Origin of the sequence: Chelativorans sp. (assembly GCF_031180965.1) — a bacterium.
GTDB lineage: Bacteria > Pseudomonadota > Alphaproteobacteria > Rhizobiales > Rhizobiaceae > Chelativorans.
In genome coordinates this window covers 1-55,147 of sequence record NZ_JAPSLH010000017.1, presented here as the reverse complement: position 1 = coordinate 55,147, position 55,147 = coordinate 1, and the positions used below count along the sequence as shown (strand labels likewise).

Annotated in this window: 55 protein-coding genes, 1 tRNA gene and 1 riboswitch; of the genes, 32 read left to right on the top strand and 24 right to left on the bottom strand. The window is 64.6% G+C overall.

All coding sequences use genetic code 11. The features are described from left to right. Window positions 1-143: 143 nt before the first annotated feature. On the top strand, window positions 144-1,061 hold the full coding sequence (locus tag RIN79_RS13885) for a DMT family transporter (protein WP_309085264.1): 918 nt from the start codon (window positions 144-146) through the stop codon (window positions 1,059-1,061). Window positions 1,062-1,412: 351 nt separating this feature from the next. Here RIN79_RS13885 and metF read toward each other — a convergent pair whose 3' ends face one another. From metF to RIN79_RS13870, 3 genes are all read right to left on the bottom strand, one after another. Then, window positions 1,413-2,333: a methylenetetrahydrofolate reductase [NAD(P)H] gene (gene metF, locus RIN79_RS13880; RefSeq protein WP_309085263.1), complete on the bottom strand. Its 921-nt coding sequence runs from the start codon at window positions 2,331-2,333 to the stop codon at window positions 1,413-1,415. Further along, the gene (locus RIN79_RS13875; RefSeq protein ID WP_309085262.1) at window positions 2,333-3,346 is read right to left on the bottom strand and encodes a metalloregulator ArsR/SmtB family transcription factor; all 1,014 of its coding nucleotides are present in this window, start codon (window positions 3,344-3,346) and stop codon (window positions 2,333-2,335) included. Before RIN79_RS13875 ends, metF begins: the two co-directional genes overlap by 1 nt. A 109-nt stretch (window positions 3,347-3,455) precedes the next feature. Beyond that, window positions 3,456-3,833, bottom strand: a complete 378-nt coding sequence (locus tag RIN79_RS13870) for a VOC family protein (protein WP_309085297.1) — start codon at window positions 3,831-3,833, stop codon at window positions 3,456-3,458. Window positions 3,834-4,435: 602 nt separating this feature from the next. On the opposite strand from RIN79_RS13870, the gene RIN79_RS13865 reads away from it, so the two are divergent. Beyond that, window positions 4,436-5,281: an AraC family transcriptional regulator gene (locus tag RIN79_RS13865; RefSeq protein ID WP_309085261.1), complete on the top strand. Its 846-nt coding sequence runs from the start codon at window positions 4,436-4,438 to the stop codon at window positions 5,279-5,281. A gap of 71 nt (window positions 5,282-5,352) precedes the next feature. Further along, window positions 5,353-5,667, top strand: coding sequence for a DUF2293 domain-containing protein (locus RIN79_RS13860; RefSeq protein WP_309085260.1), 315 nt, complete (start codon window positions 5,353-5,355; stop codon window positions 5,665-5,667). Between the two features lies 1 nt (window position 5,668). Here the strand turns inward: RIN79_RS13860 and RIN79_RS13855 are convergent, their stop codons facing one another. The 5 genes from RIN79_RS13855 to ettA form a co-directional block, all read right to left on the bottom strand. Then, entirely contained in the window at window positions 5,669-6,280 is a 612-nt protein-coding gene (locus tag RIN79_RS13855) for an MOSC domain-containing protein (RefSeq protein ID WP_309085259.1), read from the bottom strand. Window positions 6,281-6,287: 7 nt separating this feature from the next. Continuing rightward, the gene (locus RIN79_RS13850; protein ID WP_309085258.1) at window positions 6,288-7,472 is read right to left on the bottom strand and encodes a beta-ketoacyl-ACP synthase III; all 1,185 of its coding nucleotides are present in this window, start codon (window positions 7,470-7,472) and stop codon (window positions 6,288-6,290) included. 100 nt (window positions 7,473-7,572) lie between these two features. Further along, window positions 7,573-7,983, bottom strand: a complete 411-nt coding sequence (locus RIN79_RS13845) for a response regulator (protein WP_309085257.1) — start codon at window positions 7,981-7,983, stop codon at window positions 7,573-7,575. An 11-nt stretch (window positions 7,984-7,994) separates the two neighbouring features. Continuing rightward, complete coding sequence (locus RIN79_RS13840; protein ID WP_309085256.1) at window positions 7,995-9,440, bottom strand: PAS domain-containing protein; 1,446 nt, start codon at window positions 9,438-9,440, stop codon at window positions 7,995-7,997. 78 nt (window positions 9,441-9,518) lie between these two features. Further along, window positions 9,519-11,168 (bottom strand): energy-dependent translational throttle protein EttA, encoded by a 1,650-nt coding sequence (ettA, locus tag RIN79_RS13835; protein ID WP_309085255.1) that lies wholly within the window; start codon window positions 11,166-11,168, stop codon window positions 9,519-9,521. Between the two features lie 102 nt (window positions 11,169-11,270). Between ettA and RIN79_RS13830 the strand changes: the two genes are divergently transcribed. From RIN79_RS13830 to RIN79_RS13810, 5 genes are all read left to right on the top strand, one after another. Beyond that, entirely contained in the window at window positions 11,271-12,203 is a 933-nt protein-coding gene (locus RIN79_RS13830) for an alpha/beta hydrolase (protein WP_309085254.1), read from the top strand. An 82-nt stretch (window positions 12,204-12,285) separates the two neighbouring features. Further along, on the top strand, window positions 12,286-13,458 hold the full coding sequence (locus RIN79_RS13825; RefSeq protein WP_309085253.1) for a CaiB/BaiF CoA-transferase family protein: 1,173 nt from the start codon (window positions 12,286-12,288) through the stop codon (window positions 13,456-13,458). Then, the gene (locus RIN79_RS13820; protein WP_309085252.1) at window positions 13,455-15,104 is read left to right on the top strand and encodes a thiamine pyrophosphate-binding protein; all 1,650 of its coding nucleotides are present in this window, start codon (window positions 13,455-13,457) and stop codon (window positions 15,102-15,104) included. The genes RIN79_RS13825 and RIN79_RS13820 overlap by 4 nt, the downstream gene beginning before the upstream one ends. Before the next feature lie 48 nt (window positions 15,105-15,152). Next, window positions 15,153-15,683, top strand: a complete 531-nt coding sequence (locus RIN79_RS13815) for a putative glycolipid-binding domain-containing protein (RefSeq protein WP_309085251.1) — start codon at window positions 15,153-15,155, stop codon at window positions 15,681-15,683. 119 nt (window positions 15,684-15,802) lie between these two features. Next, on the top strand, window positions 15,803-16,630 hold the full coding sequence (locus RIN79_RS13810; RefSeq protein ID WP_309085250.1) for a methyltransferase domain-containing protein: 828 nt from the start codon (window positions 15,803-15,805) through the stop codon (window positions 16,628-16,630). A 69-nt stretch (window positions 16,631-16,699) separates the two neighbouring features. Here the strand turns inward: RIN79_RS13810 and RIN79_RS13805 are convergent, their stop codons facing one another. Next, window positions 16,700-16,861 (bottom strand): hypothetical protein, encoded by a 162-nt coding sequence (locus tag RIN79_RS13805; protein ID WP_309085249.1) that lies wholly within the window; start codon window positions 16,859-16,861, stop codon window positions 16,700-16,702. 113 nt (window positions 16,862-16,974) lie between these two features. Here RIN79_RS13805 and RIN79_RS13800 point away from each other — a divergent pair, with 113 nt between their 5' ends. Next, window positions 16,975-17,310 (top strand): hypothetical protein, encoded by a 336-nt coding sequence (locus RIN79_RS13800; protein ID WP_309085248.1) that lies wholly within the window; start codon window positions 16,975-16,977, stop codon window positions 17,308-17,310. Window positions 17,311-17,335: 25 nt separating this feature from the next. Here RIN79_RS13800 and RIN79_RS13795 read toward each other — a convergent pair whose 3' ends face one another. Then, window positions 17,336-17,950 carry a TetR family transcriptional regulator C-terminal domain-containing protein gene (locus tag RIN79_RS13795; RefSeq protein ID WP_309085247.1) on the bottom strand — a complete coding sequence of 205 codons (615 nt, stop codon included), beginning with the start codon at window positions 17,948-17,950 and terminating at the stop codon, window positions 17,336-17,338. Window positions 17,951-18,166: 216 nt separating this feature from the next. Here RIN79_RS13795 and RIN79_RS13790 point away from each other — a divergent pair, with 216 nt between their 5' ends. The 5 genes from RIN79_RS13790 to hydA are packed head-to-tail and all read left to right on the top strand — an operon-like array spanning window position 18,167 to window position 22,881. Continuing rightward, on the top strand, window positions 18,167-19,495 hold the full coding sequence (locus RIN79_RS13790) for an aspartate aminotransferase family protein (RefSeq protein ID WP_309085246.1): 1,329 nt from the start codon (window positions 18,167-18,169) through the stop codon (window positions 19,493-19,495). A 60-nt stretch (window positions 19,496-19,555) separates the two neighbouring features. Further along, window positions 19,556-20,806 (top strand): Zn-dependent hydrolase, encoded by a 1,251-nt coding sequence (locus RIN79_RS13785; RefSeq protein ID WP_309085245.1) that lies wholly within the window; start codon window positions 19,556-19,558, stop codon window positions 20,804-20,806. A 51-nt stretch (window positions 20,807-20,857) separates the two neighbouring features. Continuing rightward, the gene (locus tag RIN79_RS13780) at window positions 20,858-21,079 is read left to right on the top strand and encodes an antitoxin MazE-like protein (protein WP_309085244.1); all 222 of its coding nucleotides are present in this window, start codon (window positions 20,858-20,860) and stop codon (window positions 21,077-21,079) included. After that, window positions 21,076-21,408, top strand: a complete 333-nt coding sequence (locus RIN79_RS13775) for a type II toxin-antitoxin system PemK/MazF family toxin (protein WP_309085243.1) — start codon at window positions 21,076-21,078, stop codon at window positions 21,406-21,408. Before RIN79_RS13780 ends, RIN79_RS13775 begins: the two co-directional genes overlap by 4 nt. A gap of 21 nt (window positions 21,409-21,429) precedes the next feature. Next, window positions 21,430-22,881 (top strand): dihydropyrimidinase, encoded by a 1,452-nt coding sequence (gene hydA / locus RIN79_RS13770; RefSeq protein WP_309085242.1) that lies wholly within the window; start codon window positions 21,430-21,432, stop codon window positions 22,879-22,881. A 54-nt stretch (window positions 22,882-22,935) separates the two neighbouring features. On the opposite strand, the gene RIN79_RS13765 is transcribed toward hydA, so the two are convergent. After that, complete coding sequence (locus RIN79_RS13765; protein WP_309085241.1) at window positions 22,936-23,343, bottom strand: cupin domain-containing protein; 408 nt, start codon at window positions 23,341-23,343, stop codon at window positions 22,936-22,938. Window positions 23,344-23,451: 108 nt separating this feature from the next. On the opposite strand from RIN79_RS13765, the gene RIN79_RS13760 reads away from it, so the two are divergent. The 4 genes from RIN79_RS13760 to RIN79_RS13745 all read left to right on the top strand — a co-directional run bounded on the left by RIN79_RS13760 (window position 23,452) and on the right by RIN79_RS13745 (window position 27,091). Beyond that, window positions 23,452-24,240, top strand: coding sequence for an ABC transporter ATP-binding protein (locus tag RIN79_RS13760; RefSeq protein WP_309085240.1), 789 nt, complete (start codon window positions 23,452-23,454; stop codon window positions 24,238-24,240). Window positions 24,241-24,357: 117 nt separating this feature from the next. Beyond that, complete coding sequence (locus RIN79_RS13755) at window positions 24,358-25,209, top strand: ABC transporter permease (RefSeq protein ID WP_309085296.1); 852 nt, start codon at window positions 24,358-24,360, stop codon at window positions 25,207-25,209. After that, a complete protein-coding gene (locus tag RIN79_RS13750; RefSeq protein WP_309085239.1) occupies window positions 25,206-26,066 on the top strand; it encodes an ABC transporter permease in 861 nt (286 codons plus the stop codon). Before RIN79_RS13755 ends, RIN79_RS13750 begins: the two co-directional genes overlap by 4 nt. A gap of 44 nt (window positions 26,067-26,110) precedes the next feature. Beyond that, window positions 26,111-27,091 (top strand): ABC transporter substrate-binding protein, encoded by a 981-nt coding sequence (locus tag RIN79_RS13745; RefSeq protein ID WP_309085238.1) that lies wholly within the window; start codon window positions 26,111-26,113, stop codon window positions 27,089-27,091. Between the two features lie 48 nt (window positions 27,092-27,139). Here RIN79_RS13745 and RIN79_RS13740 read toward each other — a convergent pair whose 3' ends face one another. Next, complete coding sequence (locus tag RIN79_RS13740; RefSeq protein ID WP_309085237.1) at window positions 27,140-28,033, bottom strand: helix-turn-helix domain-containing protein; 894 nt, start codon at window positions 28,031-28,033, stop codon at window positions 27,140-27,142. Window positions 28,034-28,197: 164 nt separating this feature from the next. Here RIN79_RS13740 and pcaC point away from each other — a divergent pair, with 164 nt between their 5' ends. Genes pcaC through RIN79_RS13720 form a run of 4 tightly spaced genes read left to right on the top strand, consistent with a single transcriptional unit; the run spans window position 28,198 to window position 31,021 of the window. Further along, window positions 28,198-28,596, top strand: a complete 399-nt coding sequence (gene pcaC, locus RIN79_RS13735) for a 4-carboxymuconolactone decarboxylase (protein WP_309085236.1) — start codon at window positions 28,198-28,200, stop codon at window positions 28,594-28,596. Then, window positions 28,593-29,333, top strand: a complete 741-nt coding sequence (pcaH, locus tag RIN79_RS13730) for a protocatechuate 3,4-dioxygenase subunit beta (RefSeq protein WP_309085235.1) — start codon at window positions 28,593-28,595, stop codon at window positions 29,331-29,333. The genes pcaC and pcaH overlap by 4 nt, the downstream gene beginning before the upstream one ends. Then, complete coding sequence (pcaG, locus tag RIN79_RS13725; protein WP_309085234.1) at window positions 29,333-29,950, top strand: protocatechuate 3,4-dioxygenase subunit alpha; 618 nt, start codon at window positions 29,333-29,335, stop codon at window positions 29,948-29,950. Before pcaH ends, pcaG begins: the two co-directional genes overlap by 1 nt. Window positions 29,951-29,956: 6 nt before the next feature. After that, the gene (locus RIN79_RS13720; RefSeq protein WP_309085233.1) at window positions 29,957-31,021 is read left to right on the top strand and encodes a 3-carboxy-cis,cis-muconate cycloisomerase; all 1,065 of its coding nucleotides are present in this window, start codon (window positions 29,957-29,959) and stop codon (window positions 31,019-31,021) included. A gap of 83 nt (window positions 31,022-31,104) precedes the next feature. Here the strand turns inward: RIN79_RS13720 and RIN79_RS13715 are convergent, their stop codons facing one another. The 4 genes from RIN79_RS13715 to RIN79_RS13700 all read right to left on the bottom strand — a co-directional run bounded on the left by RIN79_RS13715 (window position 31,105) and on the right by RIN79_RS13700 (window position 33,109). Further along, complete coding sequence (locus tag RIN79_RS13715) at window positions 31,105-31,476, bottom strand: DoxX family protein (protein ID WP_309085232.1); 372 nt, start codon at window positions 31,474-31,476, stop codon at window positions 31,105-31,107. Window positions 31,477-31,571: 95 nt separating this feature from the next. After that, complete coding sequence (locus RIN79_RS13710; protein WP_309085231.1) at window positions 31,572-32,042, bottom strand: carboxymuconolactone decarboxylase family protein; 471 nt, start codon at window positions 32,040-32,042, stop codon at window positions 31,572-31,574. A gap of 12 nt (window positions 32,043-32,054) precedes the next feature. Further along, the gene (locus RIN79_RS13705; RefSeq protein ID WP_309085230.1) at window positions 32,055-32,576 is read right to left on the bottom strand and encodes an Rrf2 family transcriptional regulator; all 522 of its coding nucleotides are present in this window, start codon (window positions 32,574-32,576) and stop codon (window positions 32,055-32,057) included. A 98-nt stretch (window positions 32,577-32,674) separates the two neighbouring features. Continuing rightward, window positions 32,675-33,109 (bottom strand): MarR family transcriptional regulator, encoded by a 435-nt coding sequence (locus RIN79_RS13700; protein ID WP_309085229.1) that lies wholly within the window; start codon window positions 33,107-33,109, stop codon window positions 32,675-32,677. 111 nt (window positions 33,110-33,220) lie between these two features. Here RIN79_RS13700 and RIN79_RS13695 point away from each other — a divergent pair, with 111 nt between their 5' ends. Then, window positions 33,221-33,889, top strand: a complete 669-nt coding sequence (locus RIN79_RS13695) for a glutathione S-transferase family protein (protein ID WP_309085228.1) — start codon at window positions 33,221-33,223, stop codon at window positions 33,887-33,889. A 66-nt stretch (window positions 33,890-33,955) separates the two neighbouring features. On the opposite strand, the gene preA is transcribed toward RIN79_RS13695, so the two are convergent. The 6 genes from preA to RIN79_RS13665 form a co-directional block, all read right to left on the bottom strand. Continuing rightward, complete coding sequence (preA, locus tag RIN79_RS13690; RefSeq protein ID WP_309085227.1) at window positions 33,956-35,266, bottom strand: NAD-dependent dihydropyrimidine dehydrogenase subunit PreA; 1,311 nt, start codon at window positions 35,264-35,266, stop codon at window positions 33,956-33,958. Further along, on the bottom strand, window positions 35,259-36,629 hold the full coding sequence (locus RIN79_RS13685; RefSeq protein WP_309085226.1) for an NAD(P)-dependent oxidoreductase: 1,371 nt from the start codon (window positions 36,627-36,629) through the stop codon (window positions 35,259-35,261). Before RIN79_RS13685 ends, preA begins: the two co-directional genes overlap by 8 nt. 119 nt (window positions 36,630-36,748) lie before the next feature. Then, a complete protein-coding gene (locus RIN79_RS13680; RefSeq protein ID WP_309085225.1) occupies window positions 36,749-38,848 on the bottom strand; it encodes an ABC transporter ATP-binding protein in 2,100 nt (699 codons plus the stop codon). Window positions 38,849-38,852: 4 nt separating this feature from the next. Further along, window positions 38,853-40,010 carry an ABC transporter permease gene (locus RIN79_RS13675; RefSeq protein ID WP_309085224.1) on the bottom strand — a complete coding sequence of 386 codons (1,158 nt, stop codon included), beginning with the start codon at window positions 40,008-40,010 and terminating at the stop codon, window positions 38,853-38,855. Window positions 40,011-40,021: 11 nt separating this feature from the next. Then, window positions 40,022-41,059 carry an ABC transporter permease gene (locus RIN79_RS13670; protein WP_309085223.1) on the bottom strand — a complete coding sequence of 346 codons (1,038 nt, stop codon included), beginning with the start codon at window positions 41,057-41,059 and terminating at the stop codon, window positions 40,022-40,024. An 81-nt stretch (window positions 41,060-41,140) separates the two neighbouring features. After that, entirely contained in the window at window positions 41,141-42,793 is a 1,653-nt protein-coding gene (locus RIN79_RS13665) for an ABC transporter substrate-binding protein (protein WP_309085222.1), read from the bottom strand. Window positions 42,794-43,067: 274 nt separating this feature from the next. Next, window positions 43,068-43,269, top strand: a riboswitch (cobalamin riboswitch). Between the two features lie 119 nt (window positions 43,270-43,388). On the opposite strand from RIN79_RS13665, the gene RIN79_RS13660 reads away from it, so the two are divergent. The 5 genes from RIN79_RS13660 (at window position 43,389) to RIN79_RS13640 (ending at window position 49,306) form a co-directional block, all read left to right on the top strand. Beyond that, entirely contained in the window at window positions 43,389-45,302 is a 1,914-nt protein-coding gene (locus RIN79_RS13660; protein WP_309085221.1) for a TonB-dependent receptor domain-containing protein, read from the top strand. A 185-nt stretch (window positions 45,303-45,487) separates the two neighbouring features. Further along, window positions 45,488-46,255 carry an ABC transporter substrate-binding protein gene (locus tag RIN79_RS13655; RefSeq protein ID WP_309085220.1) on the top strand — a complete coding sequence of 256 codons (768 nt, stop codon included), beginning with the start codon at window positions 45,488-45,490 and terminating at the stop codon, window positions 46,253-46,255. Further along, window positions 46,252-47,241 (top strand): iron ABC transporter permease, encoded by a 990-nt coding sequence (locus RIN79_RS13650; RefSeq protein ID WP_309085219.1) that lies wholly within the window; start codon window positions 46,252-46,254, stop codon window positions 47,239-47,241. Before RIN79_RS13655 ends, RIN79_RS13650 begins: the two co-directional genes overlap by 4 nt. Beyond that, window positions 47,241-48,020, top strand: coding sequence for an ABC transporter ATP-binding protein (locus RIN79_RS13645; protein WP_309085218.1), 780 nt, complete (start codon window positions 47,241-47,243; stop codon window positions 48,018-48,020). The genes RIN79_RS13650 and RIN79_RS13645 overlap by 1 nt, the downstream gene beginning before the upstream one ends. Then, a complete protein-coding gene (locus RIN79_RS13640) occupies window positions 48,017-49,306 on the top strand; it encodes a TonB family protein (RefSeq protein ID WP_309085217.1) in 1,290 nt (429 codons plus the stop codon). Before RIN79_RS13645 ends, RIN79_RS13640 begins: the two co-directional genes overlap by 4 nt. 702 nt (window positions 49,307-50,008) lie before the next feature. Here RIN79_RS13640 and RIN79_RS13635 read toward each other — a convergent pair. Continuing rightward, on the bottom strand, window positions 50,009-52,114 hold the full coding sequence (locus tag RIN79_RS13635; protein WP_309085216.1) for an OmpA family protein: 2,106 nt from the start codon (window positions 52,112-52,114) through the stop codon (window positions 50,009-50,011). Window positions 52,115-52,245: 131 nt separating this feature from the next. Here RIN79_RS13635 and RIN79_RS13630 point away from each other — a divergent pair, with 131 nt between their 5' ends. The 3 genes from RIN79_RS13630 (at window position 52,246) to RIN79_RS13620 (ending at window position 53,571) form a co-directional block, all read left to right on the top strand. Continuing rightward, on the top strand, window positions 52,246-52,689 hold the full coding sequence (locus RIN79_RS13630; protein WP_309085215.1) for a YcgN family cysteine cluster protein: 444 nt from the start codon (window positions 52,246-52,248) through the stop codon (window positions 52,687-52,689). Next, a complete protein-coding gene (locus tag RIN79_RS13625; RefSeq protein WP_309085214.1) occupies window positions 52,686-53,102 on the top strand; it encodes a nuclear transport factor 2 family protein in 417 nt (138 codons plus the stop codon). Before RIN79_RS13630 ends, RIN79_RS13625 begins: the two co-directional genes overlap by 4 nt. Window positions 53,103-53,217: 115 nt before the next feature. Beyond that, window positions 53,218-53,571 (top strand): hypothetical protein, encoded by a 354-nt coding sequence (locus tag RIN79_RS13620; protein ID WP_309085213.1) that lies wholly within the window; start codon window positions 53,218-53,220, stop codon window positions 53,569-53,571. A 71-nt stretch (window positions 53,572-53,642) separates the two neighbouring features. Here RIN79_RS13620 and RIN79_RS13615 read toward each other — a convergent pair whose 3' ends face one another. After that, on the bottom strand, window positions 53,643-54,368 hold the full coding sequence (locus RIN79_RS13615; protein ID WP_309085212.1) for an SIMPL domain-containing protein: 726 nt from the start codon (window positions 54,366-54,368) through the stop codon (window positions 53,643-53,645). 111 nt (window positions 54,369-54,479) lie between these two features. Between RIN79_RS13615 and RIN79_RS13610 the strand changes: the two genes are divergently transcribed. After that, a tRNA-Ile gene (locus RIN79_RS13610) sits at window positions 54,480-54,555 on the top strand. Window positions 54,556-55,147 lie beyond the last annotated feature (592 nt).

The window sequence follows — 55,147 nt, the reverse complement described above, 5'->3', positions numbered from 1 at the left end:
AAACTAGTTCGCGGCGGATGCAAAGGGAACCGCCGCCAGCATCTTTCCGCGCCGTGGTGGTGCAAGTCTTGCGCGAGGAGCGGAAATCGGGTGGCCCGCGGCGCGCCGGATGCTATGGCAAGGCTCTTTTTCTGGAGGCCCTCATGGCTGTCGGCACGGAAATGGCCCCGGCAAGGCAGATCTCGCTCAAGGACTGGACGCTGCTCATCCTGCTCGGCGCGATCTGGGGCGGCTCCTTCTTCTTTGTCAGCATCGCCGTTGCCGAGATCCCGCCGCTCAACCTGGTGATGTTCCGCGTTGCCATTGCCGCCGCCATACTGCAGATCTGGCTGGGCATCCGCGGTCCGAGCTTCCGCCTCGCTTTTCCCATGGCCGGCAGCTTCTTCGCGCTCGCTTTCCTCAACAACATCATTCCGTTCTCGCTGATGTTCCTCGGCCAGACGGAGATCGGCGCGGGGCTCGCTTCCGTCCTCAACGCGACCACCCCCTTCTGGACCGCCATTCTGGCCAACATGTTCACGGCCGACGAAAAGCTCTCCTTGCCGAAGCTCTGCGGCATCCTCTTCGGCATCGCCGGGACGGCCGTGATGATCGGGCCCGGACTCATGACAGGCCTCGGCGGGCCGATATGGGCAAAGCTAGCCTTGGTGGGAACAGCTCTCTCCTATGCCTTCGCCTTCATCTATGCGCGCCGGTTCAGGCATATTCCGCCGCCCGTGATCGCCACGGGGCAGCTTACCGCCTCGACGGTCGTCATGGTGCCCGCAATCCTCCTGCTGCACGGTCCGGAGGGCCTTTTCGCCGCGAGCGCCCATGTCTGGGCTGCGGTGGTGGCGCTGGCGGTGCTTGCCACCTCCTTCGCCTATATCATCTATTTCCGGCTGATCGCCTCGGCCGGCGCCACCAATGCTTCGCTTGTGACGCTGATCGTGCCCGTCAGCGCCATCCTGCTCGGCACGCTTTTCCTTGGCGAACGGCTGGAGAGCTTCGAAATCGCGGGAATGGTTCTTATCGGTCTGGGGCTGGTCACCATCGACGGCCGGCTTCTTCGCCGGCAGTGAGGGCACCCTTCCCGGCGTAAACATTTTGTGAAGGACTGGCATTTTGCTCAGCAAAAGCAAGGCTGAGCGCTATCCTATTAGAATACCATTCTACGACTCTGCTGCATTGCAGCACACAAACCTCTTGGCAACGGTTTGTTAATACCTAGAATCCGAGGTCCCAGTCAGCAGAGGAGGCTTCGCTTATGGGACTGACTAGGCCACTCAACGCGCTCGTCATCTGTGCGGCTTTCGTATTCGTTGGCGCGCTCATCATGGGGGTCCTGCCGTAAGCAGGTTGAGCCGAAAAGACCGAAGCTGAAGAACAGCAAGGCCGGGTGAAAACCCGGCCTTTTTTGCGCCTGCTCTCCGTCAAGCAGCCACCGGTGCGGAGGCCGCCCTTTCCGCTTCGGGGCGAATGCCGATCATGTGGCAGATGGCGAAGGCCAGTTCCGCCCGGTTCATCGTGTAGAAATGGAAGTCGCAAACGCCGCGCTCTATGAGGTCGAGAACCTGCTCTGCTGCCACAGCGGCGGCGACGAGCTGGTGCGTGGCGGGATCCCGCTCAAGTCCGGCGAAGCGCTCTGCCATCCACGCCGGCACATGCGAACCGCAGCGGCCGGCAAAGCGGACCATCTGGGGAAAATTGTGGACCGGCAGGATGCCGGGCACGATCGGCACGTAAATGCCGGAGCGCCGGACGCGCTCGACGTAGCGTTCGAAAGCGTCGTTGTCGAAGAAGAATTGGGTGATCGCGCGCGTGGCGCCATTGTCCACCTTGCGCTTCAGCATCTCGATATCGGTGGCAAAATCCGGGCTTTCCGGATGCTTCTCCGGGTAGGCGGAAACGGAGATGTCGAAACTGCCGTGCCGGGCGAGCGCGCGCACAAGCTCGGCCCCGTTCGTGTAGCCTCGGGGATGCGGCCGGTAGGCAGCTCCAACGCCCTCGGTCGGATCGCCGCGCAGGGCGATGAAGCGCCTGATGCCCATGGCTGCGAAATCGGCGATGACACTGTCCACCGCATCCCGGTCGGCATCGACGCAGGTAAGATGCGCGGCCGGGTCGAGCGCCGTTTCCTGCAGGATGCGCCGGAGCGTCCGCGCGGTCGGCTCGCGCGTGGAACCACCCGCGCCATAGGTGACGGATACGAAGGAGGGCCGCAGCGGCGCCAGCCGCTCGACCGTTTCCCAGAGCTTGTGCGCCATGTCCTCCGTCTTGGGCGGAAAGAATTCGAAGGAGACGCGGATCCTGGCGCCTGTTTCAGGCCGCCGTGCAAGCTGGAAAGGCGACATCAGGCAATCTCCCTGTCGGCGGAAACCTCGTGCGAAGCGATGGCCTGACGCCGGTCGCGCGCCATCCAGAGCTTCACCGTCAGCCCCTCGGCCTCGTTGCCGCGCGGCGCGAAGCTGCGCGTTTCGGCCAGGTCGAGCTCGGCCTCGCCAAGCCATTCCGCGATCTGCCTGTCGGCAAAGCCGAGACGCAGATGCGCATGCTCCTCGCGCAGGAATTCATGGCCATGCGGCGCAAAATCGACGATGATCAGCCGCCCGCCCGGGCGCAGGAGCCGCGCTGCCTCCCGCACCGCGCCCGCCGGGTCCTCAAGATAGTGCAGCACCTGGTGGATGGTGACGAGGTCGAAGGCATCGCGCTCCACGGGCGGCGCATAGATGTCGCCGAGGCGCACCTGCGCGTTCGTCACGCCCGCCCGCTCCAGATTGGCCCGGGCGACCGCCAGCATCTCGCGCGAAAGATCGACGCCGACCCCGCGCCGGTAGAGCGGCGAGAACAGTTCGAGCAGCCGTCCTGTGCCAGTGCCGAGATCGACCATGGACTGGAACGTCTTCTCGCCCACCAGCGCCTTGAGGCCGGCTTCCACCGCGGCGTCGGAGACGTGGAGCGAGCGGATATGGTCCCAGCTTGCCGCATTCTTGCGGAAATACTCGGCCGCCCTCTCCTGCCGCCGCCGCTTGATGGCGTCAAGCCGTTCCAGATCGCGGTCGAGCACCGGGTCGGTGCGGTCGACGCGCGCCACCACTCCGTCCACGAACTCGCGCGCAGCCTCCCCGTCGGACAGCCGGAAGAAGGCCCAGGAGCCTTCCTGGTAGCGGGCGATGAGGCCGGATTCGAGCAGGAGCTTGAGATGGCGCGAGACGCGCGGCTGCGACTGGTTGAGGATTTCGGTCAGGTCGGAGACCGTCAGGTCGGCATGGGAGAGGAGCACGAGGATGCGCAGCCGGCTCGGCTCCGCCGCCGCCTTGAGGATGTCGACCATTAGGTCGAGCCGGATTCTCGGACGCTTCAGCATTCAGGCCTCCAAAAGATATAAAGATATGCTTATATCCTTTGGAGGCGCTTGACAAGCCTGCGGCCCAGGGGCGCGGCCGAGCCCGTGCGCTAGCAGCCTTTTGCCTCAGCTAGTCAGCCCGGCCGCAATAAGCCTCGATGCGGTAGCCATCCGGATCGATGACATAGGCAGCATAGTAGGCGGGCCCGTATTCCGGACGGAGGCCAGGTCCGCCATTGTCGCGCCCGCCCGCCGCGACAGCCGCGGTGTGGAACGCATCCACGCTCTGTCGGGATGGCGCGCCGAAGCAGAAATGGAGGCCCGACGTCTCGTCCGGCGGAACCGGCCGCTCGGCCGTATTGACCCACAAGCTTACGAGATCATGCCCATAGCCGAGCGATGCTACACCGGCGCTGAGGCGGGAATAGCCAAGCGGCTCGAGCGCCGCGTCGTAGAACCGCCTGGCGCGCTCCAAGTCGCGCACACCGATCGAAACGTGGTCGAGCATCGGAATGCTTTTCCGGGTCTGCACGCCCGGCACACGCCGCGCCTCGAACTCCGTTTGCAGGCTCCAGGTGGCGCCGTCGTCGGTCGAGACCTCGCCCAGCCAACGGAACGAGTCCGGAGAAATGTCCGTAAAAGTCCAGCGGGTCGCCTCGCCGGCATCGTTCCTGCCTTCCTGCACGATGTCCTTGCCACGGGCGCGGCCGATCTGGCGCGAATAATATGGCCTGACCGGGTCGCTCCACAGGATGTGCCAGGCATCCAGATTGGGGTCATAGACGCGAAGCGTCGTCCCGTAGAAGGCGCCGGGCAGGATCCAGGTGTCCTGGATGGCACGGCCCTCCAGCACCCAGCCGAAATGGATCTCGCCGCGGCCGCGCTGCACGACGCCTTCGTCAGAATGCATGAAAGCGTCCATTTCCCAGTCGCCGATCAGCCAGCTGTAAAGGCGCATCTTGTCCGCCCGATCGGGCGCCGGAGCATCGGCGTGGAGGGCTTCGATAAACGAGGTTTTCATGGCTGTCCCTTTCCCTCATATGTCAGGAGGGTTCCGGCGATAGGCGATCGGCCGTTCCGCCGCTTGGGGAAAATTGCTATATCGCGCCGATGTCGACCCACTCCCGCACCTTGGCCTCCGGCGCCGGCTGGCGGGTCAGCCGTTTCCTCTGCACGGCCGGCCCGCAGGACCGCCCCTTCGAGGAACAGCACGCGTCCGTCTGCGTGGCCGCCGTCACGCACGGCACCTTCCGCTACCGGTCCTCGCGCGGTTCGGCGCTGCTCGCCCCGGGAGCACTGCTGCTCGGCAATCCCTGCACCTGCTACGAATGCAGCCATGAGCATGGGACGGGCGACGAATGTCTTGCCTTCCATTTCGCCCCCGACAACTGGGAGGGCATAGTGGCCGCCGTGCCGGGCGCGCGGGCGGCCACTTTCGACGCCCCGCGCCTGCCGCCCCTGCCCCAACTCATGCCTCTGCTGACCGAAGCGGAGGGCGCTGCAGGGACCGGAGCGGCGGCGGAGTTGGAGGAACTGTCGCTGCGCCTCGCAGGCGCGGTGATGACCCTCCTTGCCGACAGGCCAGGTTCGGGACGGGACCCGACCGCCCGCGACGAGCGGCGCATTTCCGAAGCCCTGCGCTGCGTCGAAGCCAGGGCGCATGAACCGGAAAACGTCTCGCTGGAGGCTCTTGCCCGCGACGCGGCGATGAGCCCTTACCATTTCCTCCGCACCTTCCGCCGCGTGGTCGGCATGACGCCGCACCAGTTCGTGCTGCGCACGCGCCTGCACCGCGCAGCACTGAAGGTCCGGCAGTCGGACGATCCCATCACCAGCATCGCCTTCGATGCCGGCTTCAACGACCTCTCCACCTTCAACCGCCACTTCCGGCGGGCCATGGGCGTGAGCCCCGGCGCCTACCGCGCGAGGCGGGTGAGCCGCCGCATGGCGGCCTGAAGCACCCGTTGCAATGTCGCGCTTTGAAGGGCCCGTCGTCTCGTATATTGCCCGGCGATGAGGAGCAGGTGATGAGAGTCTCGACCGCGCGCCAACGTGCCGTGAACAAGGCCCTGACGGCGCTGCTGCCGCAGGCGCCCTACTCGGACACGGAAAAGATCCGCGCGCTCGCCAACGACCGCAAGCTGCGTTCGCTGCCGCCGTCGGTGGCGGTCTGGATCGCCACCGTCACCCATCTGCGCCACGAGCACAGCGACTACGACCAGCTTCTGGCCGAGGGCTATGACCGCGACGCGGCGCGCTTCTTCGTGGTCGACCAGATCAACGACGTGCTGACCCGGTGGCGCGCGACGCGGCTGCTGGAACCTGACGACGACGAGGAATAGCTTAAGGCCGGTAGATCCACTGCTCGGGAATGCGCAGCGAGACGCGCTCGCCGGCCGCGATCCGGCCGGGCTTCTCCACCCAGGCGAGCACGCCACGCAGGCGCCTTGCCACCTTGGGAAAGAGCAGCGCGCCGGCCTCGACATCGGCCATGCCGGCGTTCTGCGCCACCGCCCTCCCCGCGATGCGACAGGGGCCATTCTGGAAGTCGACCTTCAGCGTGGCGCCGCCCTCGAAGAAGAGGAGCGTTCCGGCGGGAAGCATGGACAGCCGCGGCACGCCGTCGAGCAGAAGATTGGCGCCGATCCATTCCGGTCGCACCTCTGCTATGCCCATGCCTGCCGCGATCTCCGCCAGTTCGTCCGGCGCGACCAGCGTGAGCTGACGCTCGTTGCGGATTTCCGTACCGCGCCTGTACCACGGCTCCCGCCCGCCGGAGCGCCGCGTGATGCCCGCATGGAGGTCGCCCTCGATGCCGGCAAAACTCAGCTGCAGAGCTTCCACCGCGCTCGTCTGGAAATCGCCGCCCGCGGCGACATAGGTGCCAGCGACGCGGCCCGAAAGCTTTCTGGCCGGAACGATTTCCGGCATTGGATGGGACGGTTGGTCGAGCATGGCCGGCTCACATCATCTTCAGGAGCGCGCCGCCGATGGAATAGCCGGCGCCGAAAGCGCAGAGGAGGCCAAACTCCCCCTGCTGCATATCCTCGTGGTTCTCTGCGAGCGCGATGATCGCGCCGGCAGCGGCCGTGTTGCCGAGCCGCTCGAGGACGGTCGGCGCGCGGTCCTGCCCCACCTCCTCCCCAAGGGCGAGTTTCAGGATCATCGCATTCATGCGGGCATTCGCCTGGTGCAGCCAGAAGCGCCGCATCGTCCGGGGCGTGTGGCCATACTCGGCCAGGAAGTCGATGATGAACTGGTGGCTGGCGATGGTGACTTCCTTGAAGACCTTGCTGCCCACCTGCTTGATCAGCTTGCCTTCCATGTCGAGATGGTAGGGATCGTCCTGGGCAAGCCGGCTGAGAAAGCCGAAATTGGTGCGGATATTGTTGGAGAATTGTGTCCAGACGCGCGTGTCGACGACCTCGAGGCGCCCGTGCCGCTCCCGCCCCGGCTCCATTGTCTCGACAAGCACGGCCACCGCCGCGTCGCCGAAGATGAAATGCGTCTGCCGGTCGCGGAAATTCAGATGCGCCGTGATCAGCTCAGGCGTTACGACCAGCACGCGGCGGTAGGCGCCCGCCCGCACCAGATTCGTCGCCACATGCAGGCCCGCAAGGGCCGACGAGCATCCAAGTCCTATGTCGAAGGCTGCGCCCTCAGCTCCGAGCGCCTGCTGAATCTCGATGGCGATGGCCGGATAGGGACGCTGGTGATGCGCGGCCGAGCAGATGATGAGGTCGATCTCGCCCGGCGCGACCTTCGCCTGCGCCAGCGCCTTTTGCGCCGCCTTCAGACCGAATTCGGCCATGACCGAGAGATCGTCATCCGAGCGTGCCGGTATGACCGGCGCCATCCGCGCCGGATCGAGAATCCCCTCCCGCTCATAGACATGTCGCCGCCGGATGCCGGAGGCTTGCCGGATGAAGTCGGCGCTCGACTTCGGCAGCGGCTCATCGCCACGGCCTTTCCGGCGGATGTTTTCGGTGTCGACCCAGCGGTTGAAGGTCTCCACCAGTTCTTCATTGGAGATGGACGCGGAGGGTATCTCGACGCCGATGCCGGCAAGGCAGACGCGGTCGGACGGCTGGCGCGAAACGGTCGGGGCAAAGCCAAAAGCTTCGCTCTCGCTGATCCGGCGCAGCATGGTTGACCTGCCTGTTCTTCATGGCGGAACCAAGCATGCGCGGCCCCGCCCCCATCCCGGAAATTACTACGAGGCGGCAAGGAAGGGAACGCGAATAAGGCTATTTTCCGGTCGGAACGCCCGGTCTCTTTCCCGGCAGCGCCTGCGCGAGCGCGCGCGCCACGTCGTCGCTGGTATAGGGTTTCTGCAGCATCGGGCGCTCGTGCCATTCCTTCGGAATACCGGATTGGTCGTAGCCCGTGGCGAAGATGATCGGCATTCCCTTTTCTGCCAGCCGTGCGGCTAGCGGAAACACCTCATGCCCGCCGACATTGACATCGAGGATGGCAGCGTCGGCGGCGAGTTCCCCACCCACCATCGCTTCCGCCCGGTCGAAGCGCATCGCCGGGCCGATAATCGTGCAGCCCAGATCCTCCAGGATCATCTCCAGATTCATCGCCACGAGCGCTTCGTCCTCGACGACGAAAATGCGAAGACCATCGAATTTCCCGGGCATTTCGTTCGGCTGCATGGCGTGTCCGATCATGCGTTCAAAGGAATGTTGATGCGGCAGGCAAAGCCCTGCGGCGAGAACTCGGCCTCATAGGTGCCTCCGAGTTCGCCGGAGACGACGCGCTCGATCATGCGCGAGCCAAAGCCCCGCCGGCGTGGCGCTTCCACCGGCGGTCCATCCCGCTCGGTCCAGACCAGCTGGAGGTCGCGCGGCTGGCGCTCGGAAAGCCGCCAATTGACGGAAACTTTCCCATTCGCGCTGGAAAGCGCGCCATATTTTGCCGCGTTGGTGGAGAGTTCGTGCGTGACGAGCGCCAGTGCAATCGAGGTTTTCGGGTCGAGCAGGAGCCAGGGGCCGTCCACCCGCACACGGTCGCGGTCGTGCACGGAAAGCTCCTGGCGCACCAAGGTGGTGAGCTCGGTGTTCGCCCATTGCTGCGCGCTGAGCAGGTCATGCGCCTTCGACAGAGCGACGATGCGTGCTTCCAGGTCCGCGCGGGCGCTTTCCAGGTCGCGCGCCGAGCGCATGGTTTGCGAGGCGATGGACTGGACTGTGGCCAGCGTATTCTTGACCCGATGATTGAGCTCGTCGAGGAGGAGGCGCTGGCGACGCTGGGTCTTCACCGCTTCGGTGCGGTCCATGCCCTGAACAAAAATGCCCGTGACCTGCCCGGCGCCATCACGGATCGGATCGTAGGAGAAGTCGACGAAGGTCTCACGCGGCTCCTCGCCCGCGGCGCGCTGGAGGAACAGGCGAACGGCCTCGCCACCGGTGGGTTGTCCCGTCGCCAATACCCGGTCCAACATTTCGAAAAAACCCTGCCCCTCCACCTCCGGAAGCGCGTCGCGCACTTTCTTGCCGAGCACCGCGCGGCCGCCAATAAGTCGGAGATAGGCGTCATTGGCGAATGTAAAGATGTGTTCGGGGCCGGAGAGCACGGCAATGAAGCCCGGCGCCTGCTGGAACAGCCGCCGGAAGTCCTCCGCCTCCTCCAAGAGCGCGCTGTGCTGCCGCTCGGCCTCCTGCGCGCGCTCCAGGAGCTTGATCTCGCCGAAGCGGAAGGGCAGATGCGCCGCTTGCCTTAGCCGGACGAGTTCAGTCACATCGACCGTGTTCTGCACAACATACGCGACATTTCCCTCCCCGTCCCCGAGCGGGGTGTGCACGGCCGACCAGTAGCGCTGCTCCATCCCGCCGCCCTGCTCTTCCGGGCGCTGGATGTCGTAGGAGATGTAGGGAAGCGAATCCATCTCGCCGGTGGCGAAGACGCGCTCGAAGGAAGAGCGCAGGCGCCGCCCGCTTTCGCCTTCATTGGGAAAAAGATCGAAGAGGTGCCGGCCGATCATTTCCTCGCGCGTGCGCATCGTCACGCGCTCATAGGCGGCGTTGACGGCGACGTACCGCAACTGCCGGTCCACGACCATGTGCGGACTGGACAGCGCTTCGAAGACCCGTTCGAAATCGATCCTTACCATTGCCCCCCGGACACCCCGCGCTTCGGGGCGTAACGCACCGAAGCCGGAGAAGGTTGCCTGCGCAGCTATCCGGCAACCCTATCGCGTGAGCCTCTTGTAGGTCACTCGTTTGGGATTGACGCTGTCCGGCCCCAGGCGGCGGACCTTGTCGGCCTCGTATTCCTCGAAATTGCCCTCGAACCACTCGACATGGCTGTCGCCCTCGAAGGCAAGGATGTGGGTGGCCAGGCGGTCGAGGAACATGCGGTCGTGGCTGATAATGACCGCGCAGCCGGCGAAGTTTTCCAGCGCATCCTCGAGTGCGGCCAGCGTTTCCGTGTCGAGGTCGTTTGTCGGCTCGTCGAGCAGGATGACGTTGCCGCCATCCTTCAAGAGCTTGGCAAGGTGCACGCGATTGCGCTGGCCGCCGGAGAGCGTGCCCACACGCTGCTGCTGGTCGCCGCCCTTGAAATTGAACGACGAGCAATAGGCCCTGCTGTTGACCTCGTGCTTGCCGAGCTTGATCACGTCGCTCCCGCCGGAGATTTCCTCCCACACGGTCTTGTTGGGGTCGAGCGAGTCGCGGCTCTGGTCCACATAGCCGAGCTTCACCGTCTCGCCGACGCGGATATCGCCGCTGTCGGGCTTCTCCTGACCGGTGATCATGCGGAAGAGCGTCGTCTTGCCGGCGCCGTTCGGGCCGATCACGCCGACGATGCCGCCGGGCGGCAGTTTGAAGCTCAGATTGTCGATCAGGAGCCGGTCGGAATATCCTTTCGACAGGTTCTCCACCTCGATGACCACATTGCCGAGCCGCTCGCCCGCCGGGATGATGATTTGCGCGTCACCGGGACGGCGGTCGTTCGCGGCGCTCACGAGCTCGTCATAGGCGCGGATGCGCGCTTTTGATTTGGCCTGCCTTGCCTTGGGGCTGGCGGCGATCCACTCGCGCTCGCGCTCCAGCGCCTTCTGGCGGGCGGCCTCCTCGCGGCCTTCCTGCGCCATGCGCTTGGCTTTGGCTTCCAGATAGGCCGAATAGTTCCCTTCATAGGGAATGCCGCGGCCACGGTCGAGTTCGAGGATCCAGCCGGTCACATGATCGAGGAAGTAGCGGTCGTGGGTGACGATCAGAACCGAGCCTGGATATTCGCGCAGATGTTTTTCGAGCCAGGCGGTGGTTTCCGCGTCGAGATGGTTGGTCGGCTCGTCGAGCAGCAGCAGGTCCGGCTGGCGCAGGAGAAGCTGGCACAGCGCCACACGGCGCTTCTCTCCGCCGGAGAGGTTGTTGACGTCCGCATCGCCGGGCGGGCAACGCAGCGCCTCCATGGCCATCTCCACCTGGCTGTCCAAGTCCCAGAGATTCTGGCTGTCGATCTTGTCCTGGAGCGCGGCCGCCTCGTCGGCCGTCTCGTCGGAGTAGTTCATCATGAGCTCGTTGTAGCGGTCGAGGATCGCCTGCTTGGCCTCCACGCCCTTCATCACATTGCCGAGCACATTGAGCGAGGGGTCGAGCTGCGGCTCCTGCGGCAGATAGCCGGAGGTGGCGCCTTCGGCGAGCCAAGCCTCGCCGGTATATTCCTTGTCGAGCCCGGCCATGATCCTGAGCACGGTCGACTTGCCGGCGCCGTTCGGCCCGAGGATGCCGATCTTGGCATCCGGGTAGAAGGAAAGATGGACATTGTCCAAGACCTTCTTGGCTCCGTAGGACTTGCTGAGCCCGGCCATGTGATAGATGAATTGGCGTGCCATGAGGCCGTCACGCTCCATTTCCGGATTGGATGGGGATGAATTCGCCCGCGTATTTATTCGAAACGCGGCCGGGGGGCAATGCGCAAACCAGCCTGAGGCGCGATGGGCTTCGAGGAAACCAGGACATTGAGGACTGCGACAGGGGCGACACTCCGCCTCTATGTCGAACCGGCCGGCAAGGCGCGGGGCGTGGTGCAGATCAACCACGGCCTGGCCGAGCATGCGGGCCGATATGGCCGCTTCGCGCGCTATCTGGCCGGGCGCGGCTTCCACGCGGTCGCGCATGACCATCGCGGGCACGGAGAGACGGCGGCGCCGGGCGCGCCGCTCGGCTCTTTCGGGCCGGAACCCGCGGCGGAGAATGTGCTTGCGGACGTCCTGGCCGTCCATGACCACATCGCCACGGAACATCCCGGCCTACCGGTCATCCTCTTCGGCCATTCAATGGGCGCGATGATCGCGCTGGCTTTTCTTGCGCAGCACTCCCGGCGCGTGCGCGGAGTCGCGCTCTGGAACATGCCGCTGGCAAGCGGGGTGGAGGCGCGTGCCGCCAGGGCAGCGCTTGCCTGGGAACGCTTTCGCCTTGGCTCGGACGTGCCTTCGCGCCTCCTCCCGCAGCTCACCTTTGGGGCCTGGGCGAAGGCGATCACCGATGCCCAGACGCCATTCGACTGGCTTTCCCGCGATAGGGCGGAGGTGGAACGATACGCCGCAGACCCGCTCTGCGGCTGGCCGCCCACAGTCGCCATGTGGCGGGACGTATTTGATTTCAATCTGATGATCACGGCACGCCGGGCGCTGCAGGCAATCCCCAGGGAAATGCCCATTCAGCTTGTAGGCGGCGGCGCCGATCCCTCCACAAAGCACGGTGAAATCATGCTGCGCCTTGCGAGACGCCTTCGCCGAAGCGGCTTTTCGAATCTGCAAACAAGGATTTATCCGGAGAACCGGCACGAATCTCTCAACGAGCTGAACAGAGAAGAGGTGATGCGCGATTTCGCCGCCTGGGCCGACAAACTGCCGGCTGGGCGGTAGTTGCGGTGACCTCAACCGAGTGGAAGCGCCTGCCCGCATCTGCTAGGCAGCATCGCGAAGCTGCGAGAAAGGCACCAAGTCCATGGCAGAACCGCCCTTGAAGGGTATCCGCGTCGTCGAGCTTGCGCGCATCCTCGCCGGCCCCTGGGCCGGGCAGCTGCTCGCCGATCTCGGCGCGGACGTGATCAAGGTGGAGAACCCGGACGGGGGCGACGATACCCGCAGCTGGGGCCCCCCCTTCGTGACCGGCAAGGACGGAGAGGACCTTTCCGCCGCCTATTTTCATGCCTGCAACCGGGGGAAACGGTCGGTCGCGCTAGATTTCAGGGCCGAGAAGGACCGGGCGGTCCTTCTGAAACTGATCGCGTCTGCCGATGTGCTGATCGAGAATTTCAAGCTCGGCGGACTGAAGAAATACGGCCTCGACTACGAGAGCCTGAGGGAGAAAAACCCGCGCCTCGTCTACTGCTCGATCACTGGCTTTGGCCAGGACGGCCCCTATGCACCGCGCGCGGGCTATGATTTCATCATCCAGGGCATGTCGGGCTTGATGTCGATCACCGGCCCGGCCGACGGCGAGCCGCAGAAGGTGGGCGTCGCCGTGACCGATATCTTCACCGGCCTTTACGCGGTGATCGCCATCCAGGCAGCGCTCCGCCATGCGGAACGGACGGGCCAGGGCCAATTTATCGACATGGCGCTTTATGACGCGCAGATCTCCGTGCTGGCGAACCAGAACCTGAATTTCCTGGTTTCCGGCACCGCGCCCATGCGCATGGGCAATGCCCACCCCAATATCTGCCCATACGAGGTTTTCGAGGCGGAGGACGGCCATTTCATCCTCGCGGTCGGCAATGACGGCCAGTTTGCGCGCTTCTGCCAGGTGATCGGCTGCGAGCATCTGCCCGCGAGCCCCGATTTCTCCACCAATGCTGCTCGCGTCGCCAACCGGGCACGTTTAAGGGCCGATATCGCGCCGCGCCTGAAAAGCTTCGCGCGCGATGCACTGCTCGGGAAACTCGATGCGGCGGGCGTGCCGGCGAGCCCGATCAACACGATCGAGGAGATGTTCTCCGATCCGCAGACGATCGCCCGGGGCATGCGGCTCGATCTCGACGACGGCCGCGGCAACATGCTTCCGTCAGTGCGCGCGCCCATGCTGATGTCCGAGACACCGCTCGCCTATTCCCGGCCGTCGCCGCGGCTGGGCGAGCACACACAAGAAATCCTGCGCGAATTGGGGGCAATCGAATGAAGACGGGCGGACAGCTCATCGTCGAGGCGCTGGAGGCGAACGGCGTTGACCGGCTTTATTGCGTGCCGGGCGAAAGCTATCTGGCCGTCCTCGACGCGCTCCACGATTCGAAGATCCGCACCATCGTGTGCCGGCAAGAAGGCGGGGCGGCCATGATGGCCGATTGCCATGGCAGGCTGACCGGCCGACCCGGCATCTGCTTCGTCACGCGCGGTCCCGGCGCCACCAACGCCTCCGCCGGCATACACATCGCGCGCCAGGATTCGGTGCCGATGATCCTCTTCATCGGTCAGGTGGCGAGCCACGCGCGGGAGCGCGAGGCATTTCAGGAGGTGGACTACCGCGCCTTCTACGGCCCCATCGCCAAATGGGCGACGGAGATCGACGACCCGGCCCGCATTCCGGAGATCGTGACCCGGGCCTTTTCCGTTGCGACCTCCGGCCGCCCCGGCCCCGTCGTCGTCTCGCTGCCCGAGAACATGCTGACGGAGACCGCCGAAGCCCCGGCCGCCCTGCCCTATACGCCGGTGGAGACCCGCCCCGGCCACCACGAGATGCAGAAGCTTGCCGAGCTGCTGGGCATGGCGCAGCGCCCGTTTGTGATCCTCGGCGGCACACGCTGGGACGAGGCTTCCGTTTCGGCCTTCCAGAAAGCGGCAGAGCGGTGGGCTCTTCCGGTCGGCGTATCCTTCCGCCGGCAGATGCTCTTCGACCACCTCCATCCCTGCTATGCTGGCGATATCGGCATCGGTCCCAATCCCAAACTGGCGGAAGCGATCCGCAGCGCCGATCTGCTGCTGCTCATCGGCGGGCGTTTTGGCGAAATCCCCTCCTCGGACTACACGCTCCTGAAAAGCCCCTATCCGGACCAGACGCTCGTTCATGTGCATCCGGACGCAAGCGAGCTTGGACGGGTTTATCGCCCAGCGCTTGCCATCAACGCGTCGCCCTCGGCCTTCGCCACCGCCTTCGCCGAGCTTGATCCCGGAGCCATTCCCGACTGGGCCGACGAGACGACACGGCTGCACGGATCCTACCTTTCCTGGTCGACACCGCCCGAGACCGGTCCAGGGCCGGTGCAGATGGGCCCGATCATGAACTATCTTGAAAGCGTGCTGCCCGACGATGCGATCCTCACGAACGGCGCGGGCAATTACGCGACCTGGGTACACCGCTTCCACCGCTTCCGCCGCTATGGCACGCAGGGTGCGCCGACTTCGGGTTCCATGGGCTACGGCACGCCGGCGGCCGTGGCGGCGAAGGAGCTTTTTCCGGAGCGCGTTGTGATCGCCTTTGCCGGCGACGGCTGCTTCCTCATGAACGGTCAGGAATTCGCCACCGCCGTGCAATATGAGCTGCCCCTCATCGTGATCGTGGTCAACAACGGCACATACGGCACGATCCGCATGCACCAGGAGCGCGAATATCCCGGCCGCGTCTCGGGCACCGATTTGAAGAACCCGGATTTTGCGGCGCTTGCCCGCGCCTATGGCGGCCATGGGGAGACCGTGGAGCAGACCGAGCAGTTTGCTCCCGCCTTCGAGCGCGCCCTGCAAAGCGGCAAGCCCGCCATCATAGAGGTAAAGCTTGACCCGGAGGCGATCACGCCAACGAGAACGCTGACGCAGATCCGGGAGGGAAGATAGCCGGGGAGCAGCAGCTCCCCTTTTGGGATTTTCTCGACGGGAGAACGCATGAAACGCATGTGGCGCAGGCTCGATGAACCCGGTCTGGAAGTCTTCCAAATCGAGGGTGAGGCTGACGGCTTTCGCGCCCTCTCGACGGTGGTGCATGCGGGCGAAACGGCATTCGGCCTGTCCTATGTCTGGTTGCTCGACCGGGAATGGCGAACGCGCAGGCTGGACCTGCGCCTCTCCACCCCGCTGCTGCGGGAGATGAGCATCGAGCGTATTCCCGGTGGATGGCTTGTCGACGGCAGAGAAAACCAGAGTCTCGCGGAATGTGAGGAGATCGACGTCTCGGCCACGCCTTTCTGCAATGCATTGGCACTGCGCCTGCTGAAAGGGCCTGGCGAGTTGACGGCGCTTTACGTCGATGTTCCATCGCTGCGATTGTCGCCCTCCCGCCAGCGCTACGAGGCTCTCGCCAAAAGCCGGTGGCGCTACATCGATCTCGGTGTCGCGAAAGGCTTCGAGGCCGATCTCAAGATCGACGCAGACGGCCTCGTCTTTGACTACGAGGGCCTCTTCGAGGCCGTCGGCTAGCGCCCGATGCGCCTCCACCAGTTGACAGTCGCTGCGGCCGACCTAGAGGCGGGCTGGCCCTTTTGTTGAATGCGATTGGCAGGCGTTCGCTTTCTGCTAGACTATGCCAGGGAAACGCTATGCCCAACCCGGTTACTCAGCACTACGGCAGCACTGGCATCGCCGATCGTGTTCTGGCGGCGATCGCAGCAGGTGGCCAAAATCCGCATCAACTGCTGCCCGAAATGCTGTTTCCCTTTGACCAGCTCCATGCCCGTGAGTTGCAGGCAACAGAGGATCACGTGGCATGGCTCGCCCCCTGCCCTGGGGAGCATTTGCTCGACGTGGGCAGCGGAGTCGGGGGGCCTGCGCGTTACGCCGCAGCAAAGCACTCGGTGCGCGTAACCGGGATTGATCTCACACCTGAGTTCGTTGAGGCCGCCCGCGAGTTGACGGACCGGTGCGGCCTTTCAGATCGGGTGACATTCCAGATCGGGAATGCGTTGAGGATGCCGTTTCCAGAGGGGAGTTTCGACGCAGCGATGTGTCTCTACGTCGCGATGAACATCGCCGACAAAACGGCATTGGCCGGCGAGATCGCTCGAATGCTGAAACCTGGCGGCAGACTCATTTGGAGCGAAGCGGTTGGTGTCGACGGACAAGCCCCGCCTTACCCGCTGCCTTGGGGGCGATCCCGCGACACGAGCAGTCTCACCACCGAGGCGGGGTTGCGCAACGCGCTGGAAAGCGCGGGGCTGAGCATCCTGGAGTGGCGGGACGAGACCATGCTTCAGGTGGACCATGCCAGAAATGCGCGGCAGGCCAGCGAAACACCGTCGCCCGAACGCGTCATGGCCAATCAGGTCGTCATGGGCGACGATTTTCTCGAGCGGCGACGCAATTATCTGGCCGGACTGGAGGCTGGCGCCCTTAAAGGGATAGCAATCCTGGCCCGTACTCCCCGATGAACAACCTGAATGACAGCTTCATCCGCCTTCCCTGGCGTATTGGTGCTATGAAGCGCAGTCCCGAGCCGCTCATTCGTCCCTGGCCGCGAGGAACACCCCACCGATTCCCGCTCCAATGGCGATGCCGATCCCGATACCCATCGCGATATCGCCCAGCGCAGCGCCGATGCCCACACCAAGGGCGACTCCGATCGCAATTCCCAAGCCGATGGAAGTAAATCCGTCCTTCATGGTCAGGAAGCTAGCGCTACGCCACGGATGGCAAGAGACCGTGACCGCCCGAATGAGCTCTCGGCAGGAACAGTCTGCATGTTCGGCTGTTTCGAGGTCTCTGGAGAGCTTCCATGGATGAGTTTCAAGCCACCCCCTCGAACGAACTGAGCGAGCTTCGTGCCCGGTCGGCGCAGGTTTTCGGCGATCTTCTTCTTGCCGAGGCGGTTCGCCAGCTTGCTGAACTCGGCGGCGAGGAGGCGCTGGACCACCTGCGCCTGCGCGTCGGCGCCCTGATCGAGGAGTCCCATGATCACGAACGGCACGACGACCGAGCCGGGAGGCTCGCCCTTGAGGAGTTGGAGCGGGCAATCCAGCTTGCGCAGCGCGGAAGCAGCCAGTTGCGCGGCTGGACGGAGGACGCCCCGCCGAGCATCGAGGAGCAGAAGATGCAGTCCGGGGGCGGCTAAGTGCAGTTTGGCCTATTTCAACCCATCAGGCCAGAAACAGGCTCTCCAAGAACGCCGCCGCGTCCTCAAAGCGCCCTTCCCCGCCTCGGTCAGGCCCAAGGACCGCGCGCACCTGCGCGTCGAAATCAGCATAGTGCTGCGTAGTCGCCCAGATGGCGAAGATGAAGTGGTAGGGATCGGCCTTCTTCAACCTTCCCCGGCGCATCCATTCGCGGATGATCTTCGCCTTCTCATCGACCAGCTCCTTGAGCTCGCCCTCCAGCAGGGGCAGGATGTGCGGGGCGCCCTGCAGGATCTCGTTGGCGAAGAGCCGGCTCTCGCGCGGAAAATCACGCGCCATCTCGATCTTGCGTCGGATATAGGAGCGGATCTCGGTGGCCGGATCTCCCTCCGCGTCCATCTCGCGCAGGGGCGCGAGCCAGGCCTGCATCAGCCTGCCGATGAGGGTGACGAAGATCGTCTCCTTGCTCTTGAAGTAGTAGAGAAGGTTCGGCTTCGACATTCCGGCCGCCTCGGCGATCTGGTCGATGGTGGCGCCGCGAAAGCCGTGCTGCGAAAAGACCTCGAGGGCGGCCTCCAGGATCAGCTCGCGCTTCTCGCGCTGGATGCGCGTTCGCCTGGGCTTGACCGTCTCGTCCATTGCGTCGCCTTCTGGTTCCTTGCATGCCGCCGCTGCTGCTGGCACAGCGCATCAGGCGGGCTGGCGCGCGCGGGTGCCCGCGCAAGCCCTTAGAATGGTCTTGACCGCCCCAATGGCGGTGTTAACGTTTGTCCAAACGGTCAAAAATTGCGTATCATTTTTCGCGCGGAATACCAAGCTTGACCGGGACAACAACGGAAAGAAGGAGGCTTGGTGATGCTGGAACGGCTCAACAAACGGCCGAATGATCTCAGCGCATATTGGATGCCGTTCACGGCCAACAGGCAGTTCAAGCAGGCGCCGCGCATGCTGGTGGCCGCCAAAGACATGCACTACTGGACCGATGACGGGCGCAAGGTGCTCGACGGCGCGGCGGGCCTTTGGTGCGTGAATGCCGGCCACTGTCGGCCGAAGATCACCGAGGCCATCCAGAAGCAGGCGGCGGAGATGGACTATGCGCCGCCCTTCCAGATGGGGCACCCGCTCGCCTTCGAGTTCGCCAGCCGCCTCGTCGACATCGCGCCGGAAGGGATGGACCATGTCTTCTTCACCAATTCGGGTTCCGAATCGGTTGAGACCGCGCTGAAGATCGCACTTGCCTATCACCGGGTGCGGGGCGAAGGCGCGCGCACCCGGCTAATCGGCCGCGAGCGCGGCTATCACGGCGTGAATTTCGGCGGCATCTCCGTTGGCGGCATCGTCAACAACAGAAAGATGTTCGGCACGCTGCTCGCGGGGGTCGACCATCTGCCGCACACACACCTGATCGACAAGAACGCATTTTCGCGCGGCGAGCCGGAGCACGGCGCCGAACTGGCCAACGAGTTGGAGCGGATCGTGGCCCTGCACGATGCTTCCACCATTGCGGCCGTCATTGTCGAGCCGGTGGCGGGTTCGGCGGGCGTTATCCTGCCGCCCAAAGGCTATCTGAAGCGCCTGCGCGAGATATGCGACAAGCACGGCATACTCCTGATCTTCGACGAGGTGATCACCGGCTTCGGCCGCCTCGGTGCCCCCTTCGCCGCCGATTATTTCGGCGTTGTGCCGGACATCATGACCACCGCGAAGGGCGTTACCAATGGCGTCATCCCGATGGGCGCGGTCTTCGTCAAGAAGGAGATCCACGACGCCTTCATGACCGGCCCCGAGCATATGATCGAGTTCTTCCACGGCTATACCTATTCGGGAAACCCGATCGCCTGCGCCGCCGGCCTGGCCACGCTCGAGACCTACAAGGAAGAAGGCCTTCTCACGCGCGGTGCCGAAATCGGCAGATATTGGGAGGATGCCCTCCATTCGCTGAAGGACGCCCCGCGCGTGATCGACGTCCGCAATATCGGCTTGGTCGGCGCGATCGAGCTGGAGCCGATCGCCGGGCAACCGACCAAGCGGGCCTTCTCCGCCTTCCTGAAGGCCTTCGAGAAGGGACTGCTGATGCGCACCACCGGCGACATCATCGCGCTCTCGCCGCCGCTGATCATCGAGAAGAGCCAGATCGATGAGCTTGTGGGCATCGTCCGCGAGGTGCTGACCGAAATCGACTAGGGGTGAAAGGCCCCGCAGTCGCGGGGCCTGCTTTCTTGGGGCCGAACGAGAGGGGATAAAATGGCGGCACCGGGCGTGAATCTGAGAATCAATGCCGACCGCCTGTGGGACTCCCTCCATGAGATGGCTAGGATCGGCCCGGGCGTCGCCGGCGGCAACAACCGCCAGACGCTGACGGACGAGGATGGCCAGGGCCGGACGCTTTTCCGGAAATGGTGCGAGGAGGCGGGCATGACCGTCTCCGTGGACCAGATGGGCACCATGTTCGCGCGCCGCGAAGGCACCGATCCGGAGGCACTGCCCGTCTATGTCGGCTCGCATCTCGACACGCAGCCGACGGGGGGACGCTATGACGGTGTGCTGGGCGTCCTCGGCGGGTTGGAGGTGGTCCGCACCCTGAACGACCTCGGCATCAGGACGAAACACCCCATCGTGGTCACCAACTGGACCAACGAGGAAGGCACGCGCTTTGCGCCCGCCATGCTGGCCTCCGGCGTTTTCGCCGGCGTGCACGAACTCGAATGGGCCTATGATCGCCGGGACAAGGACGGCAAGCGTTTTGGTGACGAACTGGAGCGCATCGGCTGGAAGGGAGAGGAGCCTGTCGGCGGCCGCAGGATGAAGGCCTTCTTCGAGCTGCATATCGAACAGGGCCCCATCCTCGAGGACGAAGGCATCGACATCGGCGTCGTCACCCATGGCCAGGGTCTCAAATGGCTGCAGGTGACGCTCACGGGCCGCGAGAGCCACACCGGCTCCACGCCGATGCCCAAGCGGCGCAATGCCGGACTGGGCATGGCCCGAGTGACCGAGCTGGTTCATGAAGTCGCCATGGACTACCAGCCGCACGCGGTGGGCGCCGTCGGCCATATCGAAGTCTATCCGAACTCACGCAACATTATTCCCGGCCGCACGGTCTTCACCATCGACATCCGCTCGCCCGACAAGAAGACGCTCGACGCGATGGATGCGCGCATCCGTGAGGGCGTCGCTACCATCTGCGAGGCGATGGATATTGCTCACGAGATCGAGCAGGTCGGCCATTTCGACCCGGTCACCTTTGACGAAGGCTGCGTGAAGGCAATCCGCGATGCTGCCGAGCGGCTGGGCTACACCCATCGCGACATCGTCTCCGGCGCGGGCCACGACGCCTGCTGGATCAACCGCGTAGCGCCGGCCGCCATGGTCATGTGCCCTTGCGTCGACGGCCTTTCGCACAACGAGGCAGAGGAGATCAGCAAGGAATGGGCGCAGGCCGGCTGCGACGTGCTGTTCCACGCTGTTGTGGAGACGGCGGTGATCGTTGAATAAGCGGGCACGACAGCGGATAATGGCCGGCTGAGATAACGACAGGAGGCCGCCATGGGCCGACCGAGGGAATTGTCGAAGGAAGAACGCGAGGAACTGCTGGCGAAGGGCTACAAGCCGGTGGAAGTATGGGTGCCGGACATGTCCGATCCAGAGGTGCTCGCCCGAGCGGTTGCTGAGGCAAACAGGATCGCGCAGGCCGACCAAGAGGAGGACATCCTGGACTGGATTGAAGCTGTCCAGAAGGACATGTGGGAAGGCGAAGATCAGGCATGAGGCGAGGCGATGTCGTCATTGTCTCACTACCCGGTGACTTAGGCAAACCGCGTCCAGCGGTGATCGTGCAGGCAAATGTCCTCAACGACAGCCTTAGGACGGTTCTTCTTTGCCCGATCAGTAGCTTCTCGTCTGATCCAATCTTCTTCCGTGTCGCGGTCGAGCCTACGCTGGAGAACGGCCTTCGTCTTCCGTCGGAGATAATGGTCGACAAGTTGCAAGCCGCCAACCGTTCCAAAATCGGGGACGTCATCGGTAGATTGGATGACCAGACGCTTCGGAAGCTCGCACGATCGCTAATGATCACGCTTAGCTTGGCAGACGAGTGATCACTAAGAAGGGGGACCACAATGTCCAAGGTCATCAAGAACGGCACCATCGTCACTGCCGACCGCACCTGGAAAGCCGACGTGCTGATCGAAGGCGGGAAGATCGGCGCGATCGGTCCGGATTTGAGCGGGGATCAGGAGATCGACGCCACCGGCTGCTATGTCATGCCGGGCGGCATCGATCCGCACACCCATCTCGAAATGCCCTTCATGGCCACCTATTCATCCGATGACTTCGAGAGCGGCACGCGCGCGGCCGTCTCCGGCGGCACGACTATGGTGGTCGACTTCTGCCTCCCCTCACCCGGCCAGTCCCTGCTCGAAGCGATCCAGATGTGGGACAACAAGACGGCCAAGGCCACCTGCGACTATTCCTTCCACATGGCGATCACCTGGTGGGGCGAACAAGTTTTCGACGAGATGCCGGAAGTGGTGGCGCGCGGGATCACCTCCTTCAAGCATTTCATGGCCTATAAGGGCGCGCTCATGGTGGACGACGACGAGATGTACGCGTCCTTCCAGCGCTGCGCGGAGCTTGGCGCCCTCCCCCTCGTCCACGCCGAAAACGGCGACGTGGTGGCGCAGCTTCAGCAAAAGCTGCTCGCAGAAGGAAATAGCGGGCCGGAGGCGCACGCCTATTCCCGCCCCCCCGAGGTCGAGGGGGAGGCCACCAACCGCGCGATCATGATCGCCGACATGGTGGGCGCGCCGCTCTATGTGGTGCACGTCTCCTGCGAGCAGGCGCACGAGGCGATCCGCCGCGCGCGACAGAAGGGCATGCGCGTTTATGGCGAGCCGCTCATCCAGCACCTGATCTTGGACGAGAGCGAGTACGCCAACCCCGACTGGGACCATGCGGCGCGGCGCGTGATGTCTCCGCCTTTCCGCAACAAGCTGCACCAGGATTCGCTCTGGGCGGGCCTGCAGGCGGGATCGCTCCAGGTGGTCGCAACAGATCATTGCGCCTTCACAACCGACCAAAAGCGTTTTGGCGTCGGCGACTTCACCAAGATCCCCAACGGCACGGGTGGCCTTGAAGACCGAATGCCGCTTTTGTGGACGCACGGCGTCAACACCGGCCGGCTGACGATGAACGAGTTCGTCGCGGTTACCTCCACCAACATCGCGAAAATCCTCAACATGTATCCGCAGAAGGGCGCCATCGTCGAAGGGGCGGACGCCGATATCGTCGTCTGGGACCCGGTGGCGGAAAAGACCATCACCGCCTCCGCCCAGCAATCCGCGATCGACTACAACGTCTTCGAGGGTTTCAAGGTCAAGGGCCTGCCACGCACGGTGCTCTCGCGCGGCGAGGTCATGGTGGAGGACGGCAAGGTGAAGCCGAAGCCCGGCCACGGCCGGTTCGTCGCCCGCGAAGCGAATGCGCCGGTCAACCGCGCGCTTTCGCGCTGGAAGGAAGTGACCGCGCCGCGCAGGGTGGAGCGCTCCGGCATTCCCGCAACCGGAGTGTGAGCTATCATGGCCTGCGGCCGGAATCTGGGAACGAGCGGCGGCACCCGTCCCGGCTCATGCCGGCACAAGGCCGTCGAGATGGGGCAGAACCACCACACTTTCCTGTTCGTTGGGATCCGTTCGAGCGATCACGGCCGAGGCGGGAACATCGCCGAGATTGGCGGGAAGATGCGGGACGCCGGCGGGTATGTAGAACAGGTCGCCAGCCTTCACGACGATAAGATGCTCGAGTCTTTCGCCGTACCAGGAGTGAACTTCGCCGGAGAGCACGTAGATCGCCGTTTCATGGTTCTCGTGGAGATGGGCCCTGGCGCGGGCGCCGGGCGGCATCGTCAGGAGAAGCATGCAGATTCCCTTGGAGCCGACCGATTCAGCGGTGATCCCGGCGAAATAGTTCAGTCCCTGCTTGCCTTCGAAAGTGCTTTCTGGCCGGATGACTTGGCATGTAGGCTTGGGTGACATGGGTGGACTCCGTTGGTAACTGGGCGGTGGGGAACGGTTGAGCGCAGAACGACAAGCAGCTCGGATGAGGTCCGGGCCCCGGCCATGCCGGAGGATGGGCCGCCGCCCATGAAGGATATGGCGCCGACCGTCGTTTCAGCAAGAAAGCTTGGCCTGAATTTCCAGACCAATGACGGGCCGGTTCAGGCACTGTCCGACGTCGATCTGGTCATCGGCAAGGGCGAGTTCGTCTCCTTCATCGGCCCTTCAGGATGCGGCAAGACCACTCTTTTGCGCATCATCGCCGACCTTGAGAAGCCGACCGCAGGCGAGATCCGCATCAACGGCCTCACGCCCGAGCAGGCGCGCAAGACCCGCGCCTATGGCTACGTCTTCCAGGCGGCAGGCCTGTTCCCCTGGCGCACCATCGAAAAGAACATCGCCCTGCCGCTGGAGATCATGGGCTATTCGGCCGAGGAGCAGCGCCGGCGCGTCGCGCGAACGCTCGAACTCGTCAATCTAACCGGCTTCGAACGGAAATTTCCCTGGCAGCTTTCCGGCGGCATGCAGCAGCGCGCCTCGATCGCCCGGGCGCTTTCCTTCGACGCCGATCTCCTGCTGATGGACGAGCCTTTCGGAGCGCTGGACGAGATCGTACGCGATCATCTGAACGAACAGCTGCTTCAACTCTGGGCGCGGACCAACAAGACAATCTGTTTCGTCACCCATTCCATTCCCGAGGCGGTGTATCTCTCCACGCGCATTGTGGTGATGTCGCCGCGCCCGGGCCGCGTGACGGATGTGATCGAGTCGACACTGCCGCACGAGCGGCCGCTCGACATCCGCGACACGCCGGAGTTTCTGGCGATCGCCCACCGCGTGCGCGAGGGCCTGCGAGCGGGGCACAGCGATGAGTGAACTGTTTTGCAAACGCCGGAGGGAAACCTCGTGACCGCGTCGGCACCGATCGCCGCACCGGGTTCCGCCAGCGCCGCAAGCGCTGTCGCGTTCCGCCGGCTCAGCGAAGGCAGCTTTCTGCCGGTTATCATCGTCGTCGGGGCGCTAATTGCCATCTGGTACGGCTTCACCGTCTATCTCAACACGCCCTGGCAGATCGACACATACCAGCGCGCCGGGACGACCTGGACTGCGACCGATCTCATTCGCGACACCATGGCCCAGGAGCGGCCGGTGCTGCCTGCTCCCCATCAGGTGGTCGCGGAGCTGTGGAAGACTACAATGGAGGTTCGCCCGACCTCCAACCGCAGCCTGCTCAAGCACGCGTGGATCACGCTTTCCTCAACCCTGCTCGGCTTTGCGATCGGCACCACCCTCGGCATCCTTTTGGCCGTGGGGATCGTGCACAACCGGGCGATGGACAAGTCCGTCATGCCCTGGGTGATCGCCAGCCAGACGATCCCGATTCTCGCCGTGGCGCCGATGATCATCGTCGTGCTCAACGCCGTCGGTCTTTCTGGCCTCCTGCCCAAAGCGCTGATCTCCACCTATCTCTCCTTCTTTCCTGTGGTCGTCGGCATGGTGAAGGGGTTCCGCAGCCCCGAGACGATCCAGCTGGACCTCATGCGCACCTACAATGCCAGCGGCGCGCAGACCTTTTTCAAGCTGCGCTGGCCGGCTGCCCTGCCCTTTCTGTTCACCTCCATGAAAGTGGCGGTCGCCATCAGCCTCGTCGGCGCCATCGTCGGCGAGCTGCCGACGGGGGCCGTGGCCGGCCTTGGCGCGCGGCTCCTTGCCGGCTCCTATTACGGCCAGACGGTGCAGATCTGGGCCGCTCTCTTCATGGCTGCGGCCCTTGCCGCCATCCTCGTCGCGCTTGTCGGCCTCGCGCAGCGCCTCGTAATGGCGCGAATGGGGGCGCGGCCATGAACGCCGCGGTGGCGGGAGCCCTCGCCTTCTGGGCGGCCGCATGGGCGCTGAACCAGTGGCTGGTGCGTCTCAAGACCGGCACGGAGCTTGCCCGCCGTGCGGTGAACCTTCTGATCCCTGCCCTTTTCGGCATCACCCTGCTGGTCGTTTGGGAAGGTCTGGTTCGCGGCATGAACGTGCCGACCGTGCTTCTGCCACCCCCTTCGATGATCTGGGAGCGCATCCTGAGCTCGATTCCGACGCTCTGGGCCGATTTCCGGCAGACCTTCCTGAAAGCCGTGCTGATCGGCTACGCGCTCGGCTGCGGGTCCGGCTTTCTCGTCGCCATCGCCATCGACCGCTCGCCCTTCCTGAAGCGCGGGCTTCTGCCGCTCGGCAATTTCGTCTCCGCACTGCCCATCATCGGCATCGCGCCCATCATGGTCATGTGGTTCGGCTTCGAATGGCCCTCCAAGGCCGCCGTGGTCGTGGTGATGACCTTCTTCCCCATGCTGGTGAACACCGTTGAAGGCCTGGGCGCCTCCAGCCCCATCGACCGCGATCTGATGCGCACCTATGCCGCCTCTTACTGGCAGACGCTGTTCAAGTTGCGGTTGCCCGCGGCCGCTCCTTTCATCTTCAACGCGCTGAAAATCAACTCCACCCTGGCGTTGATCGGCGCTATCGTGGCGGAGTTCTTCGGCACGCCCATCGTCGGCATGGGCTTTCGGATTTCCACCGAGGTGGGACGCATGAACATCGACATGGTCTGGGCGGAGATCGCGGTCGCCGCGCTTGCGGGTTCGCTCTTCTATGGCGTGGTGGCCATCGTCGAACGGGCGGTCACCTTCTGGCATCCGTCCATCCGCGGTGGATAAGACTGGCCGTGGGGAGCACGGCATAACTTCAGAGGGAAGCGAAAATGAAAAGACTGATCACGACCATGCTCGCGGGCGCCATGTCGCTCGCTGGGTTTTCCGCGCTCGCGGCGGACGATGTCGCCCTGCAGCTCAAATGGGTAACCCAGGCCCAGTTCGCCGGCTATTATGTGGCCAAGGACCAGGGCTTTTATGAGGAAGAGAACCTGAATGTGGAGATCAAGCCGGGCGGGCCGGACATCGCGCCCGTTCAGGTGCTGGTCGGAGGTGGCGCCGACGTGATGGTGGACTGGATGCCCTCGGCGCTCGCCGCCCGCGAAAAAGGCGTTCCGGTGGTCAACATCGCCCAGCCCTTCGCGCGCTCGGGCCTCAACATGGTCTGCCGCAAGGAGACCGGCATCACCAAGCCCGAGGATTTCAAGGGGAAGACGCTCGGCACCTGGTTCTTCGGCAACGAATATCCGCTCTATAGCTGGCTCGCCAAGCTTGGCATCCCGCGCGACGGCTCGCCCGAGGGCGTGACCATCCAGAAGATCGGTTTCAACGTCGATCCGCTCTTGCAGAAGCAGGCCGACTGCATCACGGCCATGACCTATAACGAGTACTGGCAGATCATTGATGCCGGGCTTACGCCGGACGACCTCGTCGTCTTCAACTACACGGACGAGGGCGTGGCCACGCTTGAAGACGGGCTCTACGTGCTGGAAGACAAACTGCAGGACCCGGCTTTCGCCGACAAGATGGTGCGTTTCGTGCGCGCCTCGATGAAAGGCTGGCAGTGGGCCAAAGACAATCCGGACGAGGCGGCGATGATCGTGCTCGATAACGATGCGACCGGCGCCCAGACGGAAGAGCACCAGAAGCGCATGATGGGTGAGATCGCGAAGCTCCTCGGCGACAGCCCAAAGCTCGACGAGGCGGCCTACAAGCAGACTGTTGAGAGCCTCCTCCAGGGCGGCTCGGACCCCGTGATCACCAAGGAACCCGAGGGCGCCTTCACGCACGAGATCACCGACAAGCTCTGATTGCGTCGACGCAGCGCACAAGAAAAGGGGCGGGCAGCCGCTCCTTTTTCATGCCGCGATTTTCCTCCGCTCCTCTTCGCGGAACGCTCCCGGCGTCATGCCTGTCTGGCGCTTGAAGAAGCGGTTGAAATAGGCGGGGTCCTGGAAACCTAGCGAATAGGCTATGGCCTGCACGGGCGTGGGCGTGAAGACGAGTTCCCGCCGGGCCGCCCTCACTAGGTGGCGCGACGCCAGTTCCTGCACGCTGGCGCCCGTCTCGCGCCGCACGATCCTGTTGAGATGGGCCGGAGAAAGCCCAAGCTTCTCGGCATAGAAGCCGACCGGCCGGTGCTCCCGGCAATGGGCGGAGAGCAGCGTGATCAGCGCATGCACACGCCGGCGGTCGCGCTCGCGCGTCGCCGCCGGCTCGCCCGCCCCCCCGGCTTGCGCGCCCGCCCTCGCAAGCCGCAGGACAAGCTCCGTGACCATGGCCTCGAGCAGGATATCGCTGCCCGGACCGGCGCGGTGGAGCTCCTCATGGATCCGCGCGGCAAGGGGTCCGACGAGCGCCGCCTCCGTCCCGCTGAGAGGCACGATCTGCGCCCGCGCCAGAAAGGTTGAGATTGCCGGATCGGAGGCGCGGATCGGCGGCAGACGATCGGCAAGCGCAGTGATCACCAGCCCATCCGCATTGGGCGCATAGCGGAACCCATGCGCGGCGCCCGGCGCGACATAGATGGCCGCCGGCGCCGCGAAAGGACGCCGCTCCCTTGCCCCCAGAAGTTCCCCCTCTCCCGCCTCCAGCACGAAAACCTGGAACAAGGCTTCGTGCCGGTGCAATGCGATCTCCCAATTGTGCAGCCGGCTGCGCAGCGGCAGCGTCTCGCTATGCAGCCAGAAACCTTCCGATTCCCCGCTCTTCTCTCGGTAGAGCCGATAGTTGGGTACGTTTGTCCTGTCCAAGTCACCCTCGCTCCGTGATCGGAAAGTGCAACGATACGCCACAAAAGTCCATTGCCGCCGCATGCGGGGAGCTTCAATGAACATGCGGCACGATCATGCCGCTTTCGCACGGCACCAATGGGCCGAAATTTCGCCGCAGGGAGATGGCGGCCGGGAGGACAAAAATGAGCGAGGAGAAGCCGAAGCGCTTTCGCGAGGGCGTGGCTACGCGCCGCTCCGTCTTGGGCGACGCCTGGGTTGACCGGGCCGAGGCCAACAAGACCGAGTTCGACGCGCCCTTCCAGGAACTGATCACCGAAGCCGCTTGGGGCCATGTCTGGTCGCGGCCGAACTGGACCAAGCGCGAAAGATCGATCGTCACCATCGCGCTCCTTGCAGCGTTCGGCCACTATGAAGAGGTCGCGTTGCATGTGCGCGCCACGGCGAACACAGGAGCGACAGCCGACGATTTGCGCGAGGCCATGCTGCATGTGGCCATCTATGCCGGCGTTCCGGCCGCCAATCATGCCATCAAGGTTGTCAAGCAGACACTTGCCGAAATGCAATCGGGAGAAACGGAATGAAGAACGCAAGGCCCACACGGGGCGGCTTTTTCCAGCGCGACCGCACCTGGCACCCGCCGGCCTTCGCGCCGGGCTATAGGAGCACGGTGGTGCGCTCGCCGCAGCGCGCACCCTTGTCCTTCGGAAACACGCTTTCCGAGATCACCGGGCCCGTCTTCGGCCACAGCATGCTCGGCGAGCTCGACAACGACCTGATCCTCAACTACGCCAAGCCCGGCGAAAGCGCGATCGGGCCGCGCATCGTGGTCTATGGCCAGGTGCTGGACGAGAATGCCAGGCCGGTACCCAATGTGCTGCTGGAATTCTGGCAGGCCAATGCCGGCGGGCGTTATCGCCACAAGAAGGACGGCTATCTCGCGCCCCTCGATCCCAATTTCGGGGGCTGCGGGCGCACCATCACCGACGAGGACGGCCATTATTCCTTCCGGACGGTGATGCCCGGCGCCTATCCTTGGCCGAACGGCATCAATGACTGGCGCCCGGCGCATATCCATTTCGCCGTCTTCGGCCACGGCTTTGTCCAGCGCCTGATCACGCAGATGTATTTCGAGGGCGATCCGATGATCGCCAAATGCCCGATCGTGCGGACGATCCCTGACGAGCGAGCGATCCAAAGCCTGATCGCAGCGCTGGACATGGAAGCGACGATACCGATGGATGCGCGGGCCTATAAATTTGATATCGTCCTGCGCGGGCGCCGCTCGACGCTGTTCGAAAACAAGCTGGAGGGCAACTGATGAAGGGGCAGACACTGACAAGGCTGAAGGAGAGCGCGTCGCAGACAGCCGGCCCCTATGTGCATATCGGGCTGACGCCTAATTTCTGCGGCATAACAGGCGTCTACCCCGAGGATCTTGGCATCCGCATGGTCAACGAGAAGACCAAGGGCGAGCGGATCACCGTCAAGCTGCGGCTCATCGACGGCACCGGCTCGGTGACCAAGGATGCGCTGATCGAGATCTGGCAGGCGGATGCGGACGGGCTCTACAACTCGCCCGACGAGCCCCGGGGCAAAGCGGACCCGAATTTCACCGGCTGGGGCCGCCAGCCATCCGATCCGGAAACGGGCGTATTCACCTTCGAGACCGTCAAGCCCGGGCGCGTGCCCTTCATGGACGGGCGGATGCAGGCGCCGCATATCAGCCTCTGGATCGCCGCGCGCGGCATCAATATCGGCCTGCAGTCGCGCCTCTATTTCGGCGACGAGGAGCAGGCGAATGCCGAGGACCCCGTTCTCTCCCGGCTTGAGCATCCGAGCCGGGCGGCCACGCTGATCGCCCAGCGCGACGGCAACACCTACAGCCTGGACATCCATCTCCAGGGCGAGAAGGAGACGGTGTTCTTTGATGTGTGAGGGCAGATGAGCGTTGCCGCCTTCGACCACCCGATCCTTTCCGGACTCGTGGGCGACGATGCCTTTGCCGTGCTCTTCTCGGTGGCCGCGGAACTCGCGGCCATTCTGCGCTTCGAAGTGGCGCTTGCCGAGGCTGAAGCTGATGAAGGGCTTATCCCGGCGGAAGCGGCCCTGGCCATCGCCAAGGGTCTGCCGCGCTTCAAGCCGGACATTCCCGGCCTCAAGAGCGGCGTTGCTCGCGACGGGGTGCTGATCCCGGCCCTGCTCGACCAGTTGCGCCGGCAACTTGGGCCGGAATCCGGCCCTCACCTTCACTTCGGCGCCACCAGCCAGGATCCCATCGACACCGGCCTGGCGCTCCGGCTAGTCGAAGCCATCGATCTCATCGGTGCGCGGCTGGATGAGCTGAGCGCCGCGCTCGATGATCTGGAAAGGCGCGACGGCGCCACTCCGGTGATGGCGCATACGCGCATGCAGGCCGCCATTCCGGTCACCGCAGCCCGCAAGATCGCCTCATGGCGCGAGCCGCTTCTGCGCCATCGCGCCCGGCTCGATATAGTGCGCAAATCGGTTGCCGTGCTCACTCTGGGCGGCGCAGCCGGCACGCTCGACAAACTCGGCGACAGGGGGCAGGCCGTGGCCGCGCGGCTTGCCAAAAAACTCGGACTTAATCTGGTCTCCCATGCTCGCCACTCGGAGCGCGACGGCGTCGCCGACTTCGCTTCCTTCCTGTCCCTGGTGACCGGAAGCCTCGGCAAGATGGGCCAGGATGTCGCGCTGATGGCGCAGAACGAGATCGGCGAGATCCAGCTCTCCGGAGGCGGCGGCTCCTCCGCCATGCCGCACAAGCAGAATCCGGTGAAGGCGGAAATTCTGGTCACGCTTGCTCGCTTCAACGCCACGCTCCTTTCAGGCATGCACCAGGCCTTGGTGCATGAGAACGAGCGCTCGGGCGCCGCCTGGACTCTGGAATGGATGCTGCTGCCGCAGATGGTGGTGGCGACGGGCGCCGCGCTCAGGATCGCCACGGAGCTCGCCGCTACTATTTCGTTCGCCGCTAGGAAAGCCTAACGGCCGCTATCCTGGCGCAGGCGCTCGGCAATCCAAGTTTTATGAGAGCCTGGCGGCTGACGCCCACCCGCCGTCGGGCGAACTCAACTCACCGCAATCACCAGCAGAAACGCCCCGGCAAGCGCCGTATTGCTGATCACGCCGTTGATCCGGCTCACGCGGTCATATCCGTGATGGTCCCAGAAGTTGTGGAAGAGGTAGGTGGCGAGAACCAGGAAAAGGATGAGGCCCGCCGCTCCAATCACGGCCCAGGACCCGATCACCACCAGCACGCCGCAGACCACCTGCAACGCTATACCGAGAAGGAGCGCAAAGCGCGGCAGCGGCACGCCGCGGCCAGCGAGAATCGACGAGAGGGGAATGTTCGTCAGGTTGCGTAAGCCGGCATAGACAAACGCGCCGCCGAGGAGAAAACGGCCCAAGACAAAAAACCAGGAGAAATTGTCGGCAGGCACTAGAAATTTCCTTCTTGAAACTGGCACGTAGAAACGGCGGGATAGCGCTTTTCCGCGTGGAAGGAGCGCCGCAAGCGCGGCGCTCCGCGAAAGAGCTACTCGGCGGCCGCGCGGCTCTCCTGCTGCACCGGGTGGATGCTGCGAAACGACACGCAGAGGCGATTCCACACATTGATCATCCCGATGGCGACTGAGAGCTTCACCAGTTCCTCTTCTGAAAAATGTTTCCGCGCCTCCTCGTAGTCCTCGTCCGTGATCTCGGCTGTTTCGGAAAGCCGCGTCAGCTTCTCCGTCCAGGCAAAGGCCGCGCGCTCGCGCTCGGAATAGAGTGGCGATTCCCGCCAAGCCGCGACGAGATGCACCCGCTGCTCGGTATCGCCGTCCCCTCGCGCTTCGCGGCTATGCATGTCTACGCAATAGGAACAGCCGTTGATCTGAGAAGCTCTGAGCTTGATGAGATGCAGCAGGCTCTTCTCCAGGCCGCATTTGTCGACGGCCTCGTTCAGTGCCCGAACAGCCTTCATGATCTCCGGGGAGGCTTGGAAGAAGTTGAGACGCGGTTGCATGCTCTTTCCTTTCTACTTTGACTGCTGGGTTGACGTTTCGCCCTGCGGCCGCTGATGACGGGCCACAAAGGCGCAGTTGAAGGCAATAGCGCGGGGATCAGCATCGGCCTGGCAGCCGACGACGATCTCCGCCAGTTTCGTTTCGGCCAGCACGGCCCGCCACGCGCGCTCCGCCCTCAGCATGGCGGCGTTGATGCCGCACGGCTTCACATAGGCGGCAGGCTCGAGGGCGCCCGGTCCGCGCTGCCTGATCTCCATGCAGCGGAAGGCGGGCTGGGGTCCCTCTATTGCCAGGACTATGTCGAGAAGGCTGATCCGATCAGGCGACTTTGCGAGGCGGTAGCCGCCATGCGGCCCGGGCACCGATTCGAAGAGCTTCGCCGCGGTGAGCGCCTGCAGATGTTTCAGCAGGTAGCTCTGCGAAAGCCCGTGTAGCTCCGCAAGCGCACTGGCGGGAAGCGTCCGCCCCTCCTCAAGTTGGGCCAGAACGGCCGCGCAATGGATCGCCGCCTCCACGCCTTCGCTCAGCTTCATCTATCCGCTCCCATTCTGGATAGATAATATCATGGATATGATATATCCACAATAGGCGAAAGCGCATATCGCAGGCGCGGCCCAACGGGTTCGGCCTGCTACTGGAGCTTCTTCAGCAACACCGCAAGCGTCTCGGCTTCTTCCGTGCTGAGGCGCGCGCCTACTGCATCCTCGATCGCCTGCGCGTAGACGGCCCAGGTATCCCGGCGCAGCGCCCTGCCCCTGGCGGTGATTTTCAACACCTGCCCGCGCCTGTCGTGCGAGCATTCGTGCCGGTCGATCAGCCCCGCGGCCGCCAGCCGCTCCGCAAGGCGCGAGAGGTTGTATTGCGCAAAGAGCAGCGCCTTTTCGAGCTCATAGGGCCTAAGACCCTGGTCCCCGGCTTTCTCCAGCTCCCACAGCACGTCGTACCAGGAAAGCGGCGGCAGCTTCGCCTCCTTGAGCCTCGCCTCCACTCGGCTCAGCGCCAGGCGTTGTGTGCGCATCAGGCTGATCCAGGCGCAGGTGGTCGCCTCGTTCGGCCTCTTCGTCATTCCAGCCCCGCATCTTTTTCATGCAACTGCATCTAGACAAACCAGAGTTCGCGTCATCATATAGATGCAACTGCATTGATATGCCAAGCAGCCACCCTAAGGAGACTCCGAATGGCCGGGAAACTCACCCTCATATCGCATGATCTTTGCCCCTATGTGCAGCGCGCCGCAATCGTGCTCGCCGAAAAGGGCGTTCCTTTCGAGCGCATGGACATCGATCTGACCAACAAGCCCGACTGGTTTCTGAAGATCTCGCCGCGCGGCAAGGTGCCGCTTCTGAAGGTGGACGAGGAGGTGCTGTTTGAGAGCGCCGCCATCGTGGAGTATCTGGACGAGACGCATGAACCCCGCCTGCATCCGCACAATCCGGTGACCCGCGCCCGCCATCGCGCCTGGATGGAGTTCGGATCGGCCGCCCTTTCCGACCTTTGGACCATCGAGACGACGGGCGACCAGAAAACTTTCGACGACGCGGTCGCAGCGCTCCGGGAGAAGTTCGTGCGTCTTGAGGCCGAACTCGGCGGAGGCCCCTACTTCGCGGGCGAGAACTTCACCGTGGTGGATGCCGTGTTCGCGCCGGTCTTCCGCTATTTCGACCTGATCGACACGGTCACCGATCTCGGCGTCTTTGACGATCTGCCGAAACTGCAGAAGTGGCGGGCCGCGCTTGCCGAACGCCCGTCGGTCAGAAGCGCCGTCGCCCCTGATTACAACGATCGCCTGCGCCGTTTCCTGGAAAGAATGGACGGCGTCCTGCTGCGCCAGACAATCGCCGCCTGAGCTCCTGGCAAGATGGCGTAGGGGCGGCGGGTTCCGCTCAAGGCGCGCACCTGCTGCCCTATTTCCCTACTCCGCGGCGACCTTCATCGGGTTGTTCGGGTGCATGGTCCAATTGGCGTATTCGCCAGGGACAGCCTGCCCTGTGCGCCGGTCGACCTCCCCCGCGGCAAGCGGCACCATGGTGATGCAGTCCTCCACCGGGCAGATATTGACGCAGAGATTGCAGCCGACGCATTCGGCGTCGATCACCTCGAAGTGGCGCACGCCGTTGACCATGCTGGTTATCGCCTGGTGCGACGTGTCCTCGCAGGCGATATGGCACCGCCCGCACTTGATACACAGATCCTGATTGATCCGCGCCTTGGTGATGTAGTTCAGGTTGAGATATTGCCAGTCGGTGACATTCGGCACCGCGCGGCCGATCACGTCGTCCAGCGTGGCGTGCCCTTTCTCGTCCATCCAATTGCTCAAGCCGTCGATCATCTCCTGGACGATCTTGAAGCCGTAGGTCATGGCCGCTGTGCAGACCTGCACCGTGCCCGCGCCGAGCGCCAGAAACTCCGCCGCGTCGCGCCAGGTGGTGATGCCGCCGATGCCGGAAATGGGCAGACCACGCGTGTCGCCATCGCGCGCGATCTCCGCCACCATGTTGAGTGCGATGGGCTTTACCGCCGGCCCGCAATAGCCGCCATGGGTTCCTCTGCCATCGATGGTGGGCTCCGGCGCGAAGGTGTCGAGATTGACGCCGGTGATGGAGTTGATCGTGTTGATGAGCGACACGGCATCGGTTCCGCCCGCATGGGCGGCGCGTGCGGGTTTCCTGATATCGGTGACGTTGGGCGTGAGCTTCGTGATGACGGGCATGCGGGTGTTCTGCTTGCACCAGCGCACGACCATTTCGACATATTCGGGCACCTGGCCGACCGCCGAGCCCATGCCGCGCTCGCTCATCCCATGGGGACAGCCGAAATTGAGCTCGATGCCGTCCGCCTCCGTCTCCTCGACCAGCGGCAGGATGGCCTTCCAGGCTTCCTCCTCGCAGGGCACCATGAGCGAGACCACCAGCGCCCGATCCGGCCAGTTTTTCTTCACCTGCTTGATCTCGGTGAGGTTCAGGTAGAGGTCGCGGTCGGTGATGAGCTCGATATTGTTGAAGCCGAGCAGGCGCCGGTCGGAACCCCAGACGGCGCCATAGCGCGGTCCGTTGACGTTGACGACCGGCGGTCCCTCCTCGCCCAGGGTCTTCCAGACCACGCCGCCCCAGCCGGCCTTGAAGGCGCGCTCCACATTGTACGCCTTGTCCGTAGGTGGGGCGGAGGCTAGCCAGAACGGATTCGGCGATTTGATGCCGATGAAATTCGAGCGGATGTCAGCCATGATGTCCTCCCTCGCCCATCAGCGTGCGATGGATGCTTTCCGCCGCGTCGCGCCCCTGCGCCGTCGCGGAGACGGTGAGGTCGTCGCCGCCGAGGATGCAGTCGCCGCCGGCCCAAACCTTGGGCATTGTCGTGCGGCCCTCGGCATCCACGCGGATGCGCCCGTTCTCCAGCGCAATTGCCTCACCGCTGCCATTGAGCACGGTTGGTTCGAAAGTCTGGCCGATGGCTTTGAAAACCTGATCGGCCCTGAGGATGACGGTCTCGCCCGTGCCGATCAGCCGGCCATCGACCATGGCGGTATATTCCATCTCGATGCCTGCCGCGCGGCCGCCTTCGGCGATCACGCGCTTAGGCTGCAGCCAGTGGCGGATGGTCACGCCCTTGGCGGCGGCAAGCTCCTGCTCCCACTCGGAAGCGTTCATGTGCTCGGGTCCGCGGCGGTAGCAGATCGTGACCTCCTCCGCCCCGAGCAGACGCGCCTGCACGGCCACGTCGATGGCCGTCATGCCGCCGCCAATGACGACGACGCGGCGGCCGACGGGAAGTTGCGACAGGTCCTCCGCCTGGCGAAGCGTTGCGATATAGTCTACGGCGTTTTCCACGCCCTCGGCCTCCTCCCCCTCCGCGCGCAGGGCGTTGACACCCGAAAGGCCAAGGCCCAGGAACACGGCGTCATAGCCTGCCGCGAGCCCCGCCAGGGTGAAGTCGCGGCCGAGCACCTTTCCGTGCTCGACCGTGATGCCGCCGATGGAGAGGATGTACTCGACCTCCGCTTGGGCGAATTTTCCCGGCGCCTTATAGGCGGCGATGCCGTATTCGTTGAGGCCGCCCGCCTTCGGCTTGGCGTCGTAGACGGTCACGTCATGCCCATGCATGGCGAGGCGATGCGCGCAGGCCAGGCCTGCCGGACCCGCGCCGATGATGGCCACCCTCTTGCCGGTGGGCGCCGCCCGCGTATAAAATTGCTTGCCGCGCGCCACGGCCGTGTCGGTGGCATAGCGCTGCAGCCGGCCGATCTGCACCGGCTTGCCCTCCGCATGCTCGCGCACGCAGGCCTCCTCGCAGAGTGTCTCGACCGGGCAGACGCGGGCGCACATGCCGCCAAAGATGTTCTGGTCGAAGATGGTCTTTGCCGCGCCCAGCGGATTTCCGGTGGCGATCTGCCTGATGAACAGCGGGATGTCGATGGAGGTCGGGCAGGCCTGCATGCAGGGCGCGTCGTAGCAGAAATAGCAGCGGTCCGCCTCCACATGCGCCTCGTGCTGGTCGAGCGCGGGATGCAGGTCCGCGAAGTTGAGCGCATAGGCCTCCGGCGACAGGCGGCCGGCAACGATACCGTCCTCATAGCGGCGTTCAGCCATACCGTTCCCCTTTGTTCTTTAGGAGAACGCTACCGCACTTCCAATTTTTTATCAATCGGTCAAATTTTAGGCTGCCGCGGCTCCGCCGGAGCACCACCGCAAAGCGCGAGGATGATCTCTCACCCGTCCGCCTGCACCTTGATCACCGGCTCCATCTTGCTGAGCACGTGGTCGCCCAGCCAGCAGAGGCTGCGGTGGCCGGCGCCGAGGTCGCGGAAGGGCGGCAGTTCGCGCTCGCAGAGCTTGTCCGGCACGAGCGGCTTGTAGCGGCAGCGGGTCTGGAACGGGCAGCCGGGGGGCGGATCGATGGCTGAGGGAATATCACCCTCGAGCACGATGCGCTTCTTCTTCACCCGCGTATCGGCAAGGGGAATGGCCGATAGCAGCGCCTCCGTATAGGGGTGGTAGGGCGGCGAGAAGATTTGGTCGGTCGTGCCCTGCTCGACGATATGGCCGAGATACATGACCACCACGCGGTCGGCGAGATAGCGCACGACGGAAAGGTCGTGGCTGATGAAGAGCATCGTCGTCTTGTTCTTGCGCTGGATGTCCATCAGCAGTTCGGTCACCGCGGCTTGCACGGACACGTCGAGCGCGGAGACCGGCTCATCCGCCACCACCACCTTGGCATTGCCTGCAAAGGCGCGCGCAACGCCGATGCGCTGCTTCTGTCCGCCGGAAAGCTGGCGCGGCATGCGCGCCGCGAAAGCGCGCGGCAGCTTTACCAGGTCGAGAAGCTCGAACATCTTCTTGCGCCGCTCCTCGACCGTGCGGCCGATCCTGAACTTTTCCAGCGTGCGCATGATCTGCGCGCCCACCGAATGGCTGGGGTTCAGCGTGTCGAACGGATTCTGGAACACCATCTGGATGCCGGCGACGGTCGCTGTGTCGCGCGCCTCGACAGGCGTATCCTGGATATCCTGGTTGCCGAGCGTCACCCGGCCTTCAGTGGCGGTTTCAAGCCCCAGAAGCACCTTTGCCAGAGTAGACTTGCCGCAGCCGGATTCGCCGACGATCGCGACCGTCTCCGCCTCGCGCGCCTCGAAGCTGAGCGACTCATTGGCTTTCACCAAGCGGGTCTCGCCGCCGCCGAACAGGCCGCCGCCCGAAACGTGGTAGTACTTTTTCAGGTCTTCGATCTTCAGCGTTGGCGCTCCGGGCGCGACCGGCGCGCGCGCCTTTGCGGCGCCTTCAGGCAGCGCGTCCCAGTCGATCTCGGAAATCCGCACGCAGCGGGAATGGTGGCCGGCGGCGCCATCCACCTCCACCATCGGAATCTCCGCCGCATCGCAGAAACCGGCGCGGAAATGCATGCAGCGGGGGCCGAAATTGCAGCCTTTCGGCCTCTCATGCGGCAGCGGCAATTGGCCGGGAATGGCGATCAGCGGCCGCGTGTTCTTGTCCGTGCCCGGCAGCGGGATGGAGCGAAACAGCCCCTGCGTATAGGGGTGGCGCATGTGCTCGAACACATCCCGCACGCTGCCGGTCTCCACCGCCTCGCCGGAATACATGACCGTGATGCGGTCGCAGGTCTCGAGGACCAGGCCAAGATTATGCGACACGAAGATCATCGACGTGCCGTATTCCCTGCCGAGCCCCTTCACGAGCTCTATGATGCCCGCCTCGACCGTGACGTCGAGCGCCGTGGTCGGCTCGTCGAGAAGCAGCAGCGATGGTTTGGATAGAAGCGCCATGGCGATGACGATACGCTGCTGTTGCCCGCCGGAGAGCTGGTGCGGGTAGGACCGCATGATGCGCTCCGGATCGGGCAACCTTACCGCGCGCACCATGTCGATCGCCCGGTTCCACGCCTCCTCCCTGGAGACCTTCTCATGGATGAGCGGCACTTCCATGAGCTGCTTGCCGACCTTCATCGCCGGATTGAGGCTCGCCATCGGCTCCTGGTAAATCATGGCGATCTCGTTGCCCCGGACTTGGCGCAGTTCCTCCTCGCTCATCTCGGCCATATCGCGGCCTTTGAACTTTATGCGTCCGCCGACGATCCTTCCGACGTTGGAGAGGTCGCGCATGATGCCGAGCGACACCGTAGACTTGCCGCAGCCGGATTCGCCGACGATCCCCATCGCCTCGCCGGGCATCACCGTGCAGGAGAAGTCCATGACGGCCGGAATCTCCCCCGCGCGGGTGAAGAAGGAGATGGAGAGGTTCTCGATCTCGAGGATGGGTGTCTCGTTATGCGCAGCGGTGATCTCGTTCATGCCGTCAATCCCTCAGCGACTGCTCGCGCAGCGCATCGGCGAGCAGGTTCAGCCCGAGTACGAACGACATCAGCGCGATGACCGGCGGCAGCGCCGGATGGATATGCGCGCGCAAGAGGCGGCTGGACTCCTTGATGGCCGTGCCCCAGTCCGGGCTCTCCGGCGCGAGCCCCAGGCCGAAATAACCGAGCGTGCCGAGCAGGATGGTCGTGTAGCCTATTCTCAGGCAGGTATCGACGATGAGCGGCCCACGCGCATTGGGCAGGATCTCCCAAAGCATGATGTACCACGCGCTTTCGCCGCGCGTCTGTGCGGCGGCCACATAGTCGCGCGTCTTGATGTCCAGGGTAAGCCCGCGCACAATGCGGAACACGCCGGGGCTGGAGGCGAAGACCACGGCGACGAAGATGTTGAGCTGGTTGGACGTGATGGAAATGATGCCCAACGGATCGGCGTCGAAGACGAGCCCCGCATAGACCCAGCCGCCGATGAGGAGCGTTGCGGCAAGGAGCGCCGCCAGAAGAGCCGGCCGACCGGCAAAGCGCGTGTAGAAGAGCGCCCCGAAGAAGATGATCGGGAACATGAAGAAGACCCCCGCGAGCCATTGCGGTATGGGCGTTTCCCGGATGCCGGGCGTGACCAGGAGATAGAAGAGCAGGATCACCGGGAAGGCGAGCACCAGATTGGCGAGGAAGGAGAGCAGGCTGTCGATCCTCCCGCCATAATAGCCCGCTGGGAGCCCGAGGGTGGAGCCGACCATCAGCGAGAAGAGCGTGGCCGCCGGTGCGATGACAAGCACGATCTGGCTGCCGAAGACCACGCGCGAGAAGACGTCGCGCGCCAGGCGGTCGGCCCCGAGCAGGAAGACCGCGCCGGAATTGGGATCGATCGCGCCCGGCGGCGCGTCCTTCATGATGGCGATCTGCTGCAGCGGATCAAAGGGCGCTATGACGTCGGCGAAGATGGCCGTGAACAGCCAGAAGAAGCAGATCATGAGGCCGGCGATGCCGACGCCCGTGTCGAAGAGGTGGCCGTAGAGCCCGAGATATCGTTTGAGGCTCAAGCTCAGCGCCAGGATAACGGCCAGCGCGATCCACACCGGCCAGAAGCGCGCGATGACGCCGAGGATGATCTGCAACGCTCCGATGGTCTCGTATTGCATCCGCCCCTCCCTTACCGCACGCGAATGCGCGGGTTGAGCAGCGCGTAGCCGACATCGGAAATGAGCTGCGTCGACAGCACCACGAGCACGGAGATCAGCGAGCAGGCGAGCAAGAGGTCGATGTCGTTATTGGCCGCCGCCTCCACGAGCGCAAAACCGAAGCCCTGGTAGCGGAACATCACCTCGACGATGACGACGCCCGTGAGCAGCCACGGGAACTGAAGCATGATGACCGTGAAGGGAGCGATCAGCGCATTGCGCAGCGCATGCTTCATCACCACCGCGTTGAAGCCCAGGCCTTTGAGCCGCGCCGTGCGGATATATTGCTGGGTCATCACCTCCACCATGGAGGCGCGTGTCATTCGCGCGATATAGCCGATGCCGTATACGGCCATGGTCATCACCGGCAGGGTGAAATTGTAGAATGTGATGCCCTGGTTTGTGGCCGAAGCGGCCGACCCGTTCAGCCATCCAAGCCACGAGGCAAAGACGATGGTGAAGATGACGCCGGAGACATATTCCGGAGTCGCCGTGGTCGTGATGGAGGCTACCGAAAGGGTCCGGTCCGTCCGGCTCCCCTCGCGCATGCCGGCCAGCACGCCGATGATCAGCGACACCGGCACCATCACCGCCATCACCCAGAACATCAGGATGCCGGTGGCCTGGATCGCCGGACCGAGCTTCTGCGCCACCGGCACCTTGAATTTGGTCGAGCAGCCGAAGTCGCCTTGCAGCACGCCGGAATAGCGCGCTTCCGCGGGCTCGCGGCAGAAGGCGAAGCGCGAGACAGCGGCCCCGGTCGCCGGGTCGACGTTGGGCTGCTTCGGCACGACGCCCAGCCATTGGCCGTAGCGGACGAAAAAGTTCTGGCGGTAGCCGTTCCTGTCGAGCCAGTTCTCCAGATCCTCGGCCGAGGAGCGCATGTCGAGTTGACTGATAGCGAGCTTCTTGAGGTTCGGCTCGAGATTGACGAGGAAGAACACCACCAGCGACAGGCACAGCATCGTCAGCGCCATGACACCAAGGCGTCGAAGGATGAAGCTCGCCAATATTCCCCTCCCCTTATTCAGGGGTCCTTACTGCTTTTTGGTGCGGAAGGAGCGCCGTTCGGCACTCCCTCCGGAAGGATGTCACGCCTCGTCAAGCCATGCTTTTTGCAGGTCGACCTCGAACGTCGGGTGGATCCTGTGGCCCTTCACCGCCTCGACCGAGTGGTTGTAGAGCTTGCGCCAGTAGGGCTGGATGATGATGCCCGCATCCTGGATATGCTGCTCGATATCGGCCATCACGGTGCGGCGCTCCTCCGGATCCGGGATTGTCAGCGCCTTGTCGATCAGCGCGTCGAGGTCCGGATTGGAGTAGGCGGATTCGTTCCACGCCTCGCCGCTGCGATAGGCAAGCGCCACCGCCTGGATGCCGAGCGGGCGCATGTTCCAGTTGGTCATGGACCAGGGATACTTCGTCCAGTCGTTCCAGAAGGTGGAGCCGGGCAGCACCTCGCGCTTCACCTTGAAGCCTGCCTCGCGCACCTGCGCGGCGATCGCGTCACCGGTATTCTTGTGCCAATCCTCGTCCACCGTGATGAGCACATGCTCGTGGTCCATTTGGCCGGCCTCCTCCATCAGCCGCTTGGCCTCCTCGATGTTGCGCTCGACCTTCGGTAGCTCCGCATATTCGGGATGGATCGGGCAGACATGGTGGTTTTCCGCCACCTCGCCGGCATTGCCGTAGCCGAGCGCAAGCACGGTCGCATTGTCCACGGCCAGCTGCAGCGCCCTGCGCACGCGCTGGTCGTCATAAGGCTTGTTGTTGACATTGGTGCGGGCAAGCAGCGTCGTCGCCGTCAGCACCTCGGTCTTGACCAGCCCGAGGCCGTCCAGGATGTCCACATAGTCGGCGGTGGTCTCGTAATTGGTGTGCACCTCGCCCGCTTCGAAAGCGCTCACCATGGCGGACGGGTCCGGCCCGTAGTCGATGAACTCGATGCCGTCGAGATAGGTCTCGCCGCCCCACCACTTGCCGTCCTCGCGCCGCTTCAGGACGACGCGGTTTCCCACCTCGTAGGAGACGAGCTCGAATGGCCCGGTGCCGATGGGATTGGCGACGAAGTCCCGGCCCGTCTCGTCAAAGGTCCGGTGCACGAGCAGCCCGGGATAGTCGGCAAAGCCCGGAATGATGGAAATGTCCGGCTTCTGCAGAGTGAGCTTGACGGTCTGATCGTCCACCTTCTCGATCGAGCCCTCGCGTGCCTTCTTGGTCTGCGGGTCGATCAGCGAGGCGAGCCGCGTCGCCATGGAATTGCCCTCGGCGGTCTGATCACACCAGCGCGTGATGTTGTAGACGACATCATCTGCCGTGAAGGGATCGCCGTTGTTCCAGGTGACGCCCTGCCGGACGCGCAACAGATATTCCGTGGCCTCCTCGTTCACCTCCCAGCCTTCCAGCAGCCTGCCTTCGAAGGTAAATTCGTGGGTGTATTTGACCAGCGGCTCGAGCGTCTGGCGCATCGCATTTGCGATCTCCGACCAGTCGGCAGTGCGCGGGTCCTTGGGATCCTTGATCCACATGGCCATCTTGAGCACGCCGCCCTTCTTCGGCTCCTGGGCCAAAGCGGGCGTCGGCAGGGTCAGCCCGGCCAGCGCGTATGCCCCGGCGGCGGTGGCGCCGAAGATGCTGGCGAGCGCCAGGAATTCGCGTCGATCCATCCTGCCCGCGCGCGCCTCCTCGCCGAGCGCAGCTATCCGCGCCGGAATGCGTCCGCCATTGCTCCTGAAGAATCTCATCGACGCTCTCCCCTCTTCGATTCCCGAATTCTTGATGCCAGCACCCGCTGGAGCCCTACCATTCCGCATTCGGGCCCCCTTGTCAAAAAGCCGACGTCGCAAGCGCAACATTCCTGCCAAAATTCCGGCAACCGGCGCATTGGGGACGCCGCGGATGTGGGAAATGTGGCGGAAATCTCGCCGACCCTGTCCGGCTTGCGACTGGGATCCTCCAGCGCGATTCCGCCGGCCATGTGCTTAGGGCTTGATTGACGGCATCGGACCGCCTTGGTAATTCTCGCTTCGTGCCAGAGGTGCCCCGCTTCAACCGCGGGGATAAAAGGGAATACGGAAGGGCTTTTTGGCCCCAACCGTAGCTGCTCCCGCAACTGTGAGCGCCGAGGTTCTCTCAATTGCCACTGGGCTATGCGGCCTGGGAAGGCGAGGAAACCGACGAAGCGCGAGCCAGGAAACCTGCCTCGGGTCGTCACCTTCCGGATGCGGGCAGCTTCCGGGGCTGTGGTTTCGCAGTGGTGACGGGCAAAGTCATCGCTGGCGGACCCACGGCCATTGGCCGTTCCCTCCAGCATCATCGGGGTATGTGCGGAGGGGAAAAATGACCGCATCACGTATAGCATCCAGCCTTCTCGCCGGCGCATCGGCACTTTCCATCATCCTCGCCACCGGCCCGTCCGGCGCCCAGGACATCGACCTCGGCGAAATTGTGGTGACGCCGAATCGGGCGCCGACGGAGTTTTCGCAGACCGGCTCCTCGGTCACGCGCATCGGCCGCGTGGAGATCGAGGAGCAGTCGCTTCCGCTCGTCACCGACTATCTCGACCTTGTGCCGGGCGTCGCCATCACCTCTCCCGGCGGACCGGGAACCGAATCCAGCCTCTCCATCCGTGGCGCCCCGCGCCGCTATGTGAAGACGCTTTATAATGGCATCGACATCTCCGATCCCACCAACACGCAGGTGCAGACCTCCTACCAGTACCTGCTTTCGGGCGGCCTCGACTCGATCGAAGTGCTGCGCGGCTCCCAGAGCACGCTCTACGGTTCCGACGCGATCGCCGGTGTCATCAGCCTTTCAACCCTGGGCGAAATCGAGCCGGGAGTGGCGCACATCCTTGCCGGCGAAGGCGGCTCCTACGGCACTGCGCGCGGGGCCTATGGGCTGCGCGCCGCCGACGAGCGCGCGCGCCTTTCACTCAATGTGCTCGGCCTCCATACGGACGGGTTCTCGTCTGCGGCCGCTGGAAGCGAGCGTGACGCTTACGACAATCTGACCGTAGATCTCGGAGCTGAATACCGGCTGAACGAGAACTTCTCCGTCTTTGGCTCCGGCCTTTATATCGACGGCGAAGCAGAATTCGACGACGCCTTCGGCGATCCGCCGCAAGACGATCCGTTCCACGCCAATGTCAACAGGAACCGGCAGATCGCCGGGCGCGCCGGCTTCAATCTCGATCTGATGGACGGCCGCCTCAAGAACAGTTTTGCCGTGCAGGGCTTTTCACTCGAACGGACCCTCCATACCGACTCCATGTTCGGCCCGTATGACGCGGACTATGAAGGAAGCCGGGCGAAGGTGGAATATCAGGGCTCGTTCCAAGCGGTCGATTGGCTGACCCTGCAATACGGTATCGATCACGAACGCCAAAAGGCGCGCTTCTTCGACAGCGCCGGTTCGCTTCCCATTGACGCCTCCACCTCGATGACCGGGGTCTGGGGACAGGGCATTCTGACGCCGACAGAAAACCTCACCCTGACGCTTGGCCTGCGCCATGATGAACACGAGGAGTTTGGCGGCGAGACCACATACCGCGTCTCCGGCGCCTATCTCATTCCCGAGACCGGCAGCAGGCTCCACGCATCCGCCGGTACCGGCTTCCGCGCGCCGAGCTTGTATGAGTTGTTTGCGCCGCCGCTCTCCATGGGCGGTGTTCCCGTCGGCAATGCCGCCCTCACGCCGGAGACGAGCGCCAGCTTCGACATAGGCATCGAGCAACGCTTCCTTGACAACGCGCTGGTGGCGGACCTCACCTATTTTCAGCTCGAAATCGACGACCTGATCGAATGTGTCGAAATACAGCCCTTCGAGTGCCAGTACCGGCAGATCGAAGGCACCTCTCGCATGCGCGGTGTCGAAGCCTCGTTCGCCTATGAGGTGAACCACCGCTTCACGCTCGGCGCCGCCTATACCTATACCCATTCGGTCGACCAGGAGGGTGAGCGGCTTCCGCGCGTCCCCCGGCACGCGATAGGCCTCGTCGCTTCCTACGAGCCCTTCGAAAAGTGGAGCGTCTCGGCCGCCGGCAAGCTTGCCGTCGATGTGGTGGACACCGACGGCGAGCCTCTCGATGATTACTTCCTGCTGAACGCGAAGCTCGCCTACAAACCTACTGAAGATACTGAGCTTTACTTGCGCGTGGAAAACCTGCTCGATCAAGACTACGAGACCGCTCGCGGCTTCAACACGGCGGATTTGTCGGTCTTCGCGGGCTTCAGGGCAAAATTCGGGCCGTGAAACCCACCTCCTCTCCATCTCGGCCTGACGCCCTCGATGGCTCTCCCTCTCGCTCGCAAGGGGGAGAGGTGCCGAGCAAACCGGGGTGGAGAGGAGGTCTCCTCAAGGCACTATACAGGACCTCCATCGCCTCCTTCACACTGGCGCTCTCTTGCTTATCAGCCATCGCTGAGCCCGCCCGCGTCATGTCGCTCAATCTGTGCACGGACCAGTTGGCCATGGCGCTCGCCGCGCCCGGCCAGCTGATCTCTATTTCCTTCCTGTCGCGCGACCCGATGCTCTCCCCCCTGTCGGAGAAGGCGACGGCCTATCCCATCAATCACGGCCGCGCGGAGGAGGTCTTCCTTGAGCGGCCGAACCTCGTGGTCACCGGCACCTATTCGCTGCAGAACACGACACCCCTCCTGAAGCGGCTCGGCTTTCGCGTGGAGGAATTCAGCTTCGTCCAGACGCTCGACACGATTCCCGGCGAGATCCGCCGCATGGGCGCGCTGCTCGGGCGCGAGGAGCGCGCCGAGGCCCTGGCGAGGTCTTTCGAGACGGAGCTTGCCGACATCGAAAGCCGCCGATGCGAGGCCCGCCCGACGGCGCTGGCCTATGAGCAAGCGGGGGTGGCGCTCGGGCGCGGCACGCTGGCGGACTCAGTGCTCGCTGCCGCCGGGTTCCGAAATCTGGCGAGCGAAGCCGGCATCGAGGGCATGGCGCCCTTCCCCCTCGAGCTGATCGTCGAGCAGAAGCCGGACATCATCATCACGCGCGCCGGCGAGGAGGATGCGCCCTCGCTCGGCGCCCGCGTACCGCATCATCCTGCGCTGCGGGCGTTTTCCGGCACGCGCATCGGCCCGTTCGTGCCGCGCGGCGCGTGGTCCTGCGGCGGACCTTTTGTGATCCAGGCGGTGAAGGCGCTTGCCGCGCTGCGGGAAGAGATCGCGCCGTGCGGGGAGGCGCGATGAGGCCGCTTGCCCTCAATGCCCTCCTCGGCCTCCTCGCGCTCGCCCTGTTCCTGGCCTCGCTGGCCGTCGGCCCGGCGGAGCTTGGACCTTCCGAAAGCGTGCGTGGCCTTCTTGCCGGCGGTAGCGAGGCGGCCGCCGTCATCATGCGCGAGATTCGCCTCCCGCGCGCCATTCTCGGCCTCGCCATCGGCTTCACGCTCGGCATCTCGGGCGCGGTGCTGCAGGGCTTCCTGCGCAACCCCCTCGCCGAGCCCGGCATCATAGGCGTCTCCGCCATGGCCGCCTTCGGCGCGGTCGCAGCCTTCTACACGGGCCTTGCGGGCAGCACGCTCTATGCGCTTCCGGCCGGCGCGCTGATCGGCGCGCTTCTTGCGGTCCTGCTGCTTCTGGCGCTCGCCGCCCGCAGCGGCTCGACGCTGACGCTCATCCTGGCCGGCGTCGCGCTCTCCAGCCTCTCGGGTGCGCTCACCTCCCTCGTTCTCAACCTCTCGCCCAACCCTTTCGCGAGCTACGAGATCATCTTCTGGCTCTTGGGCTCGCTGAAGGACCGCTCGATCGAGCATGTCTGGCTCGCCCTCCCCCTCATGGCCGGCGGCTGGCTGCTCATTGCCCTCTCCGCCCGCGCCATCGACGCCCTGTCGCTCGGCGAGGAGGCCGCGGCGAGTCTCGGCATTCACATGGCACGCACGCGGCTGCTCATCGTCGTGGGAGTCGCGCTTGGGGTCGGGGCGGCCACGGCCGTCGCCGGCACGATCGGCTTTGTCGGCCTGGTCGTGCCTCATCTCATCCGCCCGCTGACCAACCGCCTGCCCAGCCGCCTCCTCCTGCCTGCCGGTCTCGGCGGGGCTGCCCTGCTGCTTGCGGCGGATGTCGCAGCGCGTGTCGTCCTGCCAGCGGGCGAGCTCAATGTCGGGGTGCTGACCGCGCTCATCGGCGCGCCCTTCTTCCTCTGGCTGGTGGTGCGCTCCCGCCGGGAGGTTTTCTGATGCGCCTCGACATAGGAAATCTCGACGTATCGCTGTCGGGCCGCCCCGTGCTCCATGGCCTTTCCATGGCGCTTTCGCCCGGTGAAGTGGTGGGGCTGCTCGGCCCCAATGGCGCCGGCAAGTCCACCCTGATGCGCGCCATCGCCGGCCTTGTTGAAGCGCGGGGCGACATACGCTTTGGCGGGGACGATCTTGCGGCCCTCTCGCCAGCCGCCCGGGCGCGGATTCTTGCCTATCTGCCGCAGACGCGCATCGTCGGCTGGCGGCTCGCCGTACGCGATCTCGTGGCCCTTGGCCGCATACCCTGGCGCCGCTTCGGCGCCCCGCCAACGGCCGAAGACGAAGCCATTGTGGAGCGCGCGCTTATCCTCATGGACGTCGCCCATCTCGCCGAACGGCCGGCTTCGGAGCTTTCCGGCGGGGAGCAGGCGCGGGTCCTCGCCGCCCGCGCCGTGGCCCAGTCCACGCCCTGCCTGATTGCCGACGAGCCCGCATCCGGCCTCGACCCCGCGCATCAGATGATGATGATGCAGGCCTTGCGCCGCCTGGCCGGCGAGGGCCGCGCCATTCTCGTCTCGCTGCATGACCTCACGCTTGCCGCCCGTTGGTGCGATCGCGTCGTGATGCTGAGGGACGGCCGCATCGCCGCCGAAGGTCGCCCCGAGGCGGTGATGGATGCAGCGCGTCTGGCTGAAATCTATGGCGTCACCGCCCATGTCGCACGCGACGAGGGCGGCTTGATCCTGGCGCCGACGGGGCTTACGGGCGCCGCGCCATGACTGTCTGGCCGGAACACGCCCGCATGCGCGAACCTGCCGAGGCGGAGCCCGTTGCGTCCGCCCTGGAGGTGCCCTTCCGGACGGAGCACCCGCCTCCCGTCGAGCTCGACGCCGCCCCGCCCTCGCCAGATGCGGCGCCCGCCCTGCCCCCTCCGCCCGAGCCTGTGGTGCTGAGGCGAGGACGGCTCTATTCGGCCGGCATCCTCCTGGCGCTAGGCCTTTCCGCTCTGGTCCATGCCGGAGTGTTGACCTTCCTCCTCGACCGGCTGACCCGTCCGGGTGCGGAAGCGAGCATCGACGCCGTCAACGTCGCGATCATCCTCGAAACGCCGGAACCGAGAGCGCGCGCGGGAACGGAAGCTTCGATGCCGCGGGCCGAAAACACGCCCGCGGAGGAGAGGCCGCTCGCCGAGCCGGCACCAGAGCAAACATCGACTATCGGCTCGGCTAACGAAATCTCGACGGAAGCGACACCTACGCCGCAAGAACAAGCTGCCGCGCCGCCGACGCAGGCGCCCACAGAGACAGCCGAGCCATTGCGTGAGATTGCGCAAGAGCAATCGTCGCGGAACCCCGCGCCTGAAGAGCCGGTGCGGGAAGAGCCGGAGGAACTCCGGGATGCCAACCCTGCTACGCGAAAACCTGACGGTGCAACCGACCCTCAGGCGGTGGAGACTGCCCCCGAGGAGCCGCCGACCCAGCCTTCGCCGGAAGTGCCAGAACCTCGGACCGAAGTGATGGCATCGGTGCTCCTGCCCACCGAAGACATTCCTGTCCCGACGCCTCGGCCCGAACCGCCGAAGGCGACAAGGGTAAAGGCCCCCGAGAAAACCGCGCCTAAGCAGGCGCGCAGCCCGGCAAAGGCGGATCGGAAGCACCCGGCGGAGGGGCGCGCACGGGCTTCTAGGCCCGCTGCCACGGCGAAAAAACCAACTGGAAAACAGGCCAAGCCCGCCCAAAGGGCGTCGGCCGGCTCGGCGCCCGGCCGCAGAGGCGGCGCGACCGCGGGCGAACTCCAGGCCTATGCGAGGCGTCTGACCAGCCATGTGCAGCGGCATCAACGCTATCCGCCGGGGGTTACCGGCATTTCCGCTACGGTGCGCCTCGCCATAAGGCTCGGACCGCAAGGCAACTTTGTCGGCGCAAGCCTCGGCCGGAGTTCCGGCCATCGCGTCTTCGATCAGGAGGCGCTGGCCGCCGCCCGGCGCGCAGCGCCCTACCCGCGTCCTCCGAGCGGCTATAGGGGCGGCACGGTTTCCGTGAACCTGCGTTTCCAGCGGCGATAGGGAAGTCCTCGCCCGGGCCCGGCTGGATCGCGCTCCCGAACCTTGATTTCCGCCGCAAAGCGCCAATATCCGCATGACGTCCGAGCGGCGCTTCCGCATCTCGCAACTGATCCGTTTGGAGGAGGCCATGACCCCAAGCCCGCCGTGTCGGCAAGTGCGCGGCTCGCGCCTCCCAAGGTCCGGCATCCTCTTCGCAGCTGTCCTGCTCACCGCGGCGTTTTCCACAGCTGCCAGCCATGGGCAAAACCGGGCGCTTGGCGGACAGCGCCACCGCGTCATCGAGCCCACCTGCCCGACCGGCTCGGTTTTGATGGAAGGCCGATGCGCTCGTCCGCAAATCCACCCGCAATGCCCCCCGGGGACGGTGGGCTATTACCCGACCTGCCGCCCCGCGGTGCGCTCCGCCTGCCCTGCCGGAACTGCCGGCGTCTATCCCAATTGCCGGCCGACGCTGAGACGGCCGCCGCCGCTCGACACCCAACCGCCTATTGCGCCGCGGGTGGTCGTCCCGCGCGTTCTGTCGCCGCAAAGCCGCGCACGATAAGCATCTCGAGCCAGCCGAGTACCACGCCTGAATCCACACCACGACGAGAAAACCCCGCCGGCGGACCGGCGGGGCTTCTGCTTCGCTCATCGTGGTGCCCATCGGGCGGAGGAAATCCGGCCGGGCTCTTTCCTGCGGCCAGGGACCGCAGGGAAGCTCTACTGATTGCTCGCCACCGGAGCCACCAGCGGTGTGATGCGGCGGATCGCGACGCGGCGGTTTTCCCGTTCACGCTCCTCCGTCTTGATCTTCAGATACTGCTCGCCATAGCCCTGAGTGGCCAGATTTTCGGGCGGTATGCCAAAGACATTGCTGAGCGCCTCCGCCACCGCCTGGGCGCGCTGGTCGGACAGGGCAAGATTGGCTGTATCGGAACCCACGGCGTCAGTGTGGCCCTCGATCAGGAAGGTCTCCGCAGGGTTCTTTTCCAGCACTTCCAGCATCGCCTCAGCAACACCTTCGAGTTTCGGTATCTCGCTCTCGGCAATGCTGGCCGAGCCGAACTCGAAGTTGATCGTGTCGAGATCGATGCGCCGCACCATGTCGCGCACGCGTGCCGAGTATTTCACCTCGTCCAGGGAGTACAAGCGACGCACCGGTTCCACCGGCGGCTGCTCGAGGAACTCCACATAGCGCTGGGGATCCTCCACCCGTTCGGCCTCGAGGATGTATTCGCTGACCGGGATGGTAAGCCTCAGCGGCGGCAGCTCACGGCCCGGATCCTCAAAGCGGACGGTGCGGTCGAAGCGGTCCTCCGGCACATAGACCAGCACATATTCCCGCCCATCCGGCGTCACGCGCACGCGCCTCATCACATCGCCGTAGCGGTTCCGCACGGTGATGACGCGTGTCCCGTCGCGGCGTTCCACCACTTCCCGCACGCGGCCGCCGCGCAGCTCCTCGTACCAGACTTCGTCGTCGCGGCGGACGATCCGGTCATAATCCGGGCTCTCCACATAGATGCGGTTGTTGATCTCGACGATCGTCCGGTTGTCGTTGAACTCCTGCACCACCCGGACATCCTCGCGCGGCTGGAAGAGCTCGCGGCGGCGCACCACGCGATCCTCAGGCGTCTGCCCGAGCTCGATCCGCTGCCCCTCCTCCTGCACGAGCGCACGGATCTGCTCGCGCATCTGTTCGGGGTCGACAGCGTCCTTTTGCGCCTGCGCGTCCGACTGGGGCAGGGGTGCCGGTTCTGCTTGGGGCGCGGGCGCTGCCTGATCGGCGGGCTGCTCGGCCGGAGCAGCTTGCCCTTCGGTAGCGGGCTCTTTCGCCGGCTGGGCTTCCTTCTGACTGTCCAGCACCGGAGCGGCATTTTCAGGCAGTACTTCCTCGCCCTCCGTGGGCGCAACCTGCCCGGGCTGAATTACCTGGCCCGCAGCCGGCTCATCGGCGGTCTCGCCTTCGGCTCCACCCGGCTGCTCCGCCTCCTCGCCGGGAGCGGCCTCCTTGCCGGTCTCCGGCTCGGCTTCAAGCGTGGCGGGAGAATCGGGAGTGGGAGCCGCTTCGGCCGGCTCTTCCGCAGGCGCGGTCGGCTCGGCGGTCGGCTCTTCAGCCGGGGCTTCCTCGGCGGCAGGGGCGTCTTCAGCGGCAGGAGCCTCTTCGGCGGGACCTTCTTCTTCCGCCGCGGGCGTCTCGTCCTCGGCGGGGGCTTCATCCTCCGCTGTGGGCTCCTCGGCTGTCGGCGCCTCTGCCTCGGCCGGTGCTTCCCGAGTCTCGGGAGCCGCCTCCGGTGCTTCCTCCGTCGCGGGCGCGGCCTCTTCGGCAGGCGCTTCATCGGCGGGAGCGGCCTCCTCCGCCTGAGGCTCAGCCTCCTCGGCGGGCGCTTCCTCGGTGGGCGCCTCATCTTCCGCGGGAGCCGCCTCGGCTGGCGCTTCTTCGGCCGGCGCGGTGGGCTCTTCCTCCGTCACCGGCGCTTCGGGCTCAGGCTCGGGAGCAGCTTCGGGCTCCGGGGCAGGTTCGGGGGCTGCCTCGGGTTCCGGAGCCGCCTCCTCGGCAGGCGCCTCCTCAGCAGGAGCTTCCTCGGCCGGCGCTTCCTCGGCCGGCGCCTGCTGCTCCACCGGAGCACATCCGCCTTCGGCCGGCGCGGTTCCGGGCGGGCACTCGCCTCCGCCTGCACCTTCTGCCTGCGCCAGCATCAAGGGCCTCTCGCCCGCCATCCTCTCTGCGGCGCCAGGGCGCATGACGTCCGCCTGCGCCGCAAAGGGCGCGGCCATTAGCAGAGACAATGCGGTTCCTGCCAAAAACCGGTTCGATTTGGTCATTCTTTTTCCGCTCCTGGTGGGAATCCCTTCCGCTCGGTAAATTTGCGATCTGCCGCTTGGTTCCCGGAAGAACCGGGCCGTGTTCCTGTGCATGCTTGACCTCATTGCCGGTTGGGGCCACATCCTGGCCAATGGAAGCTTTTTGGAAAACGAAGCCGCTCGAGGCGATGAGCGAGGCAGAATGGGAGTCGCTCTGCGACGGCTGCGGCAAGTGTTGCCTCGCCAAGCTGGAGGACGAGGACACCGGCCAGATCCACTGGACGAGCGTCGCCTGTCGGCTCTTCGATGCTGCCTGCTGCCGCTGTACCGACTATCCCGGGCGTCTTGCCCGGGTTCCCGATTGCGTGCGGCTGACGCCGCAGAATGTGCGCGAGCTGACCTGGCTTCCTTCCACCTGCGCCTACCGTTTGATCGCAGAAGGCAAGGACCTTGCCTGGTGGCACCCGCTGGTCTCCGGACGACCGGAGACCGTGCACGAGGCGGGCATTTCCATGCGTGGCCGCATCAGCGCGCATGAGGATGAACTCGCCGAGGTGGAAGAGTATTTCGAACACGTCCTGGAGGAGGAACCGTGAGCGAAGCCGAAACGCGCGATCTCGTCGCACGCGCCTTCGCGGCGCTGAATTCAGGAGACGTCGAGGCTCTCCTCTCCTGCCTGTCGGAGGACGTCGCGCTCGACCTGCCCGGCCAGGGGCGCGAGATCGGCCGCGATAGGGTCCGCTGGCGGCTGGCGGGCCTTTCCCGCCACTTCCGCGCAGCGGCCGCCGATCTTGCCGTCATGACCGCTCCCGGCGGTCTGCGCGCGGCCGCCGAGTTCACCCTGCGCGGCACATACAATGCCACGTTGGCGGGCCTTCCGCCGGCGGGCGGACAGCCGTTTCGGATTGCCGCCGGCATCTTCCTCGATGTCGACGATGATGGCCTCATCTCGCGGATCACTGCCTGCTACGACGCTTCCATGTTGGTTTCGGAGTTGTCAAAGAGCTGAAACCCACCTGAACCCAGCATGAACGCGGGGTTCGGCACCGGTTCAGATGCGCCGTCGCAATCTCCCGTCATTCGCTTCGGCGATTGGCATCGCAAAACCAGAACGGGAGATCACCATGTTCCGCAAGATCAAGATCGCAGCCCTATCCGCCCTCATGGGCCTCGGCACCCTCGCCGCAGCGCCCGCAACCGCCCAGGCGGATGGAGTCTATTTCAGCTTTGGCGGCCGCGACGCTCGGGGCGGTGTCTATATCGTAGACCGCGATCGTCACGACCGCCGTCCTCCGCGCCGCTTCGCCTCCTGCTCGCCGCGAGATGCCGTCGAGAAGGCGTACCGGATGGGCCTGCGTAACGTGCGCGTGACGCGTGCGAACAGGAATACGATCCGCGTGACCGGTCGCACGCGCTTCGACCGCGCCAGCATCGTGTTCGCCCGCGCGCCGCGCTGCCCGGTGATCCGCACAAACTGAGCGCAGCCCGGCAATCCGAATCGAAACGCCGCCGGTAAGCCGGCGGCGTTCTTCGTTCGCAGCCGGCCAGACTAGTTCTGGTCGAGTTCGAAGGTGACGTTCACCTGGACCGTATAGCTGTTCTCGCCGGCTTCCACGGGCACCGAAGCATCGGCCGCCGCTTCCATGCGCATCGCCTTGGCGCCGAGCGGCATGGGCGGCGGCGAGCCCATCATGTTCTCCGAGATCTCCAGCACGTCCCCGAGCGCCACACCCGCAGCCTCCGCCAGGATGCGCGCCTTGACGACGGCATCCTGGATCGCGCGCTTGCGTGCTTCGTTCAGCGCCGCATCCGGATCGTCATTGGTGAAGGAGATATAGCCGCCCTGATTGACGCCGAGATTGACCGACCGGTCCAGGATCTCGCCCACTTTCGCAAGATCGCGGATGCGGACCGTGAGCCCATTGGTCACCTGGTAGCCGGTGATCCGCGGCTTCGGCTCGCTGTTCTGGCTGTCGGGATAGACATATTGCGGCTCGACGGCGAGCCCGCTGGTCTGCAGATCGCGCGCCTCGATCCCCGCTTCCTTCAGCGCCGCCACCACCGCGGTCATGGCCTGGTTGTTGGCGTCCATGGCCTCGCGCGCGGTATCCGCCTGCCGCACGACGGCGAGCCGGATCACCGCCATGTCCGGAGCAAGTTTCGCCTCGCCCTCCCCGATCACCGTGATCTTCGGCTGCATGGTCTCCTGCGCCCCTGCTGGCAGCGCCGCGGCGAAGGAAATGGCGAGCGCCAGCGGGATGGAGGAACGGATCATGGCAATCTCCTGTGATTGTTGAAGCCGCGACTCAGTAGGCGCGGATTATGAACTGATTGCGGCGCCCCGCTTGTGCCTCAAGCGAAACTTGATTAAGTCGTTAGCTTGGCCGGGCCTGTAGCTCAATGGTTAGAGCCGGCGGCTCATAACCGCTTGGTTGGGGGTTCGAGTCCCTCCGGGCCCACCAAAACGATTGATTTTTCGCCGGCTTTTGCCGACCTTCAGAAGCGGACATCGCGGTGACAACCTCTGCGAGGTGAGGGTTGTTGTGCTGACTTCCTTCTTGGCGCAGGGATGGCCATTGGCGCAACCACGTAACGAATTGGCGAGCTCAGCGCAAACCAGTATTCTTGATAAACATTCACTCACGCTCTGGCGCCAATGCACTTGAACTGGGTGCCGCGACGGCATTGGAATCGGTCGTGTCAGGTAGCATAGTTGCTTGAACAAGCTTCACCCGGCAGGCGGGGCAGAGTTGAACCTTTGTTTCCTCGGATCCGGGTTCAGGAGATGAGACGGTGACCCAGCGGTAGCCGTCGTTCGCCTTGAGCAGCCTTTCTTCACCGCATCCATCACAGGTCCATAATTTCGTCTGACACGTTCCCGCCGCCACCCCTGAACCGTCGCCTTGCAAAAAGATGCCCCCGCCGCGTTTGCGGCGGGGGCAGATGCGGTCAGAATTTTCCGACGACATTGAGGAAGACGCCCTGGTCGTCGAGGGTAAGGTCTCTGAGGTCGTCGGAGAAGGAGCCGAAATTGTAGCCGAGGCCGACCTTGAA

Coding starts and splice junctions, on each gene's coding strand:
- RIN79_RS13885 (WP_309085264.1), top strand. CDS start 144: ATGGCTGTCGGCACGGAAATGGCCCCGGCAAGGCAGATCTCGCTCAAG.
- metF (WP_309085263.1), bottom strand. CDS start 2,333: ATGTCGCCTTTCCAGCTTGCACGGCGGCCTGAAACAGGCGCCAGGATC.
- RIN79_RS13875 (WP_309085262.1), bottom strand. CDS start 3,346: ATGCTGAAGCGTCCGAGAATCCGGCTCGACCTAATGGTCGACATCCTC.
- RIN79_RS13870 (WP_309085297.1), bottom strand. CDS start 3,833: ATGCTCGACCACGTTTCGATCGGTGTGCGCGACTTGGAGCGCGCCAGG.
- RIN79_RS13865 (WP_309085261.1), top strand. CDS start 4,436: ATGTCGACCCACTCCCGCACCTTGGCCTCCGGCGCCGGCTGGCGGGTC.
- RIN79_RS13860 (WP_309085260.1), top strand. CDS start 5,353: ATGAGAGTCTCGACCGCGCGCCAACGTGCCGTGAACAAGGCCCTGACG.
- RIN79_RS13855 (WP_309085259.1), bottom strand. CDS start 6,280: ATGCTCGACCAACCGTCCCATCCAATGCCGGAAATCGTTCCGGCCAGA.
- RIN79_RS13850 (WP_309085258.1), bottom strand. CDS start 7,472: ATGCTGCGCCGGATCAGCGAGAGCGAAGCTTTTGGCTTTGCCCCGACC.
- RIN79_RS13845 (WP_309085257.1), bottom strand. CDS start 7,983: ATGCAGCCGAACGAAATGCCCGGGAAATTCGATGGTCTTCGCATTTTC.
- RIN79_RS13840 (WP_309085256.1), bottom strand. CDS start 9,440: ATGGTAAGGATCGATTTCGAACGGGTCTTCGAAGCGCTGTCCAGTCCG.
- ettA (WP_309085255.1), bottom strand. CDS start 11,168: ATGGCACGCCAATTCATCTATCACATGGCCGGGCTCAGCAAGTCCTAC.
- RIN79_RS13830 (WP_309085254.1), top strand. CDS start 11,271: ATGGGCTTCGAGGAAACCAGGACATTGAGGACTGCGACAGGGGCGACA.
- RIN79_RS13825 (WP_309085253.1), top strand. CDS start 12,286: ATGGCAGAACCGCCCTTGAAGGGTATCCGCGTCGTCGAGCTTGCGCGC.
- RIN79_RS13820 (WP_309085252.1), top strand. CDS start 13,455: ATGAAGACGGGCGGACAGCTCATCGTCGAGGCGCTGGAGGCGAACGGC.
- RIN79_RS13815 (WP_309085251.1), top strand. CDS start 15,153: ATGAAACGCATGTGGCGCAGGCTCGATGAACCCGGTCTGGAAGTCTTC.
- RIN79_RS13810 (WP_309085250.1), top strand. CDS start 15,803: ATGCCCAACCCGGTTACTCAGCACTACGGCAGCACTGGCATCGCCGAT.
- RIN79_RS13805 (WP_309085249.1), bottom strand. CDS start 16,861: ATGAAGGACGGATTTACTTCCATCGGCTTGGGAATTGCGATCGGAGTC.
- RIN79_RS13800 (WP_309085248.1), top strand. CDS start 16,975: ATGGATGAGTTTCAAGCCACCCCCTCGAACGAACTGAGCGAGCTTCGT.
- RIN79_RS13795 (WP_309085247.1), bottom strand. CDS start 17,950: ATGGACGAGACGGTCAAGCCCAGGCGAACGCGCATCCAGCGCGAGAAG.
- RIN79_RS13790 (WP_309085246.1), top strand. CDS start 18,167: ATGCTGGAACGGCTCAACAAACGGCCGAATGATCTCAGCGCATATTGG.
- RIN79_RS13785 (WP_309085245.1), top strand. CDS start 19,556: ATGGCGGCACCGGGCGTGAATCTGAGAATCAATGCCGACCGCCTGTGG.
- RIN79_RS13780 (WP_309085244.1), top strand. CDS start 20,858: ATGGGCCGACCGAGGGAATTGTCGAAGGAAGAACGCGAGGAACTGCTG.
- RIN79_RS13775 (WP_309085243.1), top strand. CDS start 21,076: ATGAGGCGAGGCGATGTCGTCATTGTCTCACTACCCGGTGACTTAGGC.
- hydA (WP_309085242.1), top strand. CDS start 21,430: ATGTCCAAGGTCATCAAGAACGGCACCATCGTCACTGCCGACCGCACC.
- RIN79_RS13765 (WP_309085241.1), bottom strand. CDS start 23,343: ATGTCACCCAAGCCTACATGCCAAGTCATCCGGCCAGAAAGCACTTTC.
- RIN79_RS13760 (WP_309085240.1), top strand. CDS start 23,452: ATGAAGGATATGGCGCCGACCGTCGTTTCAGCAAGAAAGCTTGGCCTG.
- RIN79_RS13750 (WP_309085239.1), top strand. CDS start 25,206: ATGAACGCCGCGGTGGCGGGAGCCCTCGCCTTCTGGGCGGCCGCATGG.
- RIN79_RS13745 (WP_309085238.1), top strand. CDS start 26,111: ATGAAAAGACTGATCACGACCATGCTCGCGGGCGCCATGTCGCTCGCT.
- pcaC (WP_309085236.1), top strand. CDS start 28,198: ATGAGCGAGGAGAAGCCGAAGCGCTTTCGCGAGGGCGTGGCTACGCGC.
- pcaH (WP_309085235.1), top strand. CDS start 28,593: ATGAAGAACGCAAGGCCCACACGGGGCGGCTTTTTCCAGCGCGACCGC.
- pcaG (WP_309085234.1), top strand. CDS start 29,333: ATGAAGGGGCAGACACTGACAAGGCTGAAGGAGAGCGCGTCGCAGACA.
- RIN79_RS13720 (WP_309085233.1), top strand. CDS start 29,957: ATGAGCGTTGCCGCCTTCGACCACCCGATCCTTTCCGGACTCGTGGGC.
- RIN79_RS13710 (WP_309085231.1), bottom strand. CDS start 32,042: ATGCAACCGCGTCTCAACTTCTTCCAAGCCTCCCCGGAGATCATGAAG.
- RIN79_RS13705 (WP_309085230.1), bottom strand. CDS start 32,576: ATGAAGCTGAGCGAAGGCGTGGAGGCGGCGATCCATTGCGCGGCCGTT.
- RIN79_RS13700 (WP_309085229.1), bottom strand. CDS start 33,109: ATGACGAAGAGGCCGAACGAGGCGACCACCTGCGCCTGGATCAGCCTG.
- RIN79_RS13695 (WP_309085228.1), top strand. CDS start 33,221: ATGGCCGGGAAACTCACCCTCATATCGCATGATCTTTGCCCCTATGTG.
- preA (WP_309085227.1), bottom strand. CDS start 35,266: ATGGCTGACATCCGCTCGAATTTCATCGGCATCAAATCGCCGAATCCG.
- RIN79_RS13685 (WP_309085226.1), bottom strand. CDS start 36,629: ATGGCTGAACGCCGCTATGAGGACGGTATCGTTGCCGGCCGCCTGTCG.
- RIN79_RS13680 (WP_309085225.1), bottom strand. CDS start 38,848: ATGAACGAGATCACCGCTGCGCATAACGAGACACCCATCCTCGAGATC.
- RIN79_RS13675 (WP_309085224.1), bottom strand. CDS start 40,010: ATGCAATACGAGACCATCGGAGCGTTGCAGATCATCCTCGGCGTCATC.
- RIN79_RS13665 (WP_309085222.1), bottom strand. CDS start 42,793: ATGAGATTCTTCAGGAGCAATGGCGGACGCATTCCGGCGCGGATAGCT.
- RIN79_RS13660 (WP_309085221.1), top strand. CDS start 43,389: ATGACCGCATCACGTATAGCATCCAGCCTTCTCGCCGGCGCATCGGCA.
- RIN79_RS13655 (WP_309085220.1), top strand. CDS start 45,488: ATGTCGCTCAATCTGTGCACGGACCAGTTGGCCATGGCGCTCGCCGCG.
- RIN79_RS13650 (WP_309085219.1), top strand. CDS start 46,252: ATGAGGCCGCTTGCCCTCAATGCCCTCCTCGGCCTCCTCGCGCTCGCC.
- RIN79_RS13645 (WP_309085218.1), top strand. CDS start 47,241: ATGCGCCTCGACATAGGAAATCTCGACGTATCGCTGTCGGGCCGCCCC.
- RIN79_RS13640 (WP_309085217.1), top strand. CDS start 48,017: ATGACTGTCTGGCCGGAACACGCCCGCATGCGCGAACCTGCCGAGGCG.
- RIN79_RS13635 (WP_309085216.1), bottom strand. CDS start 52,114: ATGACCAAATCGAACCGGTTTTTGGCAGGAACCGCATTGTCTCTGCTA.
- RIN79_RS13630 (WP_309085215.1), top strand. CDS start 52,246: ATGGAAGCTTTTTGGAAAACGAAGCCGCTCGAGGCGATGAGCGAGGCA.
- RIN79_RS13620 (WP_309085213.1), top strand. CDS start 53,218: ATGTTCCGCAAGATCAAGATCGCAGCCCTATCCGCCCTCATGGGCCTC.
- RIN79_RS13615 (WP_309085212.1), bottom strand. CDS start 54,368: ATGATCCGTTCCTCCATCCCGCTGGCGCTCGCCATTTCCTTCGCCGCG.